Annotated in this window: 59 protein-coding genes and 3 tRNA genes (2 of these 62 cut by a window edge); 34 read left to right on the plus strand and 28 right to left on the minus strand. The window is 55.9% G+C overall.

Going from position 1 to position 56,535, the window contains the following annotated elements:
• The 3 genes in view from creC to creA are tightly spaced (at most 14 nt apart) and all read right to left on the minus strand, a layout consistent with a single transcriptional unit that may run on beyond the window.
• Positions 1–27: the 5' end (the start) of a two-component system sensor histidine kinase CreC gene (creC, locus tag FFS28_RS11835; RefSeq protein ID WP_137849627.1), read on the minus strand. Its footprint begins 1,398 nt before the window's first position; 27 of the gene's 1,425 nt are visible here — the first part of the coding sequence; its start codon is at positions 25–27; its stop codon lies off the left edge, out of view.
• Positions 27–716: a two-component system response regulator CreB gene (creB, locus tag FFS28_RS11840; RefSeq protein ID WP_137849628.1), complete on the minus strand. Its 690-nt coding sequence runs from the start codon at positions 714–716 to the stop codon at positions 27–29. The genes creC and creB overlap by 1 nt, the downstream gene beginning before the upstream one ends.
• A gap of 14 nt (positions 717–730) precedes the next feature.
• Positions 731–1,201, minus strand: coding sequence for a protein CreA (gene creA, locus FFS28_RS11845; protein ID WP_006174009.1), 471 nt, complete (start codon positions 1,199–1,201; stop codon positions 731–733).
• A 211-nt stretch (positions 1,202–1,412) separates the two neighbouring features.
• Between creA and robA the strand changes: the two genes are divergently transcribed.
• Positions 1,413–2,282 (plus strand): MDR efflux pump AcrAB transcriptional activator RobA, encoded by an 870-nt coding sequence (gene robA, locus FFS28_RS11850; protein ID WP_137849629.1) that lies wholly within the window; start codon positions 1,413–1,415, stop codon positions 2,280–2,282.
• Here robA and gpmB read toward each other — a convergent pair.
• Positions 2,279–2,926 (minus strand): 2,3-diphosphoglycerate-dependent phosphoglycerate mutase GpmB, encoded by a 648-nt coding sequence (gpmB, locus tag FFS28_RS11855; protein ID WP_006174012.1) that lies wholly within the window; start codon positions 2,924–2,926, stop codon positions 2,279–2,281. The two genes, robA and gpmB, sit on opposite strands and share 4 nt — an antisense overlap.
• Before the next feature lie 49 nt (positions 2,927–2,975).
• Between gpmB and yjjX the strand changes: the two genes are divergently transcribed.
• On the plus strand, positions 2,976–3,491 hold the full coding sequence (yjjX, locus tag FFS28_RS11860) for an inosine/xanthosine triphosphatase (RefSeq protein WP_137849630.1): 516 nt from the start codon (positions 2,976–2,978) through the stop codon (positions 3,489–3,491).
• On the opposite strand, the gene trpR is transcribed toward yjjX, so the two are convergent.
• Both trpR and sltY read right to left on the minus strand, forming a co-directional pair.
• On the minus strand, positions 3,488–3,814 hold the full coding sequence (trpR, locus tag FFS28_RS11865; RefSeq protein WP_042319296.1) for a trp operon repressor: 327 nt from the start codon (positions 3,812–3,814) through the stop codon (positions 3,488–3,490). The two genes, yjjX and trpR, sit on opposite strands and share 4 nt — an antisense overlap.
• Before the next feature lie 55 nt (positions 3,815–3,869).
• Positions 3,870–5,807 carry a murein transglycosylase gene (gene sltY, locus FFS28_RS11870; protein WP_042319297.1) on the minus strand — a complete coding sequence of 646 codons (1,938 nt, stop codon included), beginning with the start codon at positions 5,805–5,807 and terminating at the stop codon, positions 3,870–3,872.
• Between the two features lie 227 nt (positions 5,808–6,034).
• Here sltY and ettA point away from each other — a divergent pair, with 227 nt between their 5' ends.
• A complete protein-coding gene (gene ettA / locus FFS28_RS11875) occupies positions 6,035–7,702 on the plus strand; it encodes an energy-dependent translational throttle protein EttA (RefSeq protein WP_042319299.1) in 1,668 nt (555 codons plus the stop codon).
• A 40-nt stretch (positions 7,703–7,742) separates the two neighbouring features.
• On the opposite strand, the gene FFS28_RS11880 is transcribed toward ettA, so the two are convergent.
• The 4 genes from FFS28_RS11880 to serB form a co-directional block, all read right to left on the minus strand.
• Positions 7,743–8,642 (minus strand): LysR family transcriptional regulator, encoded by a 900-nt coding sequence (locus FFS28_RS11880; protein WP_137849631.1) that lies wholly within the window; start codon positions 8,640–8,642, stop codon positions 7,743–7,745.
• 253 nt (positions 8,643–8,895) lie between these two features.
• Positions 8,896–10,128, minus strand: a complete 1,233-nt coding sequence (gene nadR, locus FFS28_RS11885) for a multifunctional transcriptional regulator/nicotinamide-nucleotide adenylyltransferase/ribosylnicotinamide kinase NadR (protein ID WP_006174022.1) — start codon at positions 10,126–10,128, stop codon at positions 8,896–8,898.
• Positions 10,129–10,163: 35 nt separating this feature from the next.
• Entirely contained in the window at positions 10,164–11,549 is a 1,386-nt protein-coding gene (gene radA / locus FFS28_RS11890) for a DNA repair protein RadA (RefSeq protein ID WP_023310326.1), read from the minus strand.
• A gap of 75 nt (positions 11,550–11,624) precedes the next feature.
• On the minus strand, positions 11,625–12,593 hold the full coding sequence (serB, locus tag FFS28_RS11895) for a phosphoserine phosphatase (protein ID WP_088208825.1): 969 nt from the start codon (positions 12,591–12,593) through the stop codon (positions 11,625–11,627).
• Between the two features lie 117 nt (positions 12,594–12,710).
• Between serB and FFS28_RS11900 the strand changes: the two genes are divergently transcribed.
• The 9 genes from FFS28_RS11900 (at position 12,711) to FFS28_RS11940 (ending at position 22,491) form a co-directional block, all read left to right on the plus strand.
• Positions 12,711–13,355 carry a YtjB family periplasmic protein gene (locus FFS28_RS11900; protein WP_006174028.1) on the plus strand — a complete coding sequence of 215 codons (645 nt, stop codon included), beginning with the start codon at positions 12,711–12,713 and terminating at the stop codon, positions 13,353–13,355.
• A 39-nt stretch (positions 13,356–13,394) separates the two neighbouring features.
• Positions 13,395–14,411 carry a lipoate--protein ligase gene (gene lplA / locus FFS28_RS11905; RefSeq protein WP_137849632.1) on the plus strand — a complete coding sequence of 339 codons (1,017 nt, stop codon included), beginning with the start codon at positions 13,395–13,397 and terminating at the stop codon, positions 14,409–14,411.
• A 359-nt stretch (positions 14,412–14,770) separates the two neighbouring features.
• Positions 14,771–15,457, plus strand: coding sequence for a DUF1120 domain-containing protein (locus FFS28_RS11910; RefSeq protein WP_137849633.1), 687 nt, complete (start codon positions 14,771–14,773; stop codon positions 15,455–15,457).
• Positions 15,458–15,845: 388 nt separating this feature from the next.
• Positions 15,846–16,532, plus strand: a complete 687-nt coding sequence (locus FFS28_RS11915; protein WP_171007406.1) for a DUF1120 domain-containing protein — start codon at positions 15,846–15,848, stop codon at positions 16,530–16,532.
• A 259-nt stretch (positions 16,533–16,791) separates the two neighbouring features.
• The gene (locus tag FFS28_RS11920) at positions 16,792–17,502 is read left to right on the plus strand and encodes a DUF1120 domain-containing protein (protein WP_137849634.1); all 711 of its coding nucleotides are present in this window, start codon (positions 16,792–16,794) and stop codon (positions 17,500–17,502) included.
• A gap of 238 nt (positions 17,503–17,740) precedes the next feature.
• Positions 17,741–18,457 carry a DUF1120 domain-containing protein gene (locus tag FFS28_RS11925; protein ID WP_137849635.1) on the plus strand — a complete coding sequence of 239 codons (717 nt, stop codon included), beginning with the start codon at positions 17,741–17,743 and terminating at the stop codon, positions 18,455–18,457.
• Between the two features lie 71 nt (positions 18,458–18,528).
• The gene (locus tag FFS28_RS11930; protein WP_006174042.1) at positions 18,529–19,218 is read left to right on the plus strand and encodes a fimbria/pilus chaperone family protein; all 690 of its coding nucleotides are present in this window, start codon (positions 18,529–18,531) and stop codon (positions 19,216–19,218) included.
• 17 nt (positions 19,219–19,235) lie between these two features.
• Positions 19,236–21,656 (plus strand): fimbrial biogenesis usher protein, encoded by a 2,421-nt coding sequence (locus FFS28_RS11935; protein ID WP_137849636.1) that lies wholly within the window; start codon positions 19,236–19,238, stop codon positions 21,654–21,656.
• A 130-nt stretch (positions 21,657–21,786) separates the two neighbouring features.
• Positions 21,787–22,491 carry a DUF1120 domain-containing protein gene (locus tag FFS28_RS11940; protein WP_088208820.1) on the plus strand — a complete coding sequence of 235 codons (705 nt, stop codon included), beginning with the start codon at positions 21,787–21,789 and terminating at the stop codon, positions 22,489–22,491.
• Between the two features lie 41 nt (positions 22,492–22,532).
• Here the strand turns inward: FFS28_RS11940 and deoD are convergent, their stop codons facing one another.
• The 4 genes from deoD to deoC form a co-directional block, all read right to left on the minus strand.
• On the minus strand, positions 22,533–23,252 hold the full coding sequence (gene deoD / locus FFS28_RS11945) for a purine-nucleoside phosphorylase (protein WP_006174049.1): 720 nt from the start codon (positions 23,250–23,252) through the stop codon (positions 22,533–22,535).
• A 130-nt stretch (positions 23,253–23,382) separates the two neighbouring features.
• Positions 23,383–24,606, minus strand: coding sequence for a phosphopentomutase (deoB, locus tag FFS28_RS11950; RefSeq protein ID WP_137849637.1), 1,224 nt, complete (start codon positions 24,604–24,606; stop codon positions 23,383–23,385).
• A gap of 52 nt (positions 24,607–24,658) precedes the next feature.
• Positions 24,659–25,981: a thymidine phosphorylase gene (gene deoA, locus FFS28_RS11955; protein WP_042319315.1), complete on the minus strand. Its 1,323-nt coding sequence runs from the start codon at positions 25,979–25,981 to the stop codon at positions 24,659–24,661.
• Positions 25,982–26,090: 109 nt separating this feature from the next.
• Positions 26,091–26,870, minus strand: coding sequence for a deoxyribose-phosphate aldolase (gene deoC, locus FFS28_RS11960; RefSeq protein WP_212743974.1), 780 nt, complete (start codon positions 26,868–26,870; stop codon positions 26,091–26,093).
• Positions 26,871–27,132: 262 nt separating this feature from the next.
• Between deoC and FFS28_RS11965 the strand changes: the two genes are divergently transcribed.
• Positions 27,133–28,680: a YjjI family glycine radical enzyme gene (locus FFS28_RS11965; RefSeq protein WP_137849639.1), complete on the plus strand. Its 1,548-nt coding sequence runs from the start codon at positions 27,133–27,135 to the stop codon at positions 28,678–28,680.
• Entirely contained in the window at positions 28,655–29,515 is an 861-nt protein-coding gene (locus FFS28_RS11970; RefSeq protein WP_137849640.1) for a YjjW family glycine radical enzyme activase, read from the plus strand. Before FFS28_RS11965 ends, FFS28_RS11970 begins: the two co-directional genes overlap by 26 nt.
• Here the strand turns inward: FFS28_RS11970 and FFS28_RS11975 are convergent.
• The 8 genes from FFS28_RS11975 to FFS28_RS12010 all read right to left on the minus strand — a co-directional run bounded on the left by FFS28_RS11975 (position 29,510) and on the right by FFS28_RS12010 (position 35,879).
• Complete coding sequence (locus FFS28_RS11975; RefSeq protein WP_137849641.1) at positions 29,510–30,292, minus strand: TatD family hydrolase; 783 nt, start codon at positions 30,290–30,292, stop codon at positions 29,510–29,512. The genes FFS28_RS11970 and FFS28_RS11975 overlap by 6 nt on opposite strands.
• Positions 30,289–31,341: a patatin-like phospholipase family protein gene (locus FFS28_RS11980; protein WP_137849642.1), complete on the minus strand. Its 1,053-nt coding sequence runs from the start codon at positions 31,339–31,341 to the stop codon at positions 30,289–30,291. The genes FFS28_RS11975 and FFS28_RS11980 overlap by 4 nt, the downstream gene beginning before the upstream one ends.
• A 123-nt stretch (positions 31,342–31,464) precedes the next feature.
• Positions 31,465–31,626 (minus strand): DUF1328 domain-containing protein, encoded by a 162-nt coding sequence (locus FFS28_RS11985; RefSeq protein ID WP_003856556.1) that lies wholly within the window; start codon positions 31,624–31,626, stop codon positions 31,465–31,467.
• A 126-nt stretch (positions 31,627–31,752) separates the two neighbouring features.
• Entirely contained in the window at positions 31,753–32,370 is a 618-nt protein-coding gene (gene osmY / locus FFS28_RS11990) for a molecular chaperone OsmY (RefSeq protein ID WP_137849643.1), read from the minus strand.
• Between the two features lie 304 nt (positions 32,371–32,674).
• Positions 32,675–34,264, minus strand: a complete 1,590-nt coding sequence (gene prfC, locus FFS28_RS11995; protein WP_137849644.1) for a peptide chain release factor 3 — start codon at positions 34,262–34,264, stop codon at positions 32,675–32,677.
• Between the two features lie 92 nt (positions 34,265–34,356).
• Positions 34,357–35,034, minus strand: coding sequence for a pyrimidine 5'-nucleotidase (gene yjjG / locus FFS28_RS12000; protein WP_137849645.1), 678 nt, complete (start codon positions 35,032–35,034; stop codon positions 34,357–34,359).
• A 19-nt stretch (positions 35,035–35,053) separates the two neighbouring features.
• Positions 35,054–35,497: a ribosomal protein S18-alanine N-acetyltransferase gene (gene rimI / locus FFS28_RS12005; RefSeq protein WP_137849646.1), complete on the minus strand. Its 444-nt coding sequence runs from the start codon at positions 35,495–35,497 to the stop codon at positions 35,054–35,056.
• A complete protein-coding gene (locus FFS28_RS12010; RefSeq protein ID WP_006174069.1) occupies positions 35,442–35,879 on the minus strand; it encodes a DNA polymerase III subunit psi in 438 nt (145 codons plus the stop codon). Before FFS28_RS12010 ends, rimI begins: the two co-directional genes overlap by 56 nt.
• Before the next feature lie 102 nt (positions 35,880–35,981).
• Here FFS28_RS12010 and rsmC point away from each other — a divergent pair, with 102 nt between their 5' ends.
• From rsmC to FFS28_RS12030, 4 genes are all read left to right on the plus strand, one after another.
• Positions 35,982–37,010, plus strand: coding sequence for a 16S rRNA (guanine(1207)-N(2))-methyltransferase RsmC (gene rsmC / locus FFS28_RS12015; RefSeq protein WP_137849647.1), 1,029 nt, complete (start codon positions 35,982–35,984; stop codon positions 37,008–37,010).
• Positions 37,011–37,193: 183 nt separating this feature from the next.
• Positions 37,194–37,280: transfer RNA gene (locus FFS28_RS12020), tRNA-Leu, on the plus strand.
• Positions 37,281–37,308: 28 nt separating this feature from the next.
• Positions 37,309–37,394 (plus strand) — tRNA-Leu (locus FFS28_RS12025).
• Positions 37,395–37,426: 32 nt separating this feature from the next.
• A tRNA-Leu gene (locus FFS28_RS12030) sits at positions 37,427–37,513 on the plus strand.
• Between the two features lie 43 nt (positions 37,514–37,556).
• Here the strand turns inward: FFS28_RS12030 and FFS28_RS12035 are convergent.
• Positions 37,557–37,826, minus strand: a complete 270-nt coding sequence (locus FFS28_RS12035; RefSeq protein WP_072208810.1) for a DUF1435 domain-containing protein — start codon at positions 37,824–37,826, stop codon at positions 37,557–37,559.
• Positions 37,827–38,040: 214 nt separating this feature from the next.
• On the opposite strand from FFS28_RS12035, the gene FFS28_RS12040 reads away from it, so the two are divergent.
• A complete protein-coding gene (locus FFS28_RS12040) occupies positions 38,041–39,105 on the plus strand; it encodes a GGDEF domain-containing protein (protein WP_137849648.1) in 1,065 nt (354 codons plus the stop codon).
• A 93-nt stretch (positions 39,106–39,198) separates the two neighbouring features.
• Positions 39,199–39,987, plus strand: a complete 789-nt coding sequence (gene fhuF, locus FFS28_RS12045) for a siderophore-iron reductase FhuF (RefSeq protein ID WP_137849649.1) — start codon at positions 39,199–39,201, stop codon at positions 39,985–39,987.
• 94 nt (positions 39,988–40,081) lie between these two features.
• Here the strand turns inward: fhuF and FFS28_RS12050 are convergent, their stop codons facing one another.
• The gene (locus tag FFS28_RS12050; RefSeq protein ID WP_006174078.1) at positions 40,082–41,428 is read right to left on the minus strand and encodes a PTS cellobiose transporter subunit IIC; all 1,347 of its coding nucleotides are present in this window, start codon (positions 41,426–41,428) and stop codon (positions 40,082–40,084) included.
• Between the two features lie 328 nt (positions 41,429–41,756).
• Here FFS28_RS12050 and FFS28_RS12055 point away from each other — a divergent pair, with 328 nt between their 5' ends.
• Positions 41,757–42,215 (plus strand): YbaK/EbsC family protein, encoded by a 459-nt coding sequence (locus FFS28_RS12055; RefSeq protein WP_137849650.1) that lies wholly within the window; start codon positions 41,757–41,759, stop codon positions 42,213–42,215.
• 38 nt (positions 42,216–42,253) lie between these two features.
• On the opposite strand, the gene bglJ is transcribed toward FFS28_RS12055, so the two are convergent.
• Positions 42,254–42,889: a DNA-binding transcriptional activator BglJ gene (gene bglJ, locus FFS28_RS12060; protein ID WP_137849764.1), complete on the minus strand. Its 636-nt coding sequence runs from the start codon at positions 42,887–42,889 to the stop codon at positions 42,254–42,256.
• Positions 42,889–43,623: a helix-turn-helix transcriptional regulator gene (locus tag FFS28_RS12065; RefSeq protein ID WP_137849651.1), complete on the minus strand. Its 735-nt coding sequence runs from the start codon at positions 43,621–43,623 to the stop codon at positions 42,889–42,891. Before FFS28_RS12065 ends, bglJ begins: the two co-directional genes overlap by 1 nt.
• A gap of 399 nt (positions 43,624–44,022) precedes the next feature.
• On the opposite strand from FFS28_RS12065, the gene FFS28_RS12070 reads away from it, so the two are divergent.
• The 12 genes from FFS28_RS12070 (at position 44,023) to FFS28_RS12125 (ending at position 53,452) form a co-directional block, all read left to right on the plus strand.
• Positions 44,023–44,799 (plus strand): threonine/serine exporter family protein, encoded by a 777-nt coding sequence (locus FFS28_RS12070; protein WP_137849652.1) that lies wholly within the window; start codon positions 44,023–44,025, stop codon positions 44,797–44,799.
• Entirely contained in the window at positions 44,790–45,263 is a 474-nt protein-coding gene (locus tag FFS28_RS12075; RefSeq protein ID WP_137849653.1) for a threonine/serine exporter, read from the plus strand. The genes FFS28_RS12070 and FFS28_RS12075 overlap by 10 nt, the downstream gene beginning before the upstream one ends.
• 67 nt (positions 45,264–45,330) lie before the next feature.
• Positions 45,331–45,972: a TetR/AcrR family transcriptional regulator gene (locus FFS28_RS12080; RefSeq protein ID WP_006174089.1), complete on the plus strand. Its 642-nt coding sequence runs from the start codon at positions 45,331–45,333 to the stop codon at positions 45,970–45,972.
• A gap of 42 nt (positions 45,973–46,014) precedes the next feature.
• Positions 46,015–46,467 carry a MarR family winged helix-turn-helix transcriptional regulator gene (locus FFS28_RS12085; protein WP_137849654.1) on the plus strand — a complete coding sequence of 151 codons (453 nt, stop codon included), beginning with the start codon at positions 46,015–46,017 and terminating at the stop codon, positions 46,465–46,467.
• 83 nt (positions 46,468–46,550) lie between these two features.
• On the plus strand, positions 46,551–46,979 hold the full coding sequence (locus tag FFS28_RS12090) for an organic hydroperoxide resistance protein (RefSeq protein ID WP_006174091.1): 429 nt from the start codon (positions 46,551–46,553) through the stop codon (positions 46,977–46,979).
• A gap of 114 nt (positions 46,980–47,093) precedes the next feature.
• The gene (dnaT, locus tag FFS28_RS12095) at positions 47,094–47,639 is read left to right on the plus strand and encodes a primosomal protein DnaT (protein WP_006174092.1); all 546 of its coding nucleotides are present in this window, start codon (positions 47,094–47,096) and stop codon (positions 47,637–47,639) included.
• Positions 47,636–48,373, plus strand: a complete 738-nt coding sequence (dnaC, locus tag FFS28_RS12100; protein ID WP_006174093.1) for a replicative helicase loader DnaC — start codon at positions 47,636–47,638, stop codon at positions 48,371–48,373. Before dnaT ends, dnaC begins: the two co-directional genes overlap by 4 nt.
• A gap of 82 nt (positions 48,374–48,455) precedes the next feature.
• A complete protein-coding gene (locus tag FFS28_RS12105; protein WP_137849655.1) occupies positions 48,456–48,938 on the plus strand; it encodes a YjjA family protein in 483 nt (160 codons plus the stop codon).
• A gap of 270 nt (positions 48,939–49,208) precedes the next feature.
• On the plus strand, positions 49,209–51,500 hold the full coding sequence (opgB, locus tag FFS28_RS12110) for a phosphatidylglycerol--membrane-oligosaccharide glycerophosphotransferase (RefSeq protein WP_042320479.1): 2,292 nt from the start codon (positions 49,209–49,211) through the stop codon (positions 51,498–51,500).
• Between the two features lie 210 nt (positions 51,501–51,710).
• On the plus strand, positions 51,711–52,253 hold the full coding sequence (locus FFS28_RS12115) for a helix-turn-helix transcriptional regulator (RefSeq protein WP_137849765.1): 543 nt from the start codon (positions 51,711–51,713) through the stop codon (positions 52,251–52,253).
• Between the two features lie 132 nt (positions 52,254–52,385).
• Positions 52,386–52,940, plus strand: coding sequence for a winged helix-turn-helix domain-containing protein (locus tag FFS28_RS12120; protein ID WP_137849656.1), 555 nt, complete (start codon positions 52,386–52,388; stop codon positions 52,938–52,940).
• Positions 52,937–53,452 (plus strand): GNAT family N-acetyltransferase, encoded by a 516-nt coding sequence (locus FFS28_RS12125; protein WP_137849657.1) that lies wholly within the window; start codon positions 52,937–52,939, stop codon positions 53,450–53,452. The genes FFS28_RS12120 and FFS28_RS12125 overlap by 4 nt, the downstream gene beginning before the upstream one ends.
• Here the strand turns inward: FFS28_RS12125 and tsr are convergent, their stop codons facing one another.
• Entirely contained in the window at positions 53,453–55,117 is a 1,665-nt protein-coding gene (tsr, locus tag FFS28_RS12130; protein ID WP_137849658.1) for a methyl-accepting chemotaxis protein, read from the minus strand. It lies immediately after the preceding gene.
• Between the two features lie 82 nt (positions 55,118–55,199).
• Positions 55,200–55,643: a homoprotocatechuate degradation operon regulator HpaR gene (gene hpaR / locus FFS28_RS12135; protein WP_006174104.1), complete on the minus strand. Its 444-nt coding sequence runs from the start codon at positions 55,641–55,643 to the stop codon at positions 55,200–55,202.
• 269 nt (positions 55,644–55,912) lie between these two features.
• Here hpaR and hpaG point away from each other — a divergent pair, with 269 nt between their 5' ends.
• A protein-coding gene (gene hpaG, locus FFS28_RS12140) for a 4-hydroxyphenylacetate degradation bifunctional isomerase/decarboxylase (RefSeq protein WP_137849659.1) crosses the window boundary here: on the plus strand, positions 55,913–56,535 show its 5' portion. 655 nt of this gene lie beyond the right edge of the window; the window shows 623 of its 1,278 coding nt (coding positions 1–623); the start codon lies at positions 55,913–55,915; the stop codon falls past the right edge of the window.

Here is a 56,535-nt window from a genome sequence, read left to right on the forward strand (position 1 = left end):
CAGCAGCAGGCGCATGCCGATACGCATTAATACAGTCCCAGACTGTAACCCATGCCACGGTGGGTACTGATGGGTGAAATCTCCGCGTTTACCGCTCGCAGCTTGGCACGCAGCGTTTTGATATGAGTGTCCACGGTGCGATCAAAGCTGTCACCGTCTTCACCCCACACCAGATCCATAAGCTGCTGGCGGGAGAAAACACGTCCCGGCGCGTGCAGCAGGGTTTTAAGCAGCAGAAACTCGTAGCGCGTCAGCAGCAGAGGTTCACCACACCAGTGGATCCGGGCGGCAGGCTCATTAAGCTCAAACTGGCCGATACGGAGGATGTCAGAGGGTGCCGCTGATTTTTGCATCCGGCGTAAAATGGTGCGCACTCGCGCGCACACTTCACGCGGGGAGAAAGGCTTAGCCACGTAGTCATCCGCCCCCATTTCCAGCCCGAGGAGTTTATCCACCTCATCGCTACGCGCCGTCAGAAACAGCACCGGCAGAGACGGATGCCGGGCAAGAAGCTGGCGGCACAGCTCAAACCCGCTGATATCCGGCAACCCGACGTCCAGAATCGCGAGCGCGGGAACCTGTCGCCGCGCCGCCTCCAGCACCGGTAACCCTCGTTCAAACGCCTTTACCGCAAATCCCTCCTGCTGGAGCATATAGATAAGCGTATCGGCGATACTGATTTCGTCTTCAACCAGCCAGACAACAGGTTGTTGCATAGGTCATCCCTGAATCAGTGCCACGGCATAATCGGCACGGCGCTGATCGCGTTTTTCGGTGATCCTTCCACCACTTTGTCGGAATAGGCAAGATAGGCCAGGGCGTTACGTTTGGCGTCGTAAAAACGCACTACCTGCAGCTTTTTGAACACCAGCGAGGTTCGTTTCTGGAATACCACGTCGCCCTGTGCTTTGCCGTTTTTGATTTTGTCGCTCAGTTCAACCGGCCCCACCTGCTGGCAGGAGATCGCCGCGTCGGAGGTATCTTCTGCCAGCCCCAGTCCGCCTTTGATACCGCCGGTTTTCGCCCGGCTGATATAGCAGGTCACGTTTTTCACATCGGGATCGTCGAAGGCTTCCACCACGATTTTGTGGTCGGGGCCGAACATTTTAAATACGGTATCGACGGAACCTACCTGTTCCGCCTGTGCCGCACGGCCAGCCATCAATAATAACGCGGTGAAGAGCAATGTCTTGTATTTCATATTGTTACCATTCTTTAAAATTACATTGAGCGATTATTCAACACTTTAGCCAAAAATGTAGCAAGATCACAGGATTAGAATATATCTGCCCATAATGCCTCGCAAAAAGCATTAATGCGCAAAAAAAACACTGAATGCTAAAACATCAAAAAATGCTATTATCCGCTAACCTGTTATCAGGCACCTGCTGTTTTAAGGATGAGGATAGTATATGGATCAGGCTGGAATTATTCGCGACCTGCTTACCTGGCTGGAAGGTCATCTGGACCAGCCTTTGTCACTGGATAATGTGGCGGCAAAAGCAGGCTATTCCAAGTGGCATCTGCAAAGGATGTTTAAGGATGTCACCGGTCATGCTATCGGGGCTTATATCCGCGCACGCCGACTTTCGAAGTCTGCTGTGGCGCTGCGTCTGACCGCGCGCCCTATTCTGGATATTGCGCTGCAGTATCGGTTTGATTCACAGCAAACCTTCACCCGCGCCTTCAAAAAACAGTTCTCGCTGACGCCTGCGCTCTATCGCCGTTCGCCTGACTGGAGCTCGTTCGGGATGCGTCCGCCGCTGCGTCTGGGCGAGTTCGCCATGCCGAAATACCAGTGCATTACGCTGCCTGAAACCCATTTGATCGGGACGACGCAAAGCTACTCCTGTTCGCTGGAGCAGATCTCCGAATTCCGTCATCAAATGCGCGTGCAGTTCTGGCGTGATTTCCTGAGCCATGCGCCCGCGATCCCGCCTATCCTGTATGGCCTGAACCAGACGCACCCAAGCCAGGAAAAAGACGACGAGCAGGAGGTGTTTTACACCACCGCGCTGACGCCGGAGTTGGCTAATGGCTATATTCAGGGTTCGAAGCCGGTCGTCGTGGAGGGTGGCGAATACGTCATGTTCTCGTATGAAGGGCTGGGCACCGGCGTTCAGGAGTTTATCCTGACCGTGTACGGCACCTGCATGCCGATGCTGAACCTGAACCGCCGTAAAGGTCAGGACATTGAGCGCTACTATCCGGCCAGCGATGCTAAGCCGGAAGAAGGCCCAATCAATCTGCGCATGGAATTCTTAATTCCGATCCGCCGTTAACGCTGCAGTTCGTCCAGCGCAGGGGCATCGAGATGCGAAATGTCCCCTGCCATCTCCACGACCCACCCGGAAGCCAGCCACTGGCTCTCCTGATAATCAATGCGGGAAATTGAGCAGTTACGCAGGCGCAAACGGCGCTCGGCGTAGGCCGGTAATCCCAGAATGGTGCTCACCAGGCAACCCAGCGCGATACCGTGGCTCACCAGCAGCGGACGGCTTCCCGCCGGCAGCTTCAGGCACTCTGCCAGCGCCGCATGCATGCGCACGCTCAGCTCCTGCATGGATTCGCCCTCCGGAATACGGCCATCTTCGGTACCGTTCACCAGCGCACGCCGCCAGCCCTCTTCCTGCTCTGTCAGCGTATCGATATGGCGTTGCTCCAGCACCCCCATATCCAGCTCGCGAATGCGTGGCTCGAGGGTAACATCGCAGCCGCAGGCATCCGCGATAATTCGCGCCGTCTGCTGTGTACGACCTAAATCACTGGAGATAACGTGAGTGATGCCCAGCGTTCTGGCGCGTTCCGCTACCTGCCATGCTTGCTGCACACCCTTTTCAGTGAGGGGACTGTCTGACTGGCCTTGAATACGTCGCTCGGCGTTCCACTGCGTCTCACCGTGGCGAACAAGGTATACCTGTAACATGCTTTTTTTCCGTTATACTGCGATGAGTTTTTTTGAATCGAGCTTAATTATGCACCATGTTGTCTCTGCTACCACCAATCCTGCCAAAATTCAGGCAATTCTAAAGGCATTTGAAGAGATTTTCGGCGAAGGATCCTGCCACATTGACGCCGTCGGCGTCGAGAGCGGCGTCCCTGAACAGCCGTTCGGCAGCGAGGAAACGCGGGCTGGCGCACGAAATCGCGTCGCCAATGCCAAAGCCGCCGCGCCCAATGCAGACTTTTGGGTCGCCATTGAAGCGGGTATCGACGAAGGCGCAACCTTTAGCTGGGTGGTCATCGAAAGCGGTGAGCAACGCGGTGAAGCGCGCTCGGCCACCCTGCCGCTGCCGGACGTCATTCTGAATAAGGTTCGCGAAGGTGAAGCGCTCGGGCCGGTGATGTCGCAGTACACCGGCATCGATGAGATTGGTCGTAAAGAAGGGGCGATTGGCGTCTTTACCGCAGGCAAGTTGACGCGCTCAAGCGTTTATCACCAGGCGGTGATTCTGGCGTTAAGCCCGTTCCACAACGCGATTTATCGTTAGGGATTTTTCAATAACACAGCTTCCAGCCACTGACGCAGTTCAACCGGCGCAGACTTCAGGCTGTTCGACCCGCGAGTGATGGTCGCAATGCCCGCGCCCAGCTCGTTTTTCAGCTCACGCTGGCTCATTTCACCGCGCAGCAACTCTTCGATAATCCGCACGCGCGTGCCCAGCGCCTCGCGCTCGTCGGGCGTCAGCATCAGCTGCATCAGCGGCAGGTGCAGGTCTTTCTCATAAGACTGGCGGAGCAACTCCACAAAACGAAGCCACTCCTGATTGCGTTGTTCGGCCATCGCCGAGGAATACGGGGAATGCTGGGTCATGTTATGCCGCCTCTTGTACTCATTAGCGAGTACAGCATAACACAACCCACGCCGATCAGTAACGTCTCTGCCACTCAGCATCGCTCATCAGGGTATCTTTCTGCCCCATAAAGTAGCGGTAGTATGCGTCATAGGCCAGCACGTTCTTCACATATCCACGCGTTTCCGAGAACGGAATACTTTCGACAAACGCCACGGCATCGATCCGACCGGCGCTGTTCCCGAGCCAGGTGCGCACGCGCCCCGGACCGGCGTTATAGGCCGCCGAAGAGAAGATACGGTTATTGCCAAACTGCTGATAAACGTACTGCAGGTAGCTGGTACCGATATTGATATTGGTCTCCGGGTCCAGCAGCTGTGACGGGCTGCTGTAGCCTGGAATATTGAACATCTTCACCGTGTGCGTGGCGGTACCCGGCATGATCTGCATCAGGCCGCTGGCCCCGACCGGTGAGCGGACTTTCGGGTTCCAGGCGCTCTCCTGACGCGCGATCGCCATTGCATAGCTCTGCGGAATGTCTTTCCCGCTGGTATAGCGCTCAAACAGATCGTTGTAGGCCAGCGGGAATCGCTCTTCAAGATGATCCCACAGCTTACCGGCGATCGTCGCCTGCACGCTCAGATCCCACCAGTGGTTATTAAAGGCGTAGCGGGCAAGCTGCGCTTTTTCGTCGGTGGTGCGGCTGGTGACCAGGTTAGCCCACTCGCTGCGCGCGGTGTTGTCGAGGTTCCAGTACATCAGCTCGCGCACGCGGGCCATCTCCGGCCCCTGCGTCAGCGTCGGGTTGGCGTTGGCCGGGGCTTTGTCGATCTTCAGGGTGTACTCTTCACCCAGACGCTGCGCCGCCACCATCGGGTAGAACCCACGTTGCTGCATAAGGGCGTGGAGGATCGTTTTCGCTTCGTCTTCACGGCCGCGCTCCAGCAGCAGGTCTGCCTGCCAGTAACGCCATTCATCTTTCTCTTTGGCATCCATCGGCAGGCGAGCCAGCCAGGTATTCAGCCCACGGCGATCGCCCGTGCCCAGCGCCATGCGCACGCGGCGCTCAACCAGAGAGGTGGAGTTTGACCGCATAATCGCGTCGTCACGCCAGCGGGCCTGCTCGTCGGTCACATCCGTGCCCATCAGTCGCCACGCCACGGTGTCGCGCAGCTCCTGCGTTTGCTCGTCGTTAAGCTGCTGCGCCTGCACCAGTTGCGGGATCATCAGCCGCGCGTTTTCCACGTCGTCACGCGCCACGCTGGTAAAGGCTACCGCCGCCATCTGACGGGTAAAATCGGTGGCCCCCGTGGTGCGTGCAAAGGTCAGCACCGAATTGGGATCGTTCGCAAGCGCGATGACGGCTGTCGAAATGGTCTGATAGTCCGGCGGCATCTGCCCCGCCAGGGCGGTGACCAGACGCGTATTCCCGGCCTTCATCGCCAGGCGGATACGCTCAAGATAGGCCAGCGGATCCTGCTTGCCGGAGGCGCGCCAGGCACCAAACAGCGAATCGCAGGCGTTTGGCTGGCTTTTGCCGGTCAACCACAGATCCTTCGCCCCTGCCCAGGCCTCTTCCTGCTGGCCGGTAGCCCATTTCGCGTAGTAATAATTACACTGCGCCTCGGTCGTGCCCGGCTTTTCAGGGCTAAAGGCCAGCAGCCCGCGCCAGTCTTCACGACGGGCCAGCTCGTTCACAAACCGGGATTTAAGGTTGCGCGCGGGCGGCAGGGTCGGATTCGCCTGGATAAAATTGTTGACGGTGACGGTCGGTTGATTCATGAGATCGTCAGTAATCTGACGATACTCGAGATACGGGTACAGCGGATACTCTTTTAGCGTTGGCATCAGCGCCTGCACGGTATCCATCTGTTTATTGTCCCACGCCTGCTTGATTTGCGCGTAGCGGCTGCGCTGTTCATCCAGTGAATCGGCTCGCACCGCCTGGCTCGCTGCCATTACGCATACGCTGGCAGCCAGCAGTCGCCAGACCACCTGTTTGGCTTTTTCCACAAGCTCTTCCTCATTGTTTTTACTTCCGTTGCGGCGTCATGCCATCTCAACGTCTTATCAACTTATGCTAACCAGGCATCCGGCAGCGCGCCACGTTATGGACACTTTTTTACCTTTCTTGCGCGTTTTAACACTCCCGACGTTCCTGGCTGGGATTAGGTCGTGAAAAAGGCTACACTTCGGGGCTGAAACCTATTCACATCACGATAAAAGAGGCGAAGTCCAACGTGGCTCAATTCGTTTATACCATGCATCGTGTCGGCAAAGTGGTTCCGCCGAAACGTCATATTCTTAAAAATATCTCGCTGAGCTTCTTCCCGGGCGCAAAAATCGGTGTTCTGGGTCTCAACGGTGCCGGTAAGTCCACCCTGCTGCGCATCATGGCCGGCATCGATACAGACATCGAAGGTGAAGCCCGTCCGCAGCCTGGCATCAAAATCGGCTATCTGCCGCAGGAACCTCAGCTCAACCCGGAACACACCGTCCGTGAATCCGTTGAAGAAGCGGTTTCCGAAGTGGTTAACGCGCTGAAAGGCCTGGATGAAGTGTATGCCAAATATGCCGAGCCGGATGCGGACTTCGACAAGCTGGCCGCTCAGCAGGGCAAGTACGAAGAGATCATTCAGGCGCACGACGGTCACAACCTGAACGTGCAGCTGGAGCGCGCGGCCGACGCCCTGCGTCTGCCAGACTGGGATGCAAAAGTTGAGAAGCTCTCCGGTGGCGAACGCCGCCGCGTGGCGCTGTGCCGCCTGCTGCTGGAAAAACCAGACATGCTGCTGCTCGACGAACCGACTAACCACCTGGATGCCGAATCCGTAGCGTGGCTGGAACGCTTCCTGCACGACTTCGAAGGCACCGTTGTGGCGATTACCCACGACCGTTACTTCCTCGACAACGTTGCGGGGTGGATCCTTGAGCTGGACCGTGGTGAAGGTATTCCGTGGGAAGGTAACTACTCCTCCTGGCTGGAGCAGAAAGATCAGCGTCTGGCGCAGGAAGCGTCTCAGGAAGCGGCGCGCCGTAAGTCTATCGAGAAAGAGCTGGAGTGGGTTCGTCAGGGCGCGAAAGGCCGTCAGTCTAAGGGTAAAGCCCGTCTGGCACGCTTTGAAGAGCTGAACAATACCGAATATCAGAAACGTAACGAAACCAACGAACTGTTTATTCCGCCTGGAGCACGTCTGGGGGATAAAGTGGTTGAAGTCAGCAACCTGCGTAAATCCTACGGCGACCGCGTGTTGATTGACGACCTGAGCTTCTCCGTACCGAAAGGCGCGATCGTCGGCATCATCGGTCCGAACGGCGCGGGTAAATCCACCCTGTTCCGCATGATGTCCGGTCAGGAACAGCCTGACAGCGGCTCCATCACCCTGGGTGAAACCGTGAAGCTGGCCTCCGTTGACCAGTTCCGTGACGCCATGGACAACAGCAAAACCGTGTGGGAAGAAGTCTCCGGCGGCCTGGATATCATGCGTATCGGCAACACCGAGATGCCAAGCCGCGCCTACGTTGGCCGCTTTAACTTCAAAGGCACCGACCAGGGCAAACGCGTGGGCGAGCTGTCCGGCGGTGAGCGCGGTCGTCTGCATCTGGCGAAGCTGCTGCAGGTGGGCGGTAACGTGCTGCTGCTCGATGAACCAACCAACGACCTGGATATTGAAACCCTGCGCGCGCTGGAAAACGCCCTGCTGGAGTTCCCGGGCTGTGCAATGGTTATCTCGCACGACCGCTGGTTCCTGGACCGTATCGCGACCCACATTCTGGATTACCAGGACGAGGGTAAAGTGGAGTTCTTCGAAGGTAACTTCACCGAGTACGAAGAGTACAAGAAACGCACGCTGGGCGCGGACGCGCTGGAGCCGAAGCGTATTAAGTACAAGCGTATAGCGAAATAAGTGCCGACAGCCGGGTAAGCGTCAGCGCCACCCGGCTTTTTTATTTCCCCACGTAAAACCGCTTCACCTCATCAAACTGCATCGCAAAGTCGATATAGCTCATCAGCGCAGGCGAGTTCAATTTGCGGCTCGGATAGGCCAGCCACAGATCGTTCCCCTCGACGTTCCACTCCGGCAGCACCTTTACCAGCGTCCCTGTCTCAATCTTATCTTCCAGCAGGAATGCGGGGAGCATGGTGATCCCGGCCCCGGCGACCGCGCACTCGCGGGCGTAGACCAGGTTATCCGTCATATGGGCGTTATCCGGCAGATAGCGGTAATCTTCACTTGCGCGTTGCAGCACCCATTCTGACCAGGCCCGGTGGGTAATGCAGCGATGGCCCACCAGCTGGCTGGGATGCGTGAGCGGTTCCCGGCGCGCCAGGTAGCCAGGAGATGCCAGCATATAGCGCGGACAGTGTCCAATCATGCGGCCTATCAGCGTGGAGTCCTGCGGTTTGCCGGTGCGTAGCGCCACGTCATAGCCGGACTCGACCAGGTCGAGCACGTCATCGGAAATCGACACATCGAGCGACACGTCGGGATAGCGAAGCTGAAACTCGGCATTCATGTGCGCCAGCAGCGTCGCGCCGATCCCGGCGGGACAGGTGATCCGCAGCCGCCCGCTGGGGTTATCCCGCAGGCGCTGAATGGCGTATTCCGCCCGTTCGCTCGCGGCCAGCATCTCGCGGCAGTGCACCAGATAATGCTCGCCCGCGAAGGTCAGGCTCAGCCTGCGGGTAGTACGGTTCAGCAGGCGGAGCCCCACCTGCTGCTCAAGCTGGCTGATACGCTGGCTGACGCTGGATTTCGGCAGGTCGGCTTTACGCGCCGCCGCGGTGAAGCTGCCCATCTCCGCCACCAAGGCAAACAGGGCCATATCCTGCAGCTGTTTAAACATGATTGTTCATCCTGTTCGAACGCTTCGTTCTTGATTGTCCATCTTATCACGCAGACGCGGGCTTAATAGGCTGGCCTCAATACAACGCATTCCACCGAGGCGCACAGGAAAGTGTTTGAGGGACATATGCGGAGGAGAGTAGTGGTGGCGTTTTGAGCACTCTGGTGCCCTCACCCTAACCCTCTCCCACGGGGAGAGGGGATTTTAAGCTCCCTCTCCCCGTGGGAGAGGGATGGGGTGAGGGGAAAGCAATCTACCCCTGCTCCCCCATCATCGCCTTTACCAGCTCCACGCAGCGCAGGAAACGCGAGTCGTAGTCCGCCTCTTCAACGTGAACATACTCCACGTTATTCTCGTTGAGCATCTCCACCAGCATGGACTGGAACTCTTTTCTGTCCACGGAGCTGCCGAGGCTGCGCATCCCGTCGGCCACCCACGGGGTGTTGTTTTCCAGCAGGATCACCAGGTCAAAACGGTATTCGTCAATCAGCGCCTGCACGAACGGGTGCTCGCGCCCTTCGTACTTTTTACAAAATGCCTGGGTGGTAACAAAATCGGTATCGATAAACGCCACTTTGTTAGCGTATTTCACCGCAAAATCGATGTACTGCGCATGGCCGAGCGCGATTTTATCGTAGTCGGAATACTGTAGCGCCATCTCATCGCCGCCCAGATGCGAGAAAACATAGTCGCGCCCGTACTCCCACGCGCTGGTGGTGTTAAAGATGTTCGCCAGCTTGTTGACCAGCGTCGATTTACCGCTCGACTCACCGCCGAGGATCGCCACCGTGCGCACAAAGAAGGGCTTCACTTCGGTCGGGATGTAATCCCAGTAGCGGGACGGGTTCTCGCGGATCTGCGCCCCGCTGATGTTCATAAAGGTGCGCTTAGGGTCGATCAGCACCGTCTCGATACCCAGATGCTGGCGGAACTGCGGCGCATCGGACTCCTCAGAGGTGTAGATCCAGTTGGGGGTAATCCCCTTCTCGTCCATAAACGTCTTTACACCGTTGCTCCACACGTCCCAGCCGTGCGGGTACGGCTCCATGCCCTCTTCGTTAAAGGCATGAATACGAATGTTTTTTTGATATTTAAACGTCTGAAGCAGCCAGCGCAGGCGGTCTGATACCGTCGGCTGCTGCGACATGGCGCTGTCTTCAAACAGCTGACGGTCGCGGGTTTCGTCGTAGCCCATGATGATGTGTAGCTCATCAACCTGGCTACAGGCGCGCTGGATCAAATAGATATGCCCGGTATGCAACGGATAAAACTTACCGAACACCACGCCGATGTTCTTTTGCATACGCGGGAATTCCAGCCCCAGAAAGCGGTGCAGCGCTTCCAGCTTTTGCGCGCTGGGGCTTTTGATTTTGGCATTAAGCAGTTGGCTCAGATAGCCTTTGGTCATGCCGCTGGCGTCCGCCACCTGCTGCAGCGTACAGCCCTTCTGGCGAATGGCGGTCTTGATATAGTCAAACGACGACATAAATTACGGTGCCTCCTGCAAAATCGAATACGTAATTATAAGTCGTCAAAGACGTTTAACGCATCCGCGAGTTTTTTCACGCCAAAGACCTGCATCCCTTCCGGGATCTTTTTCGGCACGTTGGCAGCCGGAACAATCGCCCGGCGGAAGCCGTGTTTCGCCGCCTCGGAGATACGCTCCTGGCCGCTCGGTACCGGGCGGATTTCACCGGCCAGCCCCACTTCGCCAAACACCACCAGATCCTGCGGAAGCGGTCTGTCGCGCAGGCTGGAGACCATCGCCAGCAGCAGCGCCAGGTCGGCACTGGTTTCCGTCACCTTGACGCCGCCCACCACGTTGACGAACACGTCCTGGTCCGCCATCTGCAGGCCGCCGTGACGGTGCAATACCGCCAGCAGGATCGCCAGGCGGTTCTGCTCCAGACCAACTGCCACGCGCCTTGGGTTGCCCATCATCGAGACATCGACCAGCGCCTGAATTTCGACGAGCAGCGGACGCGTTCCTTCCCACAGCACCATCACCGAGCTGCCGGAGGTGATTTCATCTCCCCGGCTCAGGAAAATGGCGGAGGGGTTGCTGACTTCGCGCAGCCCCTGCTCGGTCATGGCAAACACGCCCAGCTCGTTCACCGCGCCGAAACGGTTTTTGTGGCTGCGCAGAGTGCGAAAACGTGAGTCCGCATCGCCATCGAGCATCACGGAGCAGTCGATACAGTGTTCAAGCACCTTCGGCCCGGCCAGCGAGCCGTCTTTGGTGACGTGGCCGACCATCACAATCGCCACGCCGCGCGTTTTGGCAAAGCGCGTCAGGTAGGCCGCCGTTTCGCGGACCTGCGCCACGCTGCCCGGCGAAGACTGGATGTCCGCCATGTGCATCACCTGGATGGAGTCGATGACCATCAGCTTCGGCTGCTCTTCTTCGGCGATCATGCAGATCTGCTCGATGCTGGTTTCCGAGAGCATATTCAGGTTACCGGTCGGCAGGCCGAGACGGTGGGCGCGCATCGCGACCTGCTGCAGGGACTCTTCCCCCGTGACGTACAGGGTTTTCATCTGCTCGGCAAGCCGGCAGAGCGTTTGCAGCAGCAGGGTTGATTTCCCCGCTCCCGGGTTACCGCCGATGAGGATGGCGCTGCCGGGAACCACGCCGCCGCCGAGCACACGATCGAACTCTTTGAATCCGGTGGAGAAGCGCGGCAGCTCTTCAAGGCTGATGTCCGAAAGCTTTTGCACTTTCGCGACACCGGCATTCCCCGCATAGCCGCTCAGGCGTTCGTTGCGGGCCACGCTCGGCGAAGCCGCCACACCACGCACTTCGGTGATGGTGTTCCAGGCATGACAGGCGCTGCACTGCCCCTGCCAGCGCGGATAGTCCGCACCACATTCATTACAGACAAATGCGCGTTTAGGAGCTTTCGCCACGGTTTACCTCTTTATTTCTGTGCGGGCTGCGTGCCGGGTGGCGTTGACGCATACCCGGCCTGGAAAAGCAGACCGTTATTTCTGATTAATGCTGCCGGAGAGGATGCAGAACACCCCCATCAGGTCAGCGTGACGGATGGTCACTTCCGTCTTTTCATTCACTTTGGGCTTCGCGTGGTAGGCAATGCCGAGGCCCGCCGCTTTGATCATCGGCAGGTCGTTGGCACCGTCGCCAATAGCCACGGTTTGCGCCACAGGGATTTCATATTTTTCCGCCAGACGCGTTAACGTATTGGCTTTGTACTGCGCATCCACGATGTCGCCCGTCACCTGCCCCGTCAGCTTACCGTCGACGATCTCCAGCTCGTTCGCCACCACGGTGGTCAAACGCAGCTTATCGCGCAGGTAATCTGCAAAGAAGGTGAACCCTCCCGAGGCGATAGCCACTTTCCAGCCCAGCGTCTCCAGCTTCAGCACCAGCTGTGTTAATCCTGGCATCAAAGGCAGCTCGTCGCGTACCTGGCGCAGAATGGTCGCATCGGCCCCTTTCAGGGTAGCGACGCGCTGTCTCAGACTGGCGGTAAAGTCCAGCTCGCCGCGCATCGCCCGCTCGGTGACTTCCGCCACCAGCTCGCCGCTGCCCGCCAGCTTCGCGATTTCGTCGATGCACTCGATCTGGATCGCCGTGGAGTCCATATCCATCACCAGCAGGCCTGGCGTTTTCAGATGCGGAATTTTGCCCAGCGGGGCGACGTCCAGCCCGGCGTCGTGTGCCAGGCGCGTTGCGCGCTGTGTCAGGGAGCCTGCCAGGCGAATGACCTGATAATCTTCCACGCACCAGGCCGCCACGATCACCATCGCTGCGCCCAGGGTCGATTGATATTGGGTAAGGCGTTGCTTATCCAGGCCGCGTCCGTACAGCAGCCAGCCGCTACGACCGGCGTGATAATCGAGAGGCATTACCTCATCGCCACTTAAAGAGAGCGGCAATCCTGGCCATAAAGAGACATCCATAGGCAGGTCGCACCAGGTAATATTCGGCATTAAAGCTCCTGTAAATTCGTTCGCGCCGGAAGGTTCCCGAGGGAAAATAACGCATGAGGCTACCTTGTAACCATCACTTCTGGCAACATTAAGCCGTAAATTTTCAGCAGGTGGAATATGGCTCGCGCAAAACTGAAATTCCGGCTTCATCGTGCCGTGATTGTCCTGTCCTGTCTCGCATTATTAGTCGCGCTGATGCAAGGGGCATCGTGGTTCAGCCAGAATCACCAGCGGCAACGTAACCCGCAGTTTGAAGAACTGGCGCGCACCTTAGCCCGCCAGGTCACGCTGAACGTCGCGCCGGCCATGCGGACCGAAACGCCTGACGAAAAGCGGATAGGCCAGGTGTTACGCCAGTTGACGGAGAACAGCCGCATTCTTGATGCCGGTGTGTATGACGAACAAGGCGACCTGATCGCCCGCGCCGGTGAGCACGTCGACGTGCGCGACAGGCTGGCGCTGGACGGCAAAAAAGCCGGGGGCTATTTCAACCAGCAGATCGTCGAACCCATTCAGGGGAAGAATGGTCCGCTGGGGTATTTGCGCCTGACGCTGGATACCCACACCCTGCCAACGGAAGCCAAACAGGTGGATAACACCACCAATATTCTGCGCCTGATGCTGCTGCTTTCCCTCGCCATCGGCGTTGTGCTGGCACGTACCCTGCTGCAGGGCAAACGCACCCGCTGGCAACAGTCGCCTTTCCTGCTGACCGCCAGCAAGTCCATTCCCGAAGAGGAAGAGAGCGAGAAGAAGGATTAGTGATAAAGTAGGCGGATGATTCGGAAAAGGAACTCTGCTATGACGACGCTTCGCCTGCTCATCTCTGATTCGTACGATCCCTGGTTTAATCTCGCGGTGGAAGAGTGCATCTTCCGCCAGATGCCCGCCACCCAGCGCGTGCTGTTTCTCTGGCGTAACGCCGATACGGTGGTCATTGGCCGCGCGCAGAACCCGTGGAAAGAGTGCAACACGCGGCGGATGGAAGACGATAACGTTCGTCTCGCAAGGCGCAGCTCGGGCGGCGGTGCGGTGTTCCACGATCTCGGCAACACCTGCTTCACCTTTATGGCGGGCAAGCCGGAATATGATAAAAGCATCTCCACATCCATTGTCCTTAACGCCCTGAACGCGCTCGGCGTGACGGCGGAAGCCTCCGGCCGTAACGATCTGGTGGTGAAGACCCCCGAGGGCGATCGCAAAGTCTCCGGATCCGCCTATCGTGAAACGATGGATCGCGGGTTCCATCACGGCACGCTGCTGCTCAACGCCGACCTGAGCCGTCTGGCCAACTACCTCAACCCCGACAAGAAAAAACTGCAGGCGAAGGGCATTACCTCCGTGCGTGGCCGCGTGGCGAACCTCGTGGAACTGCTACCGGGCATCACCCATGAACAGATCTGCGACGCCATCCGAGAGGCCTTCTTTACGCATTACGGCGAGCGCGTGGAGGCAGAGGTCATTTCGCCGGACAAAACGCCCGACCTGCCGAACTTCGCCGAAACCTTTGCCCGCCAGAGCAGTTGGGAGTGGAACTTCGGTCAGGCACCGGCGTTTTCGCACCTGCTGGACGAGCGCTTTACGTGGGGCGGCGTGGAACTGCACTTTGACGTGGAAAAGGGGCATATCACCCGTACCCAGGTCTTCACCGACAGCCTGAATCCGGCCCCGCTGGAAGCGCTGGCAGTGCGATTGCAGGGCTGCCTGTACCGCGCCGATATGCTTCAGCAGGCGTGCGATGCCCTGCTTGCGGACTTTCCGCAGCAGGAGACCGAGCTTCGCGAGCTGTCTGCCTGGCTGGCGCACGCGGTACGTTAATCCTCTCGCCCTGAAGCACGCGCTTCAGGGCTGGCTTTTCCGTTAAGCGACAGTGTTTTTATTCAGGGCAAATATAAACAGATATGACAAATTATAAACATTGATATTTTACGCAGGAGAATATGGCGATATTAATAAGTTTGACGAATACGTAAATCTTACATCACCGGCATTTATCCCAGAAAAATCGAAAAGCATTCATTTACAAAATCCCTTAAGATTCAATTAACCCGCCCCTAAAAAAATCTAAATACCCCAATGAAATATCCATAATAAAATATTATCAGTAATCGGGATGATTTTGCTGTACATAATGATTACAGGACCCTTTCAACTTTCTTCTTCGTTAAGGAACAACAATGAAAAAGCTTCTCGTGGCGACGGCCATTTCAATGGTAATGTCCGTTACCGCTGCACACGCGGCTGACACCGCTGTGCTTAAGGTCCAGGGCACGCTGACTAACGCCTCCTGCACCCCAGCTCTGAGCAACGGCGGGATCGTTGACTATGGCACGATCCGCCTGGGTGAACTGAGCCCGACCGCAACCAACCAGTTGGGTGAGCGCGATGCCTCCCTGACCATTACCTGCTCCTCGCCAACCAAAGTCGGCTGGAGCATCTCGGACGATCGCACCGACTCCGTGTCGCCAAACGTCAACGTTAAAGTGCTCGGCGATTATAGCTATCCAACCGACGGTTCGGCGATGGGCCTGGGCAAAACAACAGGTGGCGTCGCCATTGGTAACTGGTCGCTTTACGTTGTGGCGGCAAACGTGACAGCGGATAGTGAGCACGCTATTCCCGTTAAGACGTCGGACCAACAGCCTGCCTGGACAAATGCAACATCCCTTCCCGTGTTAAATGCAGCTAAGCATACGATGATGTCTGTTATATCGGATGATGCGACTAACCCGAACCCTATGGCCTTCACTCAGGCCGTCTATCCTCTTAAAACCTCAGTAGCCATCGACAAAACTGCCCGACTGGGTATTACCGATGATACCCAGCTTGACGGCCAGGCAACCATTACTCTGACATACCTGTAAGTCATTTAAGACGTCGCTTTTCTGATGTAGTCCAGCCCCGCTGGCAGCCCGATTGCAGGGCTGCTTTTTCGCTAAGCAACAGCGTTTTATTCAGGATAAATATAAACAGATATGACAAATTATAAGCATTGGTATTTTACTCAGTAGAATGCAGCGACATTAATAATACTGACGAATACATAAATCTTACATCACCGGCAATTATCCCAGAAAAATCGAAAAGCATTCACCTCTAAAATTCATTAAGATCCAATAAACCCGCCCCTAAAAAAATCTAAATACCTTAATAAATTATCCATAATAAAATATTATCAGTAATCGGGATGATTTTGCTGAACATATTGATTACAGGACTCTTTTTACTTTTCTTCTTCGTTAAGGAACAACAATGAAAAAGCTTCTCGTGGCGACGGCCATTTCAATGGCAATGTCCGTTACCGCTGCGCACGCGGCTGACACCGCTGTGCTCAAAGTCCAGGGCAAGCTGACTAACGCCTCCTGCACCCCAACTCTGAGCAACGGTGGGATCGTTGACTATGGCACGATCCGCCTGGGTGAACTGAGTGCTAGCGAGACCAACCAGCTGGGTGAGCGCGATGCCTCCCTGACCATCACCTGCTCCTCACCAACCAAAATAGGCTGGGGCATCACAGACGATCGTACCGACTCCGTGTCGTCAGAAGTTAACGTTAAAGTGCTCGGCGACTGGAGCTATCCGACCGACGGTACGGCGATGGGTCTGGGCAAAACAACCGGTGGCGTAGCCATTGGTAACTGGGCGCTTTATGTTGTGGCGGCAAACGTGACAGCGGATGGTGAGCACGCAATTCCCGTTAAGTGGACGGACCAACAGCCAGCCTGGCAAAATGCAACACTGCTTCCCGTGTTAAATGGCAAGCAGCATACGGTGATGTCAGTCATATCGTCTGATGCGACCAACCCGAACCCTATGGCCTTCACTCAGGCTGTTTATCCTCTTAAAACGTCATTAGCCATCGATAACACCGCCCGACTGGCAATTACCGATGACACCCAGCTTGACGGCCAGGCAACCATTACCCTGAAATACCTGTAAGCCATTTCAAACTTAGCATCACTGTTCTAACTTCACCGGCGATCTCTGTATCGCCGTTTTTATTTCCCTTCCACCACGCAATCAATGTAAATACATTCAAGATTGTATTTACAGTCATTAAAAATACTCAAACAACAGATTAGAATTCTTAAATATCTATATTACGGCAACCGTTAATAGAATCTTCCCGCTTGTTAAGCAAGTCGTTAAATATTCATACAATTTAAAACACTTCTTCTTTTTTGGTTAAGGAAAAACAATGAAAAAACTTCTTCTCGCCACTCTGATTGCGGCCACCTCCACGGCTGCACTGGCAGACGCCTCCATCGTAATGAAGGTGAAAGGTAAAATGAATCATGCCTCCTGCACGCCAGAGCTGAGCAACGGTGGCTCAATCGATTTCGGCACCATTGCGCTGGACCAGCTGTCGCCTAACGTGGTTAACCAGATGGGTCAGAAAGACATGTCGCTGACCATTAACTGCCCGGCTGCGACCCGCGTGGCGTGGAGCATTGCGGATAACAAAGAAGATTCAAACGCCGCGAACGATCTGACCTCCAGCCAGTTCTATATCCGCGATGGCGCAGACAACGGCAACGACGTCTGGGGCGCGGGCACCACTTACGGCGTGGGCTTTACGTCAGTGGGTGAAAAAATTGGTGCATACGCGATTGCGACGCGCGTTAACGATATCACCGCCAACGGCGTACCGGCTCAGGCGATCTATGCTCCGGCATTTACCAACAGCAAAGGGGAATACATGTGGCGTAACCTGACGACAGGTCTGATTGCCAACGGTAACGCGGAAATTATGACCGCAACCTCGCCGGGTAAAACCACGCCGCTGGCCATTACTCACGTCGTCTTCCCGTTCAAGGTTTCTCTGGCCGTTGTGAATACCGATCGCCTGACCACCACGGAAGAAACACAGCTCAGCGGTGAAACAACGATTACTCTGGTTTATCTGTAACAGCTTTAATTATTCAGCGGCGAATTACCTCGCCGCTATTTCCTCACATATTTCTTCCTGACGTCTGATTAATATTGAACCTTACTCAATAGTGACGTTAGAAATTCTAAGTATTGAATGAGTCGAATCATTAATAGAATCGGCGAGCTTTTAGACAAACGCGATGTAATAAGCAAGTCATTTAGCACCCAAAATTATTCTTATTGAATGTGTACATTTTTAAGGTTAAGGAAAAACAATGAAAAAAGTGCTTCTCGCCACGGTATTAACCATGGCAGCAACAGCTGTTTGCGCTGAACCTACCGCCACCCTGAAAATTCAGGGTTCGCTGACCACCGCAGGCTGCGTGCCGGAATTAAGCAACGGCGGCCTGGCTAACTTTGGCGAAATCGGTCTGGATTCTCTGACCTCCGCGGTGCCTTACCAGGCGGGCCATAAGGACGTGACGCTGTCCATCAAGTGCCAGTCTGCCACCCGAGTGGGCTGGACCTTCCACGATGACCGCGCTGACACCAACGCGGGTAAAACGCTCTCCTCCACCGAGTTTTACGTCGACAACGCGGGCAATGACGGCACCAGAGCGTCCGGCGCCTATCAGCTGAACGGCGTGGGTAAAACCAGCGCTGGCCAGAACATCGGCGGCTACGCTGTTTCCACCAACCTGACCGCGGTCACCGCAGACGGCGCAGCCGTTCAGCCTATTGCCAGCACCATGTACAACGGCGGTACCATCAGCAGCAGAAGCTGGATCAACATGTGGAATACCGGCTACATCATGAATGACGGCACCGACGTGATGACCGTGTCCAAAACCGGCCAGCGTGCGCCGCTGGCGTTCACCACGGCAACCTTCCCACTGAAGATCGCCCTCGCCATTGCGCCAAGCAAAAACCTGACCCTGACCGATAAAACCGAGCTGGACGGCCAGTCCACCATCACCCTGGTTTATCTGTAAGCCTTAACGCGTTTAACACTCCCCATGCTGATGGGGAGTGTTTTGTCTCCCTCTCACGAAGCCGAAACACCATGTACACACTCCTGAAATACGCGCCGTTATTACTCGCTTTGCCGTCCACCCTGTTTGCTGCCGGCATGGTGCCGGAAACCACACTCCTGATGATTGACGAAGCCAACCACGGCGGCGTGATGAACGTCAAAAACACCGATAAAATCCCCACGCTGCTCTACACCTCCATCCGGGACATTGAAGGCAATGACGGCGTGAAGCTTAACGTCACCCAGCCCGTTGTCCGCCTTGAACCAGGCCAGGAACAGCAGGTGCGTTTTATCCTCGAATCGGATAAACCGCTTACCGTCGAACACTACAAGCGCGTGGTATTTGAAGGTATTCCGCCGAAAAGCAGCGACAAGAACATCACCGTCGGGATCAACCTGCGCCAGGATCTGCCGGTCTTGATCCATCCTAAAAATCTCCCGGTTGTCACCGACGCCTGGAAGCTGCTGACCTGGTCCGTTAAGTCGAACGTGCTTCAGGTGCAGAACACCTCGCCTTACGTGGTGCGTTTCTCCACGGCCGTGACGCTGCTGCCGTCTAACACTGCCGGTACGCTGAATAAGACCTTTATTTTGCCGGGCGAAACCATGAAGGTGGAGACCAACGCGCCGCTGAACGGCAGCGATAACGCAGTGCAGATCGAGCCTGCCAGCCGCTACGGTATTGAAGTCGAAAGCTATACCGCTCCTGTAACGCGCTAAAGGGTGGAGACCGTCTGGTGAGTGATCTCCCTTTGCGTAAGTATGCCTTTGGCCCCGCCGTTGCGGCGGCCGTGTTGCTGCCTCCCTGCACCACGGGCGCAGCCGACCTGGATTTCAATACCGATATTCTGGCGACGCGAGGGATCAGCACCAACCTCGCGCACTATTTTTCCGGGGCGCAGCGTTATCTGCCCGGTCAGCATGCGGTACAGGTCAGGATCAACGGCGTGGACAAAGGCACGCTCGCCGTACGTATTGGCGAAGAGGGCCAGCTTTGCGTGGATGACGATTTCACGCGCGCCGCGGGATTGCTTCCCCTGAATATCTCAGAAAAAGAGACCTGCCACGAACTGGTGCGGGACTACCCCACGGCGACCGTCACCCCGTTGCCTAACAAAGAGTCGTTAGAGATTTTCGTCCCCGCCGAGGCGATGGATAACGGGTTCTACGCCGCAAAATACTACGAGCACGGCGGCGTGGCGGGGCTGATCAACTACAACGCGTTCAGCAACTACAACGTGTTTGGCGGCAGCGGCAGCAGCACGTTTTCCCAGGGCAATATCGGCACCGGGCTTAACGTGGCGAACTGGACGGTGCGCAGCAGCACGATCCTGACGGACGATAACGGCACCCGCAGCGTTGAGAATCTCTACACCTACGCCGAGCACGTTTTTGAAGAACGTAAGCTTCGCGCGCAGGTGGGCCAGATCAACGCCACCTCGTCACTGTTCAGCGGCGCACAAATTAACGGCATCCAGTTCCTGCCGGAAACGGGTTTGCAGCCCAATATTCCGGCGACCACCATCACGGGCATCGCCCACGCCAACCAGGCGCGCGTGGAGGTGAGACAAGCCGGGCAGGTTATCTACTCCACGCTGGTCAACGCCGGGCCGTTCACCTTGCCCGACGTGCCGGTGGTGCGCGGCAACGTCGACCTCGACATCAGCGTGGTGGAAACCGATGGCTCCTCCACCCGCTTCACGGTGCCCTCCTCGTCGCTCAATATCAGCGGCACGACGCGCGCCGAGGGGCTGAGCTTCTCCGTCGGGCAAGTACGTGACGGGGGCGACGATAACGGTTCGCCGTGGGTGATGAATATCTCCAACGGCACGCGCCTGACAGAAGACTTAACGGGCGTGACGGCGGGCGTGCTTGCCGAAAAATATCAGGCAGCCGGCGCGCAGCTTGAGTGGGCGGTTAACGAAAAGTGGATGATCACCCCGAGCGTCATGGTCAGCGCCGCGCGCTTTCACGCGGAACAAAACGGCACTAAAGCCGAGCTGCAAAATACGCTGATGCTGCCGGGTCAGCTCACGCTGGGCCTTACCGCCTCGGGCTACAGCGCCGGTTTTCGGGAAATGACCGAAGCGATGGACGACGAATCCGAGGGCTACCAGAACGCGTGGAACGCCAGCCTCAACTGGAATAATGCGCTGCTCGGGACGTTCTCACTGCAGTACAGCGAAAACGCCGGGGATAAAGAAAGCGGCGACTCCCGCTATCTGATGGCCGCGTGGGGGAAAACGCTCGGCCATGCTTCCGTGTCCGTCAACTGGCAGCACGCCATGAGCAGCGGCAGCAACAATTCCGAGGGCAGCGGCCAAAATAATGACGATCTGTTTTACGTCAACCTGGCGGTGCCGTTCGGCACGGAGCGTATCAGCACCTACATGCGCAGCCAGGGTAATAAACAGAATGTTGGTCTGCAGGACAGCGGTTCATTTGGGCAAAACCTCAACTACAACCTCTCTGCCGATCGCGACAATCAGGATAAGAGCAACGCCTTTGACGGCAACCTGAATGCCAACCTGCACTATACCCAGCTTGGCCTGGCGGCAGGGATGGACGACGGGGATCGGCGCAACTACAGCGCCTCGCTGATGGGCGGCATTGCGCTGCACCGCCACGGGGTCACCTTCTCGCCTTATCCCGTTAAGGAAACCTTTGGCATTGCCCGTCTGAGCGAACCGGAAAGCGGCATTGAGCTGAGCACGCCGGACGGCACCGTCTGGACCGATCGCTGGGGCCAGGCCGTGGTGCCGGGCCTGCGCGAGTGGCAAAAATCCCAGATCGTCATCAACGCCAACTCCCTCCCTCAGGGGATGGACTTATCCAACGGCATACAGACGCTCTCCGCCGCCTACGGTTCGTTTTCGCAGGTCGACTTCCGCGTTCTGCAAACCCGCCGCGTCATGCTTGACGTGAAAAAGCCGAACGGCGAATGGCTGACCCGGGGGCTCAGCGTGGTGGATAAAGACAGTAACTATATTGTCAGCGTAATGGATAACGGCAGCGTATTTATTCCCGATGCCACAGATTCACCAGAGTTATTCGTGGTGGACGACAGCAGGGTGAGGATCTGCCAGATCCACTACGCGCTGAGCGAAGAAAAGAACAAAGAAGCCTATTACGAAAAAGCGCAGGGAGTGTGCAAGTGAACCTGCCGCGACGCGCATTCACGCGTCAGTTTAACGCTGGCGTGAATAATCAGAAAAAAAACGACCGTGAACATTTAAGGGACGTACTCCGGACAATGTCACCCCTTTATCTCTATGTTAAGGAAAAACTATGAAAAAAAGCGTACTTGTCGTCGCACTGGCACTGGCATCTGCCAGCGCCTTTGCGGGCGATACCGCGGTGCTGAAAGTGAAAGCCTCTCTTTCAAGCAACTCCTGCACGCCGGAGCTGAGCAATAACGGCATCGTTGATTTTGGCGCGGTGCAGGTGGGCGATCTTTCGCAATCCGAAAGCACGCAGCTGGGTGAGAAGGGTCTGACGCTGACCATCACCTGCCCTACGCCAACCAAAGTGGGCTGGAGCATTGCAGATAACCGTACGGATTCCAACGCCAGCACCGGCAGCAATTCAAACCTCAAAGTGATGAATGCCACCGATAACGGCGCGGCACTGCGCGGCTCCGCGTCAACCTTCGGGCTGGGTAAAACGCACGACGGCAAGAATATTGGCGCGTACTCCATCTATGCCAGCACTGGCGAGGTCACGGCGAACGGCGGGAACGTTGAGCCGATTCGCACCGCGCTGGCGGCGGGCAACGGCGTGACCCGCTGGCAGAAAGCCACGGGCGGCACGCTGGCGAATAAAGACATGAGCCTGATGAGCGTGGCACCCGCCGGTAAAACCGATCCGATGGCCGTGACGCGCGTCTCTTTCCCGCTGAACGTCTCGCTTGCGGTAGAAAGTCTGAAGAAGCTGGCGCTGACGGAAGCGACGGAGTTTGATGGTCAGGCGACCATTAGCGTGGTGTATCTGTAAGAAAACGATGCCGGGCAGCGAAGGCCGCCCGGCAGACAACATTACTCTTTATCGCCCAGCAGAACGGATTCCAGCGCGATTTTGATCATGTCGTTAAAGGTAGTCTGACGCTCCGCGGCAGTGGTCTGCTCGTGGGTGCGGATGTGGTCGGACACGGTGCAGATGGTCAGCGCTTTCGCACCAAACTCAGCCGCGACGCCGTAAATGCCCGCTGCTTCCATTTCCACGCCCAGAATGCCGTACTTCTCCATCACGTCGAACATTTCGCCGTCCGGAGAGTAGAACAGATCAGCAGAGAAGATGTTGCCCACGCGCGCATCCACGCCCAGGTTTTTCGCCGCGTCTACCGCGTTACGCACCATGTCGAAGTCAGCGATGGCGGCAAAGTCGTGATCCTTAAAGCGAATACGGTTCACTTTAGAATCGGTGCAGGCACCCATACCAATCACGATATCGCGCAGTTTAACGTCCATGCGCACCGCGCCGCAGGACCCCACGCGGATGATTTTCTTCACGCCGAAATCGGTGATCAGCTCTTTGGTGTAGATGGAGCAGGATGGGATACCCATGCCGTGACCCATCACGGAAATTTTGCGGCCCTTGTAGGTACCGGTGAAGCCCAGCATGCCGCGAACGTTGTTCACTTCACGCACGTCTTCGAGGAAGGTTTCTGCAATGTGCTTAGCGCGCAGCGGGTCGCCCGGCATCAACACGACGTCAGCGAAATCACCCATTTCTGCATTAATGTGAGGAGTTGCCATCTTTCAGTTCCTTTTACATTGTTGTTTTGGCCGGGTGGCGGCTGCGCCTTACCCGGCCTACATTCTGGTGTTCTCCCTCTCCCGGTGGGAGAGGGCCGGGGTGACGGCATCAGGCCGCACCCCAGTCACATCAGAACATGGCCTTGCCATATTCCATGTCGGACGTACCAAAGTATTTCGCGATGGTCTGGCCGATATCCGCAAAGGTTTCACGGTGACCCAGCGAGCCTGGTTTCACTTTCGGGCCGTACACCAGCACCGGAATGTGCTCGCGGGTGTGGTCGGTACCGGTCCAGGTTGGGTCGCAGCCGTGGTCCGCGGTCAGGATCAGAATGTCATCTTCACCCACCAGCTCCATCAGCTCCGGCAGACGGCGGTCGAACAGCTCCAGGCCGGCAGCGTAGCCAGCCACGTCGCGGCGGTGGCCCCAGGAGGAGTCGAAGTCCACGAAGTTGGTAAAGACGATTGTCTTATCGCCCGCCTCTTTCATCTCTTTGATGGTGGCGTCAAACAGCGCGTCCAGACCCGTAGCTTTCACTTTTTTAGTGATACCGCAGTTCGCATAGATATCTGCGATTTTACCAACGGAAACCACCTGGCCGTCTTTCTCGTCGACCAGTTTTTGCAGCACGGTGGGTGCCGGTGGCTCAACGGCCAGATCGTGACGGTTGCCGGTACGCTGGAAGTTACCCGCTTTGTCGCCAATAAACGGACGCGCGATCACGCGGCCAATGTTGTAGCCGCCTTCGGTCAGCTCTTCACGCGCGATTTCGCACAGCTCGTAAAGTTTATCCAGGCCAAACGTCTCTTCGTGGCAGGCAATCTGGAACACGGAGTCAGCGGAGGTATAGAAAATCGGTTTGCCGGTTTTCATATGCTCTTCGCCAAGCTGGTCCAGGATCACGGTACCGGAAGAGTGGCAGTTGCCGAGATAGCCCGGCAGGTTGGCACGCTTAACCAACGTGTCCAGCAGCTCCTGCGGGAAGCTGTTTTCGTGATCGGAGAAATAGCCCCAGTCGAACAGAACCGGCACACCGGCAATTTCCCAGTGGCCTGACGGGGTATCTTTACCGGAAGAGAGCTCGTGCGCCCAGGCATAAGCGCCCACCACTTCCGCATCACCGTCCATACCGGCTGCGATCTTACCGGTAGAACCTTCATGCGCTTTCACCAGACCCAGACGGGTCAGGTTTGGCAGAGTCAGAGGGCCTTTACGACCGTTGTCCGCTTCGCCTTTGGCGCAGGCTTCCGCGATGTGACCCATGGTATCGGAACCCACGTCACCAAATCGTTCTGCATCTTCGGTTGCGCCGATGCCGAATGAGTCCAGCACCATAATAAATGCACGTTTCATAATTGTTCTCCGTACGTAGTGCTTAAAAATGATTGATCAGATCAGTATACCGCTATTCGGTGATACGACGATAGACCGTCGGTGTGCTTTCCGGTGCTTTATCGTCAAGCTTAATTGCCGCTTTCACCGCCTTCGCCGCATCCTGCCAGCTGGCTTCGTCTTTCGCGTGGATCACCGCCAGCGGACGCTGTCCGTCCACGCTGTCGCCCAGGCGGGCCATGTCGGTGAAACCGACGCTGTAATCAATGGTGTCCGATGCCTGACGACGTCCGCCGCCCATTGACACCACCGCCATGCCAAGCGCGCGGGTATCCATCGCCGAAACAAACCCTTCGGTATCGGCATACACCGCTTTGGTTAAGGTCGCGGTAGGCAGATATTTCGCGTAGTTTTCCACGAAGTCGGTCGGGCCTTTTTGCGCGGCAACCATGCGGCCAAAGATCTCGGCCGCTTTGCCGTTGTCCAGCACCGCCTGCAGCTTCGCTCGCGCCTCTGCATCGTCTTTGGCAAGCTTGCCTGAGATCAGCATCTCAACGCACAGCGCCATGGTCACGTCGAGCAGACGCGGGTTGCGATATTCACCTGTCAGGAACTGTACGGCTTCACGCACTTCTACTGCGTTACCGGCGCTGGAAGCCAGCACCTGATTCATGTCGGTCAGCAGTGCGGTGGTGCGCACGCCTGCGCCGTTGGAGACGCCAACGATCGCTTCAGCAAGCGCTTCAGAAAGTTCATAGGTCGGCATAAACGCGCCGCTGCCCACCTTCACGTCCATCACCAGCGCATCCAGCCCTTCCGCCAGCTTTTTCGCCAGAATAGAGGCGGTGATCAGCGGAATGGAGTCCACGGTAGCGGTGATGTCGCGGGTCGCGTAGAAACGCTTGTCTGCCGGTGCCAGGGAGCTGGTCTGGCCGATAATCGCCACACCAACGTCTTTGATAATGTCGCGGAAGCGGGCGTCATCCGGGAAGATATCGAAGCCCGGAATGGCTTCCAGTTTGTCGAGCGTGCCGCCGGTATGGCCCAGGCCGCGCCCGGAGATCATCGGGATGTAACCGCCGCAGGCCGCCACCATCGGGCCAAGCATCAGCGAAGTGACGTCACCCACGCCGCCGGTGGAGTGTTTATCGACGATCGGGCCGTTAAGGTTAAGGCTTTTCCAGTCCAGGACGGTTCCTGAATCTCGCATCGCCATGGTCAGCGACACGCGCTCAGGCATCGACATATCGTGGAAGAAGATGGTCATCGCCAGCGCAGCAATCTGCCCTTCTGAGACGGTGTTATCACGAATGCCATTGATGAAAAAGCGGATCTCTTCGTCGCTTAATGCATGACCATCACGTTTTTTACGAATAATTTCTTGTGCGAGAAACACGGTAACCTCCATGCGGAATCGGGGGAGTTGTGGCGGGTGGCGCTACGCTGACCCGCCCTACGATCCTGTAGGCCGGATAAGCGAAGCGTCATCCGGCATTAGCGGGCAATCAGTAGCTGCTTGCGCTCTTACCGTCGCCGTGACCCAGCGCTTTCAGAAGGCTTGCCAGCAGGCTGGATGCGCCAAAGCGGTAGTGACGGGAATCCGCCCACTCTGCGCCAAACAGTTCGTCGGCAATCGCCAGGAACTGCTGCGCGTCTTCTGCGGTACGCACGCCACCGGCCGGTTTAAAGCCCACGGTTTTGGAGACGCCCATATCACGAATCACTTCCATCATGATGCGCGCGCTTTCCGGCGTGGCGTTTACCGGCACTTTACCGGTAGAGGTTTTGATGAAATCCGCACCCGCTTTGATCGCGATTTCAGACGCTTTGCGGATCAGGGCTTCTTCTTTCAGTTCGCCGGTTTCGATGATCACTTTAAGCAACACATTTGCCGCGGCACAGGCGTCTTTACAGGCTTTCACCAGGTCAAAACCCACCTGCTCGTTGCCAGCAATCAGCGCGCGATACGGGAAGACCACGTCCACTTCATCCGCACCGTAAGCAATCGCCGCGCGGGTTTCTGCCAGCGCAATCTCGATATCGTCGTTGCCGTGCGGGAAGTTAGTCACGGTTGCAATACGCACGTCCGGCGTGCCCTGCTCTTTCAGCGTTTTGCGGGCAATCGGGATAAAGCGCGGGTAGATACAGATGGCAGCGGTGTTACCGACGGGCGTTTTCGCCTGATGGCACAGGGCGATGACTTTTTCATTGGTGTCGTCATCGTTCAGGGTGGTCAGGTCCATCAGTTTCAACGCGCGCAGGCTGCTTGCAGTTAAATCGGTCATAACATTCTCCAACGGCATCGCCGTATCAATTTTACCTTGCGGGTCTGTGAGTATTCTAACATTCACCCGCATTCACACTTCGACATTCATCACAGTTAATGAAAACTGCGTACAAATTTGCATTACTGTAATGAGATCAACATCAAATTTTAGCAGGCCAACCGCGGGTTAAATCAGCGATCACCCCTGTGGGATCAAAAGCCCCGGCGGGACGCCTTTCTACAATTTCGTCATCATTCACCGATGACTCAAGGAAGCGCCTATGTCCTCCTCTCGCCCCGACGCCCTGCAACAGCGTTGCCAGCACATTGTGACCAGCCCGACGTTAACACCGGAGCAAAAACGGCATTTTCTGGCGCTGGAAGCGGAGAACAATCTGCCCTACCCGGCGCTTCCTTCGGCGGCCCGCGCCGCGCTGGACGAGGGCGTTATCTGCGATATGTTCGAGGGACACGCCCCTTACAAACCGCGCTACGTGCTGCCGGACTACGCAAAATTCCTGGCGAACGGTTCTGACTGGCTGGAGCTGGAAGGGGCAAACGATCTGGATGATGCCCTCTCGCTGCTTACCATTCTCTATCACCATGTTCCGTCCGTGACATCGATGCCGGTCTATCTGGGCCAGCTTGATGCCATACTCGATCCCTATGTTAAAATTCTAACACAAGATGAAATCGATAGCCGAATAAAACGTTTCTGGCGCTACCTCGACAGAACCCTGCCCGACGCCTTTATGCATGCAAACATTGGCCCGGCAGATAGCCCCATCACCCGCGCCATTCTGCGTGCCGATGCGGAGTTGAAGCAGGTTGCACCAAACCTGACCTTTATCTACGACCCGGACGTCACCCCTGACGATCTGCTGCTGAGCGTGGCGAGAAATATCTGTGAATGCAGTAAGCCGCATATTTCCAATGGCCCGCTGAATGATAAAATTTTCACAAAAGGCCGCTATGGCGTGGTGAGCTGTTACAACTCTCTACCGCTGGCGGGCGGCGGCAGCACGCTGGTGCGCCTCAATCTGAAAGCCATTGCCGAACGTAGCGCCTCACTGGACGATTTCTTCACCCGCCAGCTGCCGCACTACTGTCAGCAACAGATTGCCATCATCGATGCGCGCTGCGATTTCTTGTATGAACAGTCCGGCTTCTTTGAGAATAGCTTCCTCGTCCATGAGGGGCTGATTGATGCCGGGCGTTTTGTGCCGATGTTTGGCATGTACGGCCTGGCAGAAGCCGTTAACGCGCTCTGCGAGAAAGAAGGGATGACAGGTCGCTACGGTAAGGACGATGAGGCCAACGCGCTGGGGTATCGCATCAGCGAACAGTTGGCGACGTTCGTTGAAAACACGCCGGTGAAGCACGGCTGGAAGCAGCGGGCGATGCTCCACGCGCAGTCGGGGATCAGCTCCGATACGGGCACTACGCCGGGGGCACGTCTCCCTTACGGCGACGAGCCCGATCCGATCGGCCATCTGCTGGCCGTCGCCCCGCACCACCGTTATTACCACTCCGGCATCAGCGACATCCTCACCCTGGACGAGACCGTAAAAGCCAATCCACAGGCGGTGGTGCAACTTTGTCTCGGGGCATTCAGGGCCGGTATGCGTGAGTTCACTGCTAACGTGGCGGGAAACGATCTGGTGCGCGTCACCGGCTATATGGTGCGGCTGTCTGATTTGGAGAAGTACCGCGAAGCCGGATCGCGCACCAACACCACATGGCTGGGTGAGGAGGCCGCGCGCAACACCCGAATCCTTGAACGTCAGCCACGCGTAATTAGCCATGAACAGCAGATGCGCTTTAGTTAGTCAGATTATCCCCTTCTCCTGCGTGGACGGGCCGGGAAGCCGCCTGGCGCTGTTCCTGCAGGGCTGTAACCTGCGCTGCAAAACGTGCCACAACCCATGGACTATCGGGCGCTGCAACGACTGCGGCGACTGCGTTCCCCACTGTCCGCACGATGCGCTGAATATTCAGGCGGGCCGCGTCTGGTGGCAGGAAAGCCACTGCCAGCAGTGCGATACCTGCCTGCACCTGTGCCAGCAGCAGGCCACACCGATGGCGCAGCGCTACAGCGTGGAGGAGATCCTCGCGCAGATCCGCAAAGCCGCACCGTTTATTGAGGGGATCACCGTCAGCGGGGGTGAAGCGACAACCCAGCTTCCGTTTTTGATCGCCCTGTTCTCAGCGATCAAGGCCGATCCCGCGCTGCGCCACTTAACCTGCCTGGTGGACAGCAACGGCCTGCTAAGCGAAACCGGCTGGCAAAAGCTGCTGCCGGTTTTCGATGGCGCTATGGTGGATTTAAAAGCCTGGGGCAACGAGCATCACCGCTTTTTGACCGGGCGCGACAATCCGCAGATCAAACAGAGCATTCGCTGGCTGGCGGATCATCACCGTCTGGCCGAACTGCGGCTGCTGTTGATCCCCGATCGCTGTGATTATCTGGCGCATCTCACCCCGCTGTCGGCATTTATTCGCCAGCTGGGGAATATTCCGGTACGCATCAACGCGTTTCATGCGCACGGCGTGTATGGAGAGGCGGCGTCATGGCGCAGCGCCACGCCGGAGGACGTTGAGCCGCTGGTCGTGGCCCTGGAAAAACGGCAGATTACCGTTATCCGCCCGGCGCGCTATCTATAGCGTGATGCCAAAAACGGCGCGGGTGTTATCGAGCAACGCCTGAGCGATAACCTCTTCAGGCTCATCGCGCAGTTCACAGAGCGTAGCGAAAACGCGCGCCGCCTGCTCCGGGCGGTTAGGCTGCCCCTGAAATCCATTGAGCGGCATATCGGGCGCATCCGTTTCCAGCAGCAGCGAGTCGAGCGGCAACCGGGCCATAACGTCGCGGGTTTTGCTGGCGCGCGGATAGGTAATGGTCCCGCCAACGCCGATTTTGTAGCCCAGCGCGATAAAACGCTGCGCCTGCTGCAGGCTGCCGGAAAATCCATGAACCACCCCGGTGCGCGGAAGATCCATGCGTTTCAGGTGCATCGCCAGCTTATCGTGGGTGCGTCGCGAGTGGAGGATCACCGGCAGATCGTGGCGCTTCGCGAGCCGAAGCTGCGCGTCGAGGATCGTTTGCTGGCGCGCAAAGTGCGGATCTTCGCGATAGAGATCGAGGCCGATCTCGCCGATGGCCACCAGCCGGTCATTTCCCCTGCCCAAAACGGTATCGAGCTGGTCAATGTGCTCATCAAGATGATGCTCGATGACGATAGGATGCAGGCCCAGCGCGGCATACAGCGCGTCATGCTGCCGGGCAAGTTCAAGCACCCGGTCAAAATAAGCCGCTTCGATCGCCGGCACGATAATCGCTCCGACGCCAGCCTGAGCCGCGCGGGCAATACTGTGCATCTCGTCGCCGGTAAACGGCGGAAAATCAAAGTGACAGTGGGTGTCGATAAAGCGGTGCGTCACGCCAGATCCTCGTTATCTAACAGGGCGTCATTGGCCTGGGGCGCATCGACCAGCGGCGTCACCAGCGCATCATTGGCGACAACCGCAGGCGGGGTAATAATCGGCTTATGCCGCAGAATCGGGGGTTGCTCCATCAGCATTTTCCCGACCGTCGCCAGGAAATAGCGCCCGCACAGCCGCCCGGTTTTGTAATCCATGCGCAGGGCCGGCAGGCGGCTGCCCAGCGCCATGCTCACCAGCGGCCGGGGGGGATAAATTTCAAAGATCCGCAGCTTGCCCGGCGGTTTTTCGATAAAACGCTGCATGGCACCATAGGTTGATTCATGGAGCTTCGCGATATTCACCAGCGGCTGCAGGCTACTGTCGCCCAGCCAGCGCTCCATGCGCTTAAACCACTGCGGGGTGTAATACATTTGTGAGGGAACCGTGCGGATCACCACGATAGTTTTCGCGCCACGCCGCGCGGCCTCCTGAACCGGCACCGCATCGCTGATGCCGCCGTCAAGGTAGTTCACGCCGTCCAGCAGCGCACCGGTGCGGTAGAAGCCGGGAATGGCGCTCGAGGCGCGAATGATGTCCAGCCAGTTCTCTTTCTGCGGGGAGAAGTACCCCGGGGAGTAGTCATCGCCGCGGCTGGCACACATCCAGAATGCTTTTCCGCTATCAAACAGGCGCGAGGCGGTGTCCATCGCCAGCGGCATCTGGCTGGCGGTAGACTCCAGCAGCCAGTCGAGATCGATCAGGTTTCCGCCGCGCACGAAGCGCACCGGGTTGAAAAATTCTTTCGAGGTGGTGTAGCGCATGATCACTTTGCGCGCATAGCCCGGCTGGTTACAGACATACGCAGAAAGGTTCTGCGCCCCGGCCGAGGTGCCAAAGTAGAGGTCAAAGGGGTTGAATTGCGCGCGCATAAACTCGTCCAGCACACCGGCCGTAAAAATGCCGCGCTGTCCACCTCCTTCACAAACCAGCGCAAGCTGGCCTGCACGAAACGGTTTTAACGCCAGCGGCGCAATATTACCGAGCGTAACGGGAATTCGCTGTCCCACCTCTGCTTTCCTGTTTTCATTATTCAGTTCAGACACAGTAGCGCACATTCCCTCTGATACTCAAACGAGAAAAAGCCAGTCACAGGGACTGGCTTTGCAGGGTTGTTCTCAGTAAGCAGTCTGCTAAGGACGGCGTCGCCCCGTAAACAGGCTGACCAGAAACAGGATGATACCGACGACGAAGACAATTTTAGCTGCCCATGCCGCTGTACCCGCCAGTCCACCAAAGCCCAATGCGGCGGCAATTAACGCGATAACCAGAAATATAATGCCCCAACGAAACATAAGCCTCTCCTTTACCATAGTTAATGTCTGCCGCGATATGTGAGCGCTCAGGCGTCTCACCGGCGTTCTTCCAGTGTCGTTCTTATTTCGCCCGCAGGCCTCAGCCGTTAGGGCGAATTATGTCGATTACTTCGTTTTCAGATCGTTTTTAACGCTTTTCACACCATCGATCGCTTTCGCGATGCTTTCGGCACGGTCACTCTGTGCCTGTGAATCAACCGTACCGGAGAGCTGGACGACGCCATCGGTCGTTTCAACTTTCACCTTACGGGATGGCACGATGTCATCCGCTAACAGTTTAGCTTTGATTTCACTGGTGGTTGCTGCGTCACCGGCATAACCTTTTACCGACGCGTTTTTGCTGTCACGGACGTGAAGCTTATCGCTAACGGAGGTTACGCCTTCAACACCCTTCGCCACTTTTACAGCCTGTTCGGCCTGGGCCTGGCTTTCTACAAAGCCACTCAGGGTGACAACTTTCTTATCCGTTTTTACAGAGATGTCGGTGCTCTTGATGGCTTCATCGTCCACCAGCGCGGCTTTCACTTTTGCTGTGATCGAGCTGTCGTCCATGAAATTACCGACTTTATTCATAGAGCTATCGATTTTATCCCCTGCGGTATCGGCAGTGGACTGTGCTTTATCCGTGGCGGTGGTTTCAGCCAGTGCAGAACCACTTACCAGGACGCTACCCAATGTCACAGCCAGCAGAGTTTTAGAAATCTTCAGTCTTGTCATATTCATCGATGTATTCCTGTGTTTTGCCCATTATTTGGGCGTCAAACGTCCTTTATTACTCGTTTTAAATTTTGCGTAAAAACACACGGGCTAAGTGGAGAACCCATCGTCATGCATTGAACAGTTAATTCATCCACGCCCGGTGCTAAACACTGAATTAAATATAGATCACAATTTCAGGCGCGCTTTCAGAAATGAATAAAAAACGAGCGAATAGCGAGAAAATGCAATGAATTAAGAACATTCCGCACGGAAGAAATAAGGCAGGAAAAAGCGAAGAGCACGGCGGGTGCCGTGCTCTGAGAGAGGATTAGTGCTCGCGGGTTTTACGGAACTGCACGTCAGGATAACGTTCCTGCGTCAGGTTGAGGTTAACCATGGTTGGGGCGATATAGGTCAGGTTATCGCCACCATCCAGCGCCAGCTGCATCTCGTTCTTACGCTTAAATTCTTCGAATTTTTTCACGTCAGAACACTCAACCCAGCGCGCCGTGGCAACGTTCACCGATTCGTAAATCGCTTCGACGTTGTACTCGCTTTTCAGACGCGCAACGACCACGTCGAACTGCAGCACGCCGACCGCGCCCACGATCAGATCGTTGTTGGCAATCGGGCGGAACACCTGCACGGCGCCCTCTTCAGAAAGCTGGACCAGGCCTTTCAACAGCTGTTTTTGCTTCAGCGGATCGCGCAGGCGAATACGGCGGAACAGCTCAGGGGCGAAGTTCGGAATACCGGTGAACTTCATCATCTCGCCCTGGGTAAAGGTGTCGCCGATCTGAATCGTGCCGTGGTTGTGCAGCCCGATGATGTCGCCAGGGTAGGCTTCTTCAACGTGAGAACGGTCACCCGCCATAAAGGTCAGCGCATCGGAGATCACCACGTCTTTACCGATACGCACCTGGCGCAGCTTCATGCCTTTTTCGTATTTACCGGAAACCACGCGCATAAAGGCCACGCGGTCACGGTGTTTCGGATCCATGTTGGCCTGGATCTTAAAGACGAAGCCGGTGAATTTCTCTTCCTGAGCGACCACTTCGCGGGTGTCAGTTTTACGCGGCATCGGGCGTGGTGCCCACTCCACCAGACCGTCGAGCATGTGGTCAACGCCGAAGTTACCCAGCGCGGTGCCGAAGAATACCGGCGTGATTTCACCTGCGAGGAACAGATCTTTGTCAAACTCGTGGGATGCGCCTTTCACCAGCTCCAGCTCGTCACGCAGTTGAGCGGCCAGCTCTTCGCCGACGGCGGTGTCCAGCTCCGGGTTATCCAGGCCTTTCACCACGCGCACTTCCTGAATGGTGTGGCCTTTACCGGTCTGATAGAGGTAGGTTTCATCTTTATAAAGATGGTAAACGCCCTTGAACAGCTTGCCGCAGCCAATCGGCCAGGTGATCGGCGCACAGGCAATCTTCAGCTCGCTCTCGACTTCATCCATCACTTCCATCGGATCACGGATGTCGCGGTCGAGTTTGTTCATGAAGGTGAGGATCGGCGTGTCGCGCAGACGCGTAACTTCCATCAGCTTACGGGTACGATCTTCAACACCTTTTGCGGCATCGATAACCATCAGGCAGCAGTCCACCGCCGTCAGGGTACGGTAAGTATCTTCAGAGAAGTCTTCGTGCCCCGGGGTGTCCAGCAGGTTCACCAGGCAGTCGTGATACGGGAACTGCATCACAGAGGTGGTAATGGAGATACCACGCTGTTTTTCCATCTCCATCCAGTCAGATTTCGCATGCTGGCTGGAACCACGGCCTTTAACGGTACCGGCGGTCTGGATCGCCTGTCCGAACAGCAGCACCTTTTCGGTGATGGTCGTTTTACCGGCATCCGGGTGAGAGATAATGGCAAAAGTGCGGCGCTTGGCCACCTCCTGCAGATAAGGAGACAACGTCATAGTCAATTCTTCTTATGTAGGCGCGGCACGACGCCGCGCATCATGGAATACGGGAAATGCGGCTATTTTACCCATCAATAGGGGGCAGGCAATCATTGTTTACACAGGAGCTGCTCCAGTTCGTTCAATGACGTGACGGTCCAGGTTGGCGTAATGCCGTCCGGGGTTGTGCGGCCATGCGCGTTCAGCCAGACGGTAGCGATCCCGGCGTTCATGCCGCCTAAGATATCCGATTCGGCGGTATCCCCCACCATCAGCACGCGATCGCGGTCAGGGTTGCCGGCCTGGGCCAGCGCATAGTCAAAAATACGCGGGTCGGGTTTCGGGTAGCCGACCTCTTCTGAGACAACCAGCGCGTCGAAATGATCGCGCAGGCCGGTGCGTTCCAGGCGGATCTGCTGTAACGCGGTAAAACCGTTGGTGATGATCCCGAGCTTCGCTTTGCCTTTCAGGGAATCCAGCAGGGACACCGCGCCCGGCAGAGGCGCGCAGATCTCCGCCATGGCATTCAGGAAAGCCTCATTGAGTAGCCCAGGGCTGACCTTTAACCGTTCGGCCCAGACGTCAAAGCGCTGATGCTGAAGCTGTAACGCCGTGATGGCACCGTTCTGGTAATCCACCCATAGCGGTTTGTTCACCGCCTGATAGTCCTGAAAATCTTCAGCGGTGAAGGTGACGCTATAGTCCATAAACATCCGCTGTAGGCCACCGAACGAGTCAAACGTAAACAGCGTTTCGTCGGCATCAAAGAAAATCCAGTCCCATTTCATCGTTACAACCTTATTTTAGTTATCCAAGCGGCAGAGCCATAATAATGGCGTCTTCACGTCCCTCTGCGGTGGGGTAGTAGTTACGGCGGATTGTCGCCTCGTTAAAGCCTAAGCTTTCATAGAGCGCGATGGCGGCGACGTTCGAGGCACGCACTTCCAGCCACAGGGTGAACACGTCGCGGGTTTCAAGCTCGCGAATGAGGTGCTCCAGCAGTTCTCTTCCCAGCCCGCGGCGCTGATAGGCAGGGTCAACCGCAATGTTAAACAGCGTGGCCTCATCGAGAACCACCTGCGTGATGGCAAACGCGGCGAGGGAGCCATCAACGTCCAGGCGCAGATTCAGATACCGTTCGCCCTGATTGCTGGCGAACGTTTTTTCGCTCCATGGAAAAGCATGGGCACGGGTTTCAATCGCGAACGCCGTCGTCAGATCGGCCGTCGTGAGGGAAGAAATTGTGTTCATATTCACAGATTTGTTGCCATAGCGCGCTGCGCGCTTTTGGGTTGGCTTTGAGTTCTTCCAGCGCAGGTGAGCAAATCTGGCCTCCCTCAAGGGATATTTCGTCGACGTCGCCCATCCGCCAGCTATTGCAGCGGCTGTCCGGTGGAAGCATCGCGACCCGTTCTGGTGTCAGCTGTAATACCTGATCCGGCGTCAGCTTCAGGCTACGAAGGACATCGCCAATCAGGATTTCATTCAGGGCAGGCAGCTCCTCCCCCACCATCACCAGGCGAACGTGCGCGGGGATGGAGATAGCGATTTCACCCTGCAACGCCGTCGGGCGACGCAAAGCCCACTGGGTAATACCCAGTTGCTGCAACTGCCAGTCTCGTCGGGATGTCATAGCGAAAACTCCTGTCTCTCAGGCGCGCAAATATAGCAAATGTGTCGAAACTACGCCATCTACCGACTATAATCCCCGCCTGAGTTTATTGAGGAACAATTCATGTCTGCATTTACCCCGGCAAGTGAAGTCTTGCTGCGTCACAGTGATGATTTCGAACAAAGCCGTATTCTGTTTGCCGGAGATATGCAGGATGACCTGCCTGCGCGTTTCGACTGTGCTGAAAGCCGTGCCCACACCCAGTATTACCACCACTGGCAGGTGTTGAGCCGCCAGATGGGCGAGCGCGCGCGTTTTAGCCTGGTGGCGGAGCCAGGCGATGTTGCCGACTGCGACACGCTGGTTTACTACTGGCCGAAGAACAAGCCGGAAGCCCAGTTCCAGCTGATGAACCTGCTCTCCCTGCTGCCGGTCGGCTGCGATATTTTCGTGGTCGGCGAGAACCGCAGCGGCGTGCGCAGCGCGGAGCAGATGCTTGAAGGGTTCGCGCCACTGAACAAAGTCGACAGCGCCCGTCGCTGTGGCCTGTATCACGGGCGTCTTGAAAAACAGCCTGCCTTCGATGCAGAGCAATTCTGGGACGAATATCAGCTTGACGATCTGACCATCAAAACCCTGCCGGGCGTGTTCAGCCGCGATTATCTGGATGTCGGCAGTAAGCTGCTGTTATCCACCCTGACGCCGCACACCAAGGGCAAAGTGCTGGATGTCGGCTGTGGCGCAGGCGTGCTGGCAACCGTGCTCGCCAGCCACTCGCCGAAAGTGCGTTTAACGCTGTGTGACGTGAGCGCCCCGGCGGTAGAAGCCAGCCGCGCAACGCTTGCGGCAAACGGGTTTGAAGGTGAGGTCATCGCCAGCAACGTCTTCTCTGACGTGACCGGCCGTTTTGACATGATTATCTCGAATCCGCCGTTCCACGACGGGATGGAAACCAGCCTGGAGGCCGCGCAAGCGCTTATCCGCGGTGCCGTCCGCCATCTTAACAGCGGTGGCGAGCTTCGTATCGTGGCGAATGCCTTCCTGGCCTACCCGAAAGTGCTGGACGAAACCTTTGGTTTCCACGAAGTGATTGCCCAAACTGGCCGCTTCAAGGTGTATCGCACCGTGATGACGCGTCAGGCTAAAAAGTAATCGTTAATCCTCCAGGCCGGATATGCACAAGCGCTCTCCGGCCCTACGCCCTCTCTACCTGGCCCACCAGTCGACCATTTTTGCATCAATCGAGGCATCCCCCGCACTTTTCTGTTGACGTAAAGCTGAAAACATCTAGAATGCGCCTCCGTGGTTACGATACTTTTACAGTATCGATGGTATGCGAAGGTGGCGGAATTGGTAGACGCGCTAGCTTCAGGTGTTAGTGTCCTTACGGATGTGGGGGTTCGAGTCCCCCCCCTCGCACCATAAATCACGTTGATATTGCTCGCACTGGGCGAAGGTGGCGGAATTGGTAGACGCGCTAGCTTCAGGTGTTAGTGTCCTTAGGATGTGGGGGTTCGAGTCCCCCCCCTCGCACCAACGAGGCGATATCAAAAAAGTAAGATGACTGTGCGAAGGTGGCGGAATTGGTAGACGCGCTAGCTTCAGGTGTTAGTGTCCTTACGGATGTGGGGGTTCGAGTCCCCCCCCTCGCACCAATTATCTTACAACCCTTCTGTAGTCTCTCTCTGTTTTCCCGTGTTATCTCAAACTCATCATTATCACCAGCATTGCGCCGATTAACGCAACGCAGGATGGCAACAGCACGAAATGCCGTAGCTGCTTATGCCAGATCATCGCGGATGTCACCAGCAGTCCCGACACAATGATGATTTTCCAGACGTCGATGGAAAGGTCGGCAAACATCAGTCCGCTGATGATCGCCCCAGGCAGCAAGACCCCCCAACCACTTCCCAGCGCTCTGCTCAACATGGTATGCCCTCTCATATCGATAATGATAACCAATATCATATGATAGTAATTATCACTTGTCAGCATGCAGCAGGATAATTGATCGCCCTTTACCTTTCCTGTAATGACAGCAAATGTGTAAGGTGATAAATTGCACACCTGTTAACTACCTATAAAGTTTTTCTGATAATTATAAATAACGTTTTTTGCATCCATTCTTTAAAACCAACACCTATATATCTGTTTTAATTAAATTTTAATAAAACGCACGAATATGACATCACAATCCTGGCGGTCTTTAGTCAATAGTAAATATCAGTTATCGTTACGTTTGTTTTTATTATTGAATGCAACATCAGCGCTTTTCTCGGTGACAAACCCGCTCTATTCCATACGCGCGTTATCGTTCCCTCTGCTTGCCGTGTTAACGATCAGCACGGGCTTACTCGTCTGGCACGGGGTAAACAAAACCTTAAAGGTAAATATTCCGGCGGTGTCTGCGCTTTTTGGCGTCTTATGGGCCTGGCAGATCGCCTCTAAATTTTCGTTAATTACGCACGATCATTCGACCTATTTAATAATGGCGTTATTAACGGTGCTTTTTATCGGATCGCTGGCCTTCGCCAGCAATATCAAAGCGTTCACGCTGCACTCTTTGCCCGCCTTTATTGTCTGCCTGTGGTTAAGCGATCACGACAGCTGGATAAGGATGATGTTCTTTTTCGCGCTGCCCGTGGTAGCGATCGGCATTCATCATGTGCTGCAAAGACGTAACGACAAATTCGCCCAGGCGCTGCTTTCGCGTTTGCTTGAGGAACGAGAAACCCTGACCGATCTCAGCATGATGGACCCTCTCACCGGGCTGTATAACCGCCGGGGTCTGCAAAGCCGTCTGGATAACCTGCCCACGCCAGACAGCGGTGAACACTTTGTGTTGCTGCTGGATATCGACCACTTCAAGGCCTACAACGATCATTACGGCCATATGATGGGTGACAAAGCACTGATGCGCGTCTCTGCGGCCATCCGCGACGCGGTGCGCTCCCGCGATATCGTTGCCCGCTTTGGTGGCGAAGAGTTTATGGTTCTGCTGAGCAATATCTCGCTGGAGCATGCCCGGCAGACGGCGGAACATATTCGCCAGAAGGTGTACGATCTTAAAATTCCACATATGTTCAATGAAAGCGTCGCCACCAACGTGACCATCAGCATCGGTATTTCTATCTATCAGAATGAAGACGCTGAGCGCGCGCTGGAAAAGGCGGATAAAGCGCTTTATGAAGCCAAACATATGGGCCGGAATAACATCCTGTTGAGCGACGAGCTGCCGTCGGCCTGACGCGGCTTCGCACATCCAGGACAAAAGGCTTGCGATCGGTATGATCAATAGTTAGGATTGGCAATCATTATCATTTAGATTCACGTCAATCCTATGGCCACTCGTACCGCACATACCGTAGAGCCTCTCATCTGGCGAGCCCCCCTCTCCTCGGGTAGCGCTACGCTTGCGGATGCCATTCGGGATAAGATTGCTGAAACACGCGCGCATCTGCTGGATTTCATCAAGCTGGATGAGGTTCCGCCCCACCATGCGATGACGCTGGCGCAGTGGCGACGCCCTGCCGAACGCCAGTCTTTGCTGGCGGCCTATTCCGATCATATCTATCGCAACCAGCCTACGCTTGCGCGGGAAAATAAGCCGCTGCTCTCCCTGTGGGCGCAGTGGTATATCGGGCTGATGGTGCCCCCTCTCATGCTGGCGCTGTTGACTCAGGATACGATGCTGGATCTCTCCCCGGAGTATTTCCACGTCGAGTTTCATGAGACGGGACGTGCGGCCTGCTTCTGGATCGATCTTCACGAGGACCGTCACTCAGCACATCTGTCCGCACAGGAACGCATGGAAAAGTTGGTCACTCAGGCGCTGATCCCGGTTATCGATGCGCTGGAAGAGACGGGCGAGATCAACGGGAAACTGATCTGGAGTAATACCGGCTATCTTATCCACTGGTATCTGACAGAGATGAAACCGCTGCTGGGTGACGAACAGGTTGATGCCCTTCGCCACGCCTGTTTCTTTGCCAAACAGCTTTCGGATGGTCGCGATAATCCCCTCTTCCGTACCGTCGTGCCGCGTGACGGGCTGCTGGTTCGTCGTACCTGCTGCCAGCGCTATCGTCTGCCGGATGTCCAGCAGTGCGGGGATTGTACGCTGAAATAAGCATGTGATTGGCCGGATGGCGCTAACGCTTACCCGGCCTTGCTCCTCTGAAAATACCAAAAACGGCAACCACGCGTTGCCGTTTTGCGTTTACCTAGGCGACCTGCTGGTTTTCCTCTTCACTATTACGCTGCGCTTCTTCGGCTTCCTGCTCCAGCAGCTGCTTCTCGTACACCTTAAAGAACGGGAAGTAGATAATCGCCGACACGCACGCCAGCACAATCACCAGAATGGCTGCCCGGAAATCCCAGCCCAGCGCCCATGCAGCGCCGATTGGCGCAGGTGCAGTCCAGGGCACAACAGAAATCACGCGGCCAATCAGATCGAACTTCATCGCCGACCATGCCAGCACGGCATTCACCATCGGCGCCAGCAGGAACGGAATAAAGAACACCGGGTTCATCACAATCGGCGTACCGAATATGACCGGTTCGTTGATGTTAAAGAAGCTTGGGACCACGCTCAGACGGCCAATCGAGCGTAAATGCGCCGAGCGGCTGCGCAGATAGCAAATCACCAGCCCCATCGTTGCGCCCGAGCCGCCGATAACGATAAAGAACGTCCAGAAGGCTTCCATAAAGATGTGCGGCAGAGGCAGGCTGGACGCCAGCGCAGTCTGGTTTGCGCCAAGGTTGGTCAGCCAGAACATCTGCAGCATGCCGGAAACAATAGCCGCGCCGTGAATACCGGCAAACCACAGTAAATGGCCAATCAGCACCGCCAGCAGGATCGCCGGCAGGGAGTCGGCGGCAGAAACCAGCGGTTTGAAGATAGACATGATGGCCTGCGGGATCAGCATGCCAAACTCAGACTGGATTAGCAGGCTCAGCGGATAGAGCGTCAGTACCACCACCAGCACCGGGATCAGCAGGTCAAACGAGTTCTTGATCATCGGTGGCACCTGATCGGGCAGGCGAATACCAATGTTATAGGTTTTCAGGAAACGCATCAGCTCAACGCAGTAGACCGCCACCAGAATCGCGGTGAAGATCCCGGTGCCGCCCAGGCTATCAACCGGCAGCGTGCCTTTGGTTTTAGGCGCGGCCACCAGCAAAAACGCCATCAGCGACAGCATCGCGCACATGAAAGGATCGAGCTGGTGCGACTTAACGTAATGCTTGCCCAGGTTGTAGGCGATGGCGGCACAGATATAGATGGACATAATGCCCATGGTCATATCAAACGGCGTCAGGATTTGCCCTTCAAATTGCTTCGCCATATCCAGCCAGGCACGGGCAAAACCCCATGTGGTATCAGGCGAAAACGGTGGATAAGCAAACACCAGCAAGAATGAGCCAACGATCATGAACGGCATCGCGGAAATAAATCCGTCACGGATAGCCATAACATGACGCTGGGAGGAGATCCGCCCGGCTATTGGGCTGACGTAATTCTCGACGAAACGGAATATCAGATTAAAAGCAGCATGGTTGGCAGACATAAAGGATCTCCTGTCAGACGTTCATAACGGGCGCGGGGGCACCACACGTTGTTCCATACATCAGCTTCACAACCTTGCCGGCTTTTATACCCGCGGTACTGCTAAGATGAATTGATTTCATAATTTGCTCTTATTATTAGATACAGGGGACGTTACGTACTCAGTATTAATCTCCGCATCACGCTCTGCAACCGGTTACTGTAACCGGTTTCTGTGATTGTGAAGGCGATCCAGAAATCGGCCCAATGGGGTATTTGTTACTTAAGAGATATTTACAGAGGATAATTTCTTATGACAGATTACGCAGGATATTTGTCAGGAGGAAACAATGAGTTTGCAGTCTGTACAGCAGTTTTTTGCCGATAACGCACCGGATATAGAAGTGATCGAGCTTAGCCAAAGTACTGCAACCGTTGCGCTTGCCGCTGCAGCCCACCGCGTGGAGCCAGGACAAATCGCCAAAACCCTGTCGCTGAAGGTCAAAAATGAGGTGATTCTGGTCGTCGCAAAAGGTGATGCGCGGCTGGATAACAAAAAGCTGAAGGAGACGTTCGGCGCAAAAGCCCGCATGCTCAGCAGTGATGAGGTGGTGAATATCACCGGGCATCCCGTCGGCGGCGTCTGCCCGTTCGGACTGGAGAACCCCCTTTCGGTCTACTGCGACGTCACCTTAAAACAGTACAGTGAAGTCTTACCCGCAGCCGGTGCTATTCACAGCGCTGTTCGGATTTCACCGGACAGAATGGCCGAATTGACGTCAGCAAAGTGGGTCGATGTGTGCGTGTAATCGCAGCGCCAGAAGAGCTCTGGCGCTGGCGTGATGGGTTACAGAAAGGCAGGTGTCGTCAACGCCGCACCGCGAACCTCGCGGGCAGGAAGATGCGTAATAATATCTGCCGCATCCAGCAACCCGACGTCAGAATTGACGCCCAGTTTGACCATCGCGTTGAATTTATGCGCCCGGATGGTCTTAATATTGCGCTCAAGCTGCGCGGCAATTTCCGGGATAGAATAGCCGTTGGACATGTAGCGCAGGATAGCCCGCTCCGTTGGGCTTAACATTCTGTTCTGGCTGACATGCCAGTGGTTCAGCATGTTTTCATTGACCCGATGCGTTTCGTTTAACAGCGCGACCAGCTCTTCCAGCAGCTGACTCAGGGGCACGGCTTTACTGATGATGCCATGAAGCCGCGAAGGAGAAAGATGGCTAATCAGCCTCGCTTCGACGTCATCAGAGGCCAGCACAATGCGCTGGATATTCCCGTGCGTAAACGTCAGATCCCGTAAACAGGCCAGGCAGTTACGACGCTCTTCACGTTCATCTGACAGTGAGTAGATCACTGAGAAAAATGGTATGTGGGGGAGCGCCGCTTTAAAGCTGTCGAACCGACTAAACATATGCATCTGATACTGGCTGAACTGAGGCAGGGTGAAGAGATGCTCCAGCCCAACGGCGCTCATTACGCAATTTTCGATGACGGCGATATGTCTTGTTGCTGTGGTCTTTTCCATTCCTCAAACTCTCCATAGGCCGACATTAAGCTCAGCTCTCGCATTCCCTGAGTACTGCTGATCCAGGCGTACATATCGGCGTTGCTGCGCAGAGACAACCGACGCATCGCACTGTTCTTTTGTGCGCTGACGGTTTTGTTGCTCTTCTTAAGCAGCGTTGCAATCTGGTTAATTCCCCAGCCCTTACCCAGCAGGCGTAGCACCTTGCGTTCAGAGTGCGTAAGCGCAACAAACTGCTCGCTCTCTTCGTCCAGGTCAGGGGTTTCTGGCATTAATAAGGTTTGGCTTATCCGCTCGGCACGTTCGCTGCCGGCGCGAATAGCACTTATCACCCCTTCAGTGGGTTCCATATCTGAAAGCAGTGTGCTTTCGGGGCGCATGAGCAGTTCGACCGCCAGAGGATAGAGGGGCCGGGACACCAAAAATATCCAGTGAATATCTCTGTACTGATTCAGTAAACCGTAATACTGTTCTAGCGTACCGCGAGGGTTCCGATAATCACCTGAAATATCGGCAATAATAACGTCAGCACGGCGAAGCTGAAGCAGGGTTAATTCCTGTAATGAACGACAGCAGGTCAGTTCGTAGTCGGGAAAATGACGCTCCATGAGCCCGCTCAACCCGCTCTGCATCACGGGTACCTTACTAATAACAACGCCGTGCTTACTCTTCAATGGCAACATAGACCCTCCGTGTCCTTATTGATTGACATGAATATTAAAAGCCCTGAGGCTCAACCTGTTTTCATCCTTGTGGGCGAAATGGATTACGACGAGAAGAATGTGAGATAGATATAATTTAAGAAACGCCCAAAACAGGACTAATATCGCACAGATAACAATTAAAATTAATTATATCGACATTAAAATAATGAAAATATAAAATTAGAAATAATTAATATATATTTTCACTGTATATACGAAATACATTCATATTATAAATAATACAGCTACATCTCCCGCCTTTTCCTGCCCGCTGTTTGCACAAATCTTGATCTGGCCCAGAGCAAGACAGGGCGCACTTTGTGTTAAAAGTAGACATTCAGGGCCATCAGGCAGGCTATCCATTTTTCAGGGCATAACATGCAGGCAGACCGGTCAACGCAACGTGCCACCACGCGACTCTGTATTCAGTGCGGGCTTTTTCTTTTACAGCACGGGGCGGAGAGCGCCCTAGTTGAGGAGCTGTCGACCCGCCTCGGGCTGGCACTGGGCATGGACTCGGTGGAAAGCTCCATCTCGTCCAACGCTATCGTGCTGACCACCATTAAGGACGGGCAGTGCCTGACATCCACCCGTAAAAACCACGATCGCGGCATCAATATGCACGTGGTGACAGAGGTGCAGCACATCGTCATTCTGGCGGAGCACAAGCTTCTCGACCTGAAGGAGTGTGAAAAACGTTTCAGCCTGATCAAGCCGTTGCGCTACCCGCGCTGGCTGGTTGTGCTGATGGTGGGGCTGTCGTGCGCCTGTTTCTGCAAGCTGAACAGCGGCGGCTGGGACGGCGCAGCCATTACCTTCTTCGCCAGCAGCATCGCCATGTATGTCCGACAACTGCTGACCCACAGGCAGTTACACCCGCAGATTAACTTCTGCATCACCGCCTTCGTGGCGACGACGGTGTCGGGCCTGCTGCTGCGCCTGCCGGCCTTCACGAATACCTCAACCGTCGCCATGGCCGCCAGCGTGCTGCTGCTGGTTCCGGGTTTTCCGTTAATTAACGCCGTCGCCGATATGTTCAAAGGGCACATCAATACCGGCCTGGCGCGCTGGGCAATTGCCAGCCTGCTGACGCTGGCGACGTGCATTGGCGTGGTGATGGCCATGACGTTATGGGGGTTACGCGGATGGGCATAATCGAATTTCTGCTGGCCCTGGTTCAGGACATGCTGCTGGCCGCCGTTCCCGCCATCGGCTTTGCGATGGTCTTCAACGTGCCGCAACGCGCCCTGCCCTGGTGTGCACTGCTGGGTGCCATCGGGCACGGCTCCCGCATGGTCATGATGACGGCGGGGTTTAATATCGAATGGTCAACCTTTATGGCCTCCATGCTGGTGGGCAGCATTGGTATTCAATGGTCGCGCTGGTATCTGGCCCATCCCAAGGTCTTTACCGTTGCGGCGGTAATCCCCATGTTTCCCGGCATCTCGGCCTACACGGCCATGATTTCGGCGGTAAAAATCAGCCACTTCGGCTACAGCGAACCGCAAATGATCCTGCTGCTGAGCAATTTCCTCAAGGCCTCCTCCATCGTCGGTGCGCTCTCTATCGGCCTGTCGATCCCCGGGCTGTGGCTCTATCGCAAGCGTCCCCGCGTTTGACGTTTGAGTTCTCAGGCAGGCAGGGTAATAATCCCTGCATTCTGTTTTGTGATGATAAGGAAAGGATGTGGCTAACGCTGGCAGCGAACTCCCCGATCACCCTGAAGGCGCGAGCCTGAAGGAAACGATTTTCCAAAGCGCTATCGCCCTGTTTGCCGAATATGGCCTGAACGGTGCCCGCATGGAGCAGATTGCCGAGAAAGCAGGCACCACCAAACGCATGGTGGTGTACCACTTCAAAAATAAAGAAAACCTCTATCTGCTGGCGCTGGAGTATGTCTACACCCAAATCCGGGCCAGCGAGAAAGCGCTCAGCCTTACCGATTTACCGCCGGTTGAAGCGCTGGTGCATCTGGTGGAAGCCACCTTTGACTACCACGCCGACCACCCGGACTACATCCGTATTATCTGCATGGAGAACATGCAGCGTGGGCGCTTTATGCAACAGTCCAGCTATTTGCGCCAGGTTAACCGCAGCGCGCTGGAGTTGCTGGAGGCGATTCTGCGGCGCGGCAAGGCGAAGCAGCTCTTTAACCAGACGGTTGATGCCCGCGACCTGCACCGTTTAATCAGCAGCTTTAGCTTCCACTATGTTGCCAATAGCTACACCTTCACCCTGCTGTTTGAAGAGGGGGCGGACGAAGCGGCCCAGCGCGAACACTACCGGAAAATGGCGGTACAGGTTGCGCTGCGTTATACCTGCCCATAAAAATCGCTTGCAATTATATCGCGCACTACCTATATTCATTTCATGAACGCAAAAACGAACGACACCACCGCTGCGCTGCTGCTGGATAACCAGCTCTGTTTTGCCCTTTACTCGGCAAATCTGGCGCTGAATAAGCTGTACCGGCAGTTGCTGGCGCCGCTTAACCTGACCTATCCTCAGTATCTCGTTATGCTGGTGCTGTGGGAGCAGGATGACATTACCGTATCGGACATCGGTGAACGGTTGTTTCTGGATTCCGCAACGCTCACACCCCTGCTGAAGCGTCTGGAGGGAGCCGGTCTGTTGACACGTCAGCGTTCACGCCTGGACGAACGTCAGGTCGCCGTCACGCTGACGGACGCCGGGCGCAGCCTGCAACAGCAGGCCACGGGGATCCCCCAGGCCGTGGGCTGTGCCGCCCAGTGCGACACCGACACGATGCTGGCGCTTAAGCACCAGCTGGAACTTTTGCGTCACCAGTTACATCGCGCGTAGCGCTATACGTTACGCGTTTTTATTACCCATATAAATAGCACGCTATTTAATAGCACGCTTAAGCACAAGATGAGGAACCTGCCATGTCTTTAGAAAAAGTTGTCTACACTGCCAAAGCCAAAGCCACCGGAGGCCGCGATGGCCGCGCAACCTCTTCCGACGGCGTCCTCGACGTTAAGCTCGGCGTACCAAAAGAGATGGGCGGCATGGGCGGTGACGTCACCAACCCTGAACAGCTTTTCGCGGCGGGCTACTCCGCCTGTTTCCTGGGGGCAATGAAATTTGTTGCTGCGCGCGACAAATTTACCCTGCCAAAAGAGGCCTTTATTGAGGGTGAAGTGGGTATCGGTCCACTGCCAACCGGCTTTGGTATCGAAGCAAAACTGAACATCCACGTTGAAGGCATGGATCCTGCAGAAGCCAAAAAGCTGGTGGACGCGGCCCATATCGTCTGCCCGTACTCTAACGCGACTCGCGGAAATATCGACGTGACGCTGAATATCATCGCGTAATGTCTGCCCTAACCCTCTCCTGTCGGAGAGGGTTAGCTTCCCCCTCCTTCCCCCCTTCTCTCTGTGCTACCATAGGCTCCAATCACGCCCGCAGTAATCAGTAGAGAAAGTGTTATGTCCTCCAGAATTCTGACCACCAGCATTGCTGGCATTGATGCCTTTATGCGCGATCCCCGCGGTGTGTTAACCCACGCCGAAGGCGGCACGCTTGCGGTATTTGCCGACAACGCGCCGGCGTTTTATGCGATAACGCCTGAACGTCTGGCACAGCTTTTGGACATCGAAGCGCGCCTGTCGCGCCCGGCGAGCGACGTCGCGCTGGACAACCAGTTCTTTGACGAGCCGGATAACACCCCCGTGGCCGTGCCGATGGGGAAATTCCCCATGTATTCTGGCTGGCAGCCGGATGCCGATTTTCAGCGTCAGGCGGCGCTGTGGGGCATTGCACTTTCCCAGCCCGTCACGCCGGAAGAGCTGGCCGCGTTCACCGCCTACTGGCAGGCCGAAGGCAAAGTATTCCATCATGTTCAGTGGCAGCAAAAGCTCGCCCGCAGCGTGCAGATCAACCGCGCCAGCAATAACGGGCAGCCCAAACGCGATATCAACGCGTTTTGTGAACCGGATAAACAGATCCCTAATGGATTCCGAGGTGCGAAATGAAAAACGTCGGCGACCTGATGAAACGTCTGCAGAAAATGATGCCTGCCAACGTCAAACCCGCGTTTACCACGGGTGAAGAGCTGCTCGCATGGCAAAAAGAGCAAGGCGAAATCCGCGCGGCCGCCCTCGCGCGTGAAAACCGCGCCATGAAAATGCAGCGCACGTTTAATCGCTCCGGGATTCGCCCGCTGCATCAGAACTGCTCTTTCGACAACTATAAGGTTGAAACGACCGGGCAGATGAACGCGCTTGCCGCCGCACGCCAGTACGTCAACGAATTCGACGGCAACATCGCCAGCTTTATCTTTAGCGGCAAGCCCGGCACCGGCAAGAACCACCTCGCGGCGGCCATCTGCAATGAACTTCTGCTGCGCGGAAAATCGGTGTTGATCATCACCGTGGCCGACATTATGTCTGCCATGAAAGACACCTTCAGCAACCGCGAGACCAGCGAAGAACAGCTGCTGAATGACCTGAGTAACGTCGATTTGCTGGTAATTGACGAGATTGGCGTTCAGACCGAATCACGCTATGAAAAAGTGATCATCAACCAGATCGTCGACCGCCGCTCCTCCTCAAAACGCCCTACGGGCATGTTGACCAACCACAACATCGATGAGATGACTCGCCTGCTCGGGGAACGGGTGATGGACCGCATGAAGCTCGGCAACAGCCTGTATGTCATCTTCGACTGGGAAAGCTTCCGCAGCCGCGTCACCGGCAAAGAGTATTAGGATATTTCCAGGAAATGCGCGGGACCCTGGGGTATATACTGGGGCCACTTTTGCACCAGACGGATCTCATGAGTAGACCATTATGAAAAAACAGTTTCTTATCGGCACGTTTTTAGGCGCACTTCTCGTCACCGGCGCGGCACAGGCGGCGTCATGGCAGGAATCCCTCTCCAGCGCAGCCAACGAGCTTTCCAAAGAGAGCGCCAGCTCACAGGGCGGGCTGTCGGCCTCGTCCCTCACCAGCCTGCTGGGTAACAGCACCCAGAGCCTCAGCGCCGGAACCATGAACAACGCGGCGGGTATTTTGGGGTATTGCGCGAAGCAGAAACTGGCATCCGTAACCGACACCGAAAACATTAAAAACCAGGTACTGGGCAAGCTGGGCCTGGACACCCAGGAGCAGAAGCAAGATACCAACTATATGGAGGGTATTGAGGGCCTGCTCAACGCACAAAACGGTCAGCAGCTTAACCTGAGCACGCTTGGCGACTCGGCGCTGGCGAAAAAGGTGAAAACCAAAGCCTGCGATCTGGTACTAAAACAAGGCGTTAATTTCCTCTCCTGATCGACCCCATTTTCTGCCACAACAGGCCGCGTTTATTGCGTTAACCTTGCGACGCGGCCTTAAACGGGTGTTTTACCTTCCTGCCCCCGTCTTAGCGCCCACACGTCATGATGCGACCGCCTTCAAAAAAGTGATTTTATAAACCAAATCCTAACAACAGCACACTTTCGTGACACTAAAATTGCAGCTTAACGACTTCGCAATTACATTGTATTACCCAAAAAAGAATCAGTTAGCCAGCTAAGTAACTGGCATCATGAGGATATGCTGTTGTCAGAGTTAATGTCCCTTGCCCTTTTTCTGGCTTCCGTTGGCATTTATGCCTGGAAAGCTGGCCGTAACACCTGGTGGTTTATCGCTACCCTGGTGGTGCTCGGCATTTTTGTTATTTTGAATATTACCCTCTATGCCAGCGATTACTTTACCGGCGACGGTATTAACGACGCGGTACTTTATACCCTGACCAACAGCCTGACCGGTGCAGGAGTTAGTAAGTACATACTTCCGGGTATCGGCCTGGTTCTGGCGCTGGTCGTTATCTTCGGCACCCTGGCCTGGGTGCTGCGTCGTCGCCGGCATCATCCTCATCATGTCGGCTACAGCCTGCTGGCGCTGTGTCTGGCGCTGGCCTCCGTTGATGCCAGCCCGGCCTTCCACCAGATTACCGAGCTGGTCAAATCCCAGTCGCGCGATGGCGACCCGGATTTCATGGCCTGGTACAAAGAGCCGTCGAAAAAAATCGCCAGCCCAACGCTCAACCTGGTCTATATCTACGGCGAAAGTCTGGAGCGCACCTACTTCGATAACACCGCCTTCCCGAACCTGACGCCCGAACTTGGCGCGCTGAAAGATCAAGGGCTGGATTTCAGCCACACCATGCAGTTACCGGGTACCGATTACACCATTGCGGGGATGGTTGCCTCGCAGTGCGGTATCCCGCTCTTCGCCCCCTTTGAAGGTAACGCATCGGCATCAATGTCGAGTTTCTTCCCGCAGAATATTTGCCTTGGCGACATCCTGAAAAACTCCGGCTATGAAAACTATTTCATGCAGGGCGCAAACCTGCGTTTTGCCGGAAAAGATGTGTTTCTGAAATCTCACGGTTTTGACCATCTGTATGGCTCAGAAGAGCTGAAAACCACCGTGGCCGATCCCACCTACCGTAACGACTGGGGCTTCTACGACGACACCGTTCTGGATGAAACCTGGAAAAAATTCGAAGAGCTTTCACGCGCTGGCAAACGCTTCTCTCTTTTTGCCCTGACGGTGGATACGCACCACCCTGACGGCTTTGTCTCGCGTACCTGCAAGCGTAAAAGCTATGAGATCGACGGTAAAAACAACACCTCGTTCAGCGCCGTGACCTGTAGCCAGGAGCACATCGCCGCGTTAATCGAAAAAATCAAAGCCTCTCCGTATTTTAAAAACACGGTGATCGTCGTCTCTTCAGACCACCTGGCGATGAAAAACGGCGCGTGGGATCAGCTCAACAAGCACGACCGCAGCAACCTGTTCTTTGTTCTGCGCGGCGACCAGCCGCAGCAGGATGTGATTGCCACCAAACGTAATTCGATGGATAACGGTGCCACCGTGCTGGATATCCTGGGGGGCGATAACTTCATTGGCCTTGGGCGCAGTACGCTGTCGGGCCAGTCGCTGTCGGAAGTGTTCCTCAACATGAAGGAGAAAATCCTCGCCTGGAAGCCGGACATTATCCGCCTGTGGAACTTCCCGAAAGAGATGAAAGATTTCACCATCGATCGCGATAAAAAGATGATCGCGTTCTCCGGGAGCCATTTCCGCCTGCCGCTGCTGTTGCGCGTGTCGAACAACCGCGTTGAGCCGCTGCCGGAAAGCGAATACTCCGCACCGCTGCGCTTCCAGCTGGCCGACTTCGCCCCGCGCGACAACTTTGTCTGGGTTGATCACTGCTACAAGATGGGCCAGCTCTGGTCACAGCCGCTGTCCCTCTCGACCGACTGGTGTGTCTCGCAGGGGCAACTGGGCGGAGAGCAGACCGTTCAGCATGTGGACAGCGCGCAATGGAAAGGCAAAACCGCGTTTAAAGAGACGGTTATCGATACCGCGCGCTATCAGCGAAACGTCGATATGCTCAAAATTGTTGATAACGACATTCGCTACAAAGCGGACAGCTTCATCTTTAACGTGGCAGGCGCGCCGGAAGAGGTTAAACAGTTCAGCGGTATTTCACGCCCGGAATCCTGGGGACGCTGGTCTAACGCGCAGCTGGGCGATGAAGTGAAGATAGAATACACCCATCCGCTGCCGCAGAAATTCGATGTGGTGATCACCGCCAGGGCGTATGGCCCCAACGCCAACCGTCCGATACCGGTGAGGGTAGGCGATAGCGAACAGACGCTGACGCTGGGTAATGACGTCAGCACCACCACGCTGCACTTCGAGAACCCGTCCCGAAGCAACACGCTGGTGATTGTGCCGCCCGATCCGCAGTCTACCAATGAAGGCAATATTCTCGGCCACTCGCCCCGTAAGCTGGGGATAGGCATGGTTGAAATCAAAATCGTCAACCGCGAGAGTTAATCCCCACAGCCCGGCGTTCTGCCGGGCTTAATAAAACCAGAATGAAAATCTTTATAAATATTATAAATCAGCCTTATTCACTAAATTTTAGATTAATCTATTTATAATTATTCTGTTAATTTCACTTACTTTAAAATGTCACCTTGTCATTCTTCATGCGAATAATTCCGCGATCGCCAGTATGGCGGGCTACTCTTAGATTACACGGTGATGACCCCTCAAAACACGCTTCCCCCCTTTCAGATTGTCATTCTGAGCGACAACTATTTTCTGTGGCTGGGCCTGTCGACCCTCATCCCAATGATGATAACCCCGCGCCCGGATATCTTCTGGATTAACGAGGTGACCCCGAAAAATATCCTGCGCATGCGCGAGCAGGTGATGAACACGGCAGGCGACAGCGGCTGGCTACTCTTTACCGATGAACACCGCGTCAACGCGATCAACGTGTATCTGCCGAATGCGCGCGTCAAGGTGCTGAGCGGTAAACTCTCACTCAAGGAACTGAGCCAGCAGCTCAACAATGCCGACTTCACGGCTGAAAGCGAGCCCGAACCTACCCTCACCCGCCAGGAGTTAAAGGTCTGCTCGCTGATCAGCAAAGGGATCAGCCTGGTGCGCATCGCGCAAATGCTGCATAAATCGCCCAAAACCATCTATACCCACAAGCGAAACGCGATGACCAAGTTCCGCTGCCAGAATCTGGCGGAATTTCACCAAAAAATTAGCCTGCTGAATCGGCCGTCGCGCTAGCGCTGATAACGTCCCCGAATCGATCGGCGTTATCCCAATCAGGATCAATGTTATCGGTAACATTTGCGTTAAAATAGCCATCTGGTCTCGCGGCCGATTACTCTCCAATCTCACTGTTTTTTACAACACGCTATGAAATACCTGCTCGCTGATGTCCTCGTCTATAACGATGAAGAGGGGACTTTTTCACATATCGATGCACCAGACGACGCGCATCAGATCCTTACCGGCACCGCAAATGCCGTGATGAAACTGCTGGTCCGTCACCATGGCAACGTCGTTGAACGCGAGCTGTTTTTCAGCGAGGTGTGGGACGCGCGCGGCGTGCAGGGTTCCAATAATTCGTTAAACCAGTACATCAGCATCCTGCGAAAACTGCTGGCAGGCTTCGTGCCAGAAAAGCCGGCAATCGTCACCGTGCCCAAAAAGGGGTTCATGCTGAGCGCCGACATCAGGGTACAGCCGCTGCCCGACCCCGCCGATAAGCACAGCGACGCCCCGCGGTGCTTTCCGCCAGCGCTGGTGTTATGTACGTTTATTAACCTCGTTGCGATCGCGCTCTGTCTCTGGAATACCGGGGAAAAGCAGCCCCCGGCGCGCGCCGAAATGTCCGCACGTTTTCTCGTCGGGGAGTGCCCTTTTATCGGCGCACCCCTGCGGACGGACGCGCTATACTTCCCGCCATGAAAATCACCTTTCGTACGACATCCCGGGAAGATGTGACTCACCTGCCCCCCATTGAGCGCGCAGCGGCCCAGCGTTTTCGTGACGTGCCGGCCCTCGCCTGGCTTGCAGAGAGTGCCGTCATCAGCGCAGAGCAGCACCTCGGCTACGTGGATCAACACCTGAGCTGGCTGGCGCTGGCGAACGATCGTCCCGTCGGCTTTATCCTCGCAGAGGCGCATCCGGCGTCGCTGTTTATCGTAGAAGTGTCGGTCGATCCGGGCTGGCAGCAAAAAGGGATAGGTCGGCGGCTGATCCACTGCGTGGCTGAAGCGGCGAAAGTGCGGGGGCTGACATCGCTGACGCTCACGACGTTCCGTGACGTCCCCTGGAACGCCCCTTTCTATGCGAAGCTGGGATTTGCGGAAGTGGCAGATGAGGCGCTGACGCCCGAACTGCGGCAGAAAAGAGAGGAAGAGGCAGCGCACGGTTTCGCGTATGGCTCTCGCTGTGCCATGCGCCTGCCTCCTGGCTAATTAGAACGTTTCCCAGTTATCACCGGCATCTGCCGTTGCGGCTTTACGCGCCATCATCGGTGCGGCAACGGTTTTCGCTGAGGCGATTTCACGCGCTTTCATCTGCTCCTGCTGAATGCGGAACACGGCAACCGCCTGCGTCAGGCGGCTGGCCTGCTCTTCCAGCGCCGCGGCCGCCGCAGCGGACTCTTCCACCAGCGAGGCGTTCTGCTGCGTGACGCGATCCATCTCGGCCACCGCCAGTCCCACCTGGTCGATACCGCGGCTCTGCTCGTCAGACGCAGAGGCGATTTCGCCCATGATGTCGGTCACGCGGGTGACCGCATTGACGATCTCACCCATGGTTTCACCGGCGCTTTCAACCAGCGTAGACCCAATCTCTACACGGCCCACGGAGTCTTCAATCAGGCTCTTGATTTCGCGTGCCGCCTGGGCGCTGCGCTGGGCCAGGTTACGTACTTCACCGGCCACCACCGCAAAGCCGCGACCCTGCTCGCCCGCACGCGCCGCTTCCACCGCCGCGTTCAGTGCCAGGATGTTGGTCTGGAAAGCAATACCGTCGATTACGCTGATAATGTCGGCAATTTTCTGCGAACTGCCCGCGATATCGCGCATGGTTTGCACCACATTATCCACTACCTTGCCGCCTTTCTGCGCGGTTTCGGAGGCGCTCAGGGCCAGGTTGCTGGCCTGACGGGCGTTCTCGGCGTTCTGCTTCACGGTTGCCGTCAGCTGTTCCATGCTGGCTGCGGTCTCTTCAAGAGACGCGGCCTGCTGCTCGGTACGGGAGGAGAGATCGTTGTTACCCATAGAGATTTCGCTCGCGCCGCTGTAAATGGCGTTCGCGCCGTTACGCACGTCACCGACGGTACGCACCAGTTCGCCCTGCATATGGCGCAGGGAGTCGGCCAGCAGGCCCATTTCGTTGCTGCCGTCTACGTCGATGCGCTTCACCAGGTCGCCACTGGCGATATGGCGAATACTGTCAACGAGGCGATTAAGCGGAGAGATCAGCGCCTGCTTAATGCCCAGCCAGACGGCCACAATCACCACCAGCACAGCAATCAGCACGCTTATCAGTACCCAGATGGCCTGGCTGTAAGAGCTATTGCTGTCTTCCACCGCGGTTTGATACAGCTTGTCGTTCTGCTGCAGGTAGCTCACGTACTGCTTCTCGAAGCCATCCTGATAGCTCTGGGTAGGCTGGTCGAAGAAGGCGTTGATTTTGCCTGCGCCCAGCAGCTGGATCAGCTCAGCCAGCGCGCCGTGATAGATATCATAGTTACGCCTGATCTCCATCGCGGCGGCCTCGCTCTGACGCGGATCGCGCGGCAGGGCTTCATAATCGGCCCAGTTTTTTTCCGCCTGCTTCAGGGATGCGGCGGCAATCTGCATCAGATCGTTAACGGTCGCGCCGCTGCCGATATTGCTCTGATCCATCATGTAGCGGATGCCCGCACGGTTGAGGGTATTACGGGTTTGCAGCAGTGCCACCCAGCTGCCGTTCAGCGTGGATTGCTGTTGGCGAATGGTTTGCAGAACGGTGAAATTCTCTTTGTCGTGCTTCAGCGCGTTAAAGAAAAGACCACCGGATGTCAGCTGTAGTAAGCCAAAAATGGCTAAAACCAGCAGCAAGCTGGTAACAATCTTGATACGATTTAACATGTTTTCTCTTTCCATCAGACAGATAACAGAATTTTCGGCCTGCGAGGAGAAAACTTTACGAAAATCGTACTAAATGTGGTGTTTATTCCAACGCATCACGCTCTTCACCGTTCCGGTCTCCCAGCGCGATAAATTCTTCCAGCAGTGCCGTGAGCTGTTTCATCTTTTCCGGCGTATATTCCGCCTCGATCCGCTGATAGGCCTCTTCAACCTCCGCCTGGGCATGTTGATACAGGGCGTTGCCCTCTTTGGTCAGCGACACGTACAGCTTACGCTGGTCGTTAACCGGCTTCAGGCGCAGCACCAGACCGTCGCGCTCCATACGCGTGAGGATGCCCGTCAGGCTCGGGCGCAAAATACAGGTCCGAAACGCCAGGTCGTGAAAGTCCATCGACGGATGTTCGGCCAGCACGCGCACGATGCGCCACTGCTGCTCGGTCAGGTTATGCCGCTTCACGATGGGCCGGAAGTACGACATCGCCGCTTCCCTCGCCTGAAGCAGGGCGATGGTTAATGAGTCATGCATAGCGCTCCCCGATAATCATTAACACGTAAACAATTAGAATAAGATGTTTTTATAAACAACACGTTTTTCCGTAAAAAGTCTAACAGAAAGCGCTCATTTTTATTAAACATATGATTACAAAAGACTTTATAACCATATTGTAAATTTATTGTTATTCATATCACAAATTTTTCACTTGTGATTGCGAAACGACCAGCAAAAGCATAAAACCAGTTCATTAACATATTAATGAAATCACAGCCCGGTCCTCCGGCCCGAGGAGTATGTCAATGAAAGGTACTGTTTTTGCCGTCGCGTTAAACCACCAGAGCCAGCGTGATGCCTGGCGCGAGGCGTTTGAAAAAGCGCCCTATACCACGCCGCCGAAAACCGCGGTGTGGTTTATCAAACCGCATAACACGGTGATCTCAACAGGCGAGCCGATCCCGTTCCCGGCAGGTGAAACGGTGCTCAGCGGCGCAACGGTCGCGCTGGTGGTGGGCAAAACGGCCCGCCGCGTTCGCGTTGAGGACGCCGGGCAGTACATCGCCGGCTACGCGCTGGCTAACGAAGTGAGCCTGCCGGAAGAGAGCTTTTACCGCCCGGCAATCAAGGCGAAATGCCGGGACGGATTTTGCCCGCTTGGCGAGTTGGTCGCCGTCGACAGTGTAGATAACCTGACCATCATCACCGACATCAATGGCCGCGAAGCGGATCGCTGGAACACCGCCGATCTCCAGCGAAACGCAGCCGAGCTGCTGAGCGCGCTGAGCGAATTCGCCACCCTTAACCCCGGCGATGCCATTCTGCTCGGCACCCCGCATCACCGCGTGGCGCTGCGCCCCGGCGATCGGGTGCGCGTGCTGGCCGAAGGCTTCCCGCCGCTGGAAAACCCGGTAGTGGATGAGCGCGA

Source organism: Enterobacter sp. 2VL, from assembly GCF_005503595.1.
Lineage (GTDB): Bacteria > Pseudomonadota > Gammaproteobacteria > Enterobacterales > Enterobacteriaceae > Enterobacter > Enterobacter cancerogenus.

Coding starts and splice junctions, on each gene's coding strand:
- creB (WP_137849628.1), bottom strand. CDS start 716: ATGCAACAACCTGTTGTCTGGCTGGTTGAAGACGAAATCAGTATCGCC.
- creA (WP_006174009.1), bottom strand. CDS start 1,201: ATGAAATACAAGACATTGCTCTTCACCGCGTTATTATTGATGGCTGGC.
- robA (WP_137849629.1), top strand. CDS start 1,413: ATGGATCAGGCTGGAATTATTCGCGACCTGCTTACCTGGCTGGAAGGT.
- gpmB (WP_006174012.1), bottom strand. CDS start 2,926: ATGTTACAGGTATACCTTGTTCGCCACGGTGAGACGCAGTGGAACGCC.
- yjjX (WP_137849630.1), top strand. CDS start 2,976: ATGCACCATGTTGTCTCTGCTACCACCAATCCTGCCAAAATTCAGGCA.
- trpR (WP_042319296.1), bottom strand. CDS start 3,814: ATGACCCAGCATTCCCCGTATTCCTCGGCGATGGCCGAACAACGCAAT.
- FFS28_RS11880 (WP_137849631.1), bottom strand. CDS start 8,642: ATGTTTAAACAGCTGCAGGATATGGCCCTGTTTGCCTTGGTGGCGGAG.
- nadR (WP_006174022.1), bottom strand. CDS start 10,128: ATGTCGTCGTTTGACTATATCAAGACCGCCATTCGCCAGAAGGGCTGT.
- serB (WP_088208825.1), bottom strand. CDS start 12,593: ATGCCGAATATTACCTGGTGCGACCTGCCTATGGATGTCTCTTTATGG.
- FFS28_RS11900 (WP_006174028.1), top strand. CDS start 12,711: ATGGCTCGCGCAAAACTGAAATTCCGGCTTCATCGTGCCGTGATTGTC.
- lplA (WP_137849632.1), top strand. CDS start 13,395: ATGACGACGCTTCGCCTGCTCATCTCTGATTCGTACGATCCCTGGTTT.
- FFS28_RS11910 (WP_137849633.1), top strand. CDS start 14,771: ATGAAAAAGCTTCTCGTGGCGACGGCCATTTCAATGGTAATGTCCGTT.
- FFS28_RS11915 (WP_171007406.1), top strand. CDS start 15,846: ATGAAAAAGCTTCTCGTGGCGACGGCCATTTCAATGGCAATGTCCGTT.
- FFS28_RS11920 (WP_137849634.1), top strand. CDS start 16,792: ATGAAAAAACTTCTTCTCGCCACTCTGATTGCGGCCACCTCCACGGCT.
- FFS28_RS11925 (WP_137849635.1), top strand. CDS start 17,741: ATGAAAAAAGTGCTTCTCGCCACGGTATTAACCATGGCAGCAACAGCT.
- FFS28_RS11930 (WP_006174042.1), top strand. CDS start 18,529: ATGTACACACTCCTGAAATACGCGCCGTTATTACTCGCTTTGCCGTCC.
- FFS28_RS11940 (WP_088208820.1), top strand. CDS start 21,787: ATGAAAAAAAGCGTACTTGTCGTCGCACTGGCACTGGCATCTGCCAGC.
- deoD (WP_006174049.1), bottom strand. CDS start 23,252: ATGGCAACTCCTCACATTAATGCAGAAATGGGTGATTTCGCTGACGTC.
- deoB (WP_137849637.1), bottom strand. CDS start 24,606: ATGAAACGTGCATTTATTATGGTGCTGGACTCATTCGGCATCGGCGCA.
- deoC (WP_212743974.1), bottom strand. CDS start 26,870: ATGACCGATTTAACTGCAAGCAGCCTGCGCGCGTTGAAACTGATGGAC.
- FFS28_RS11965 (WP_137849639.1), top strand. CDS start 27,133: ATGTCCTCCTCTCGCCCCGACGCCCTGCAACAGCGTTGCCAGCACATT.
- FFS28_RS11970 (WP_137849640.1), top strand. CDS start 28,655: ATGAACAGCAGATGCGCTTTAGTTAGTCAGATTATCCCCTTCTCCTGC.
- FFS28_RS11985 (WP_003856556.1), bottom strand. CDS start 31,626: ATGTTTCGTTGGGGCATTATATTTCTGGTTATCGCGTTAATTGCCGCC.
- osmY (WP_137849643.1), bottom strand. CDS start 32,370: ATGAATATGACAAGACTGAAGATTTCTAAAACTCTGCTGGCTGTGACA.
- prfC (WP_137849644.1), bottom strand. CDS start 34,264: ATGACGTTGTCTCCTTATCTGCAGGAGGTGGCCAAGCGCCGCACTTTT.
- yjjG (WP_137849645.1), bottom strand. CDS start 35,034: ATGAAATGGGACTGGATTTTCTTTGATGCCGACGAAACGCTGTTTACG.
- rimI (WP_137849646.1), bottom strand. CDS start 35,497: ATGAACACAATTTCTTCCCTCACGACGGCCGATCTGACGACGGCGTTC.
- FFS28_RS12010 (WP_006174069.1), bottom strand. CDS start 35,879: ATGACATCCCGACGAGACTGGCAGTTGCAGCAACTGGGTATTACCCAG.
- rsmC (WP_137849647.1), top strand. CDS start 35,982: ATGTCTGCATTTACCCCGGCAAGTGAAGTCTTGCTGCGTCACAGTGAT.
- FFS28_RS12035 (WP_072208810.1), bottom strand. CDS start 37,826: ATGATATTGGTTATCATTATCGATATGAGAGGGCATACCATGTTGAGC.
- FFS28_RS12040 (WP_137849648.1), top strand. CDS start 38,041: ATGACATCACAATCCTGGCGGTCTTTAGTCAATAGTAAATATCAGTTA.
- fhuF (WP_137849649.1), top strand. CDS start 39,199: ATGGCCACTCGTACCGCACATACCGTAGAGCCTCTCATCTGGCGAGCC.
- FFS28_RS12050 (WP_006174078.1), bottom strand. CDS start 41,428: ATGTCTGCCAACCATGCTGCTTTTAATCTGATATTCCGTTTCGTCGAG.
- FFS28_RS12055 (WP_137849650.1), top strand. CDS start 41,757: ATGAGTTTGCAGTCTGTACAGCAGTTTTTTGCCGATAACGCACCGGAT.
- bglJ (WP_137849764.1), bottom strand. CDS start 42,889: ATGAGCGCCGTTGGGCTGGAGCATCTCTTCACCCTGCCTCAGTTCAGC.
- FFS28_RS12065 (WP_137849651.1), bottom strand. CDS start 43,623: ATGTTGCCATTGAAGAGTAAGCACGGCGTTGTTATTAGTAAGGTACCC.
- FFS28_RS12070 (WP_137849652.1), top strand. CDS start 44,023: ATGCAGGCAGACCGGTCAACGCAACGTGCCACCACGCGACTCTGTATT.
- FFS28_RS12075 (WP_137849653.1), top strand. CDS start 44,790: ATGGGCATAATCGAATTTCTGCTGGCCCTGGTTCAGGACATGCTGCTG.
- FFS28_RS12085 (WP_137849654.1), top strand. CDS start 46,015: ATGAACGCAAAAACGAACGACACCACCGCTGCGCTGCTGCTGGATAAC.
- FFS28_RS12090 (WP_006174091.1), top strand. CDS start 46,551: ATGTCTTTAGAAAAAGTTGTCTACACTGCCAAAGCCAAAGCCACCGGA.
- dnaT (WP_006174092.1), top strand. CDS start 47,094: ATGTCCTCCAGAATTCTGACCACCAGCATTGCTGGCATTGATGCCTTT.
- dnaC (WP_006174093.1), top strand. CDS start 47,636: ATGAAAAACGTCGGCGACCTGATGAAACGTCTGCAGAAAATGATGCCT.
- FFS28_RS12105 (WP_137849655.1), top strand. CDS start 48,456: ATGAAAAAACAGTTTCTTATCGGCACGTTTTTAGGCGCACTTCTCGTC.
- FFS28_RS12115 (WP_137849765.1), top strand. CDS start 51,711: ATGACCCCTCAAAACACGCTTCCCCCCTTTCAGATTGTCATTCTGAGC.
- FFS28_RS12120 (WP_137849656.1), top strand. CDS start 52,386: ATGAAATACCTGCTCGCTGATGTCCTCGTCTATAACGATGAAGAGGGG.
- FFS28_RS12125 (WP_137849657.1), top strand. CDS start 52,937: ATGAAAATCACCTTTCGTACGACATCCCGGGAAGATGTGACTCACCTG.
- tsr (WP_137849658.1), bottom strand. CDS start 55,117: ATGTTAAATCGTATCAAGATTGTTACCAGCTTGCTGCTGGTTTTAGCC.
- hpaR (WP_006174104.1), bottom strand. CDS start 55,643: ATGCATGACTCATTAACCATCGCCCTGCTTCAGGCGAGGGAAGCGGCG.